This window comes from Bradyrhizobium ferriligni, assembly GCF_056837965.1.
In genome coordinates this window covers 1-57,146 of the sequence record NZ_JBXEJO010000059.1, presented here as the reverse complement: position 1 = coordinate 57,146, position 57,146 = coordinate 1, and the positions used below count along the sequence as shown (strand labels likewise).

Below are 57,146 nucleotides of genomic sequence, written 5' to 3'. Positions count from 1 at the left end.
GCCACCGCATCCGCGCGCTCGCGCGGCGACACATCGGCAATCATGTGGAGGCTGGCATTGCGCTTGCGATCGAGCTCGATCACCTGGATCGCGGTGGCGAAGAACGGCTCGAAGCGGGTGATGTCGTCGCGCACCTCGTCGATCAGCAGCGAATAGCGCGAGGCGAACGAGCGATGCGGCTCGTCGATCAGATTGCGGCCATAGGCGGTGCGATCGAACACGACCCTCTGCCGCCACGGCGAAGGCAGCGGCTGGTAGTCGCCGAACACGCTTTTCCACGCCGGACGCGACAGCGGCGGCTCGATGAACTGATAGGCGAGGTCGCGCAGCTGTCGTTCGTGTTCGGTGAGCTGGAATTGCGAGGCGTTCTTGCCGATGCTGCCGGTCGCCTCGGCGCCGATCCAGCGATGCATGTCGTCGTTGCGGAAATCGGCGCGGGTGCGGCCGAAATCGCCGCCGCTGCAGCCGGCGAGCGCCGAGCCTGCCAGCAGCAGGATCAGCGCCGGGAGTGACCGCCGAGCGACGGTCCGCTGCACAAGCTCCGGCATTGCCCGATGTCCGCGATCAGGAGCGGCGTCGGCGACGGCGGCCCTGCGCAGTGCCCTGCTCCGGTCCGCGACCACCGCCGGTCTCCTCCGTCGTTCGCTCGATCCGGACGACGGGAAGGATCAGTACGGTCCCCATGCCTTCGCCGGCAGCACCGGCCATGCTCGGCCGCCGCGCAGCCGCATCCGCCGGAAACTCAACGATGGTGCCCATGTTCCGTTCTCTCTGGCCCCGCACGGACATGATTTGCCCCGCGCACGCCGAGTTAAGAACGCGCATGGTTAATGACATCTTAAGCCGCCGGTACGGACGGTTACGGATATGGCGCTGTGCCTTAATAGACACGCGCAAATTCGAGCATTCACCTTCACGGCTTGTTTTCCTTAACTGCCTCTTAAAACAGCCTGCGTAGGCTCGCTGCCACAAGGATTTCAAACCGAAGTTCACTGGCAAGTCGCGTACGCCCGAGATGAGCGCAGCTCCGCTATTTCCTGGTTTCGATGGGCTGATGACGCTCTCCCGTCGCGAGGGCGTCGACATCCGCCCGACGCTGCTGCGCGTCCTGACCGACCTCTATGTGCAGGCGAGCGCACACTCCGCCGATGAAGAGCGCCAGTTCGTCGAGCTGACGACGCGCCTGATCGACGAGGTCGACGACGCGACCCGCGCCGCGGTCCGCGCGCGTCTTGCGATCTATCCGACCACGCCCGCAGGGATCATGGACAAGCTCGGGCTGCTCCGCGTCGGTCCCGACCAGCCGATGCCGGCGGCCACACCAATTCCCGCGCCCTCACCGTCCGCGCTGCCGGCCAAGATCCCGACCGAAGCCGAACTGCGGATGGCCGCGAGCCTCGCCATGCGGCCGAACGATGCCGCCGAAATCTCCGACATGTTCTTTGCCGCCAACACGAAGGAGCGCGCGCAGATCCTGCACAATCTGGAGGAGACGCCGCTGAAGGCCGCCGCGCGGATCCCCGCCGCGCGCGCCGCGCGCGCGATCCATATCCTGGAGATGGCGGCGTTTGCCGAGGACCTCGATAACTTCACGCTCGAACTCGGCGAGGCGCTGATCCTGCCGTCGCGGATCGCCGCCGATGTGGTCAACGATCCCGGCGGCGAGCCGCTCGCCTGCGCGATGCGGGCACTCGACGTGTCGAGCGCCGCGTTCCAGCGGATCCTGATGTTCCTCAATCCCGAAGCCGGCTCCTCGGTCAATTATGTCTATCGGCTGTCGCGGCTCTACGATCGCTTGAGCGAGCGCTCGGCGCTGGTGATGCTGGCGGCGTGGCGCGGCTCGACCATGGCGGTGGCCCGCGCCAGGTATCGCTCGTCGCTCTATGACGACGAGCGCCATCGCGTACGCGCGGCATCCTCGCAGACGCGTCCCGCGTTGCAGCCCGGCAGCGCGCCCGCTATCCGAAATCAGAAGTCTGGAAGTTAGCCCTTCGCCAGATCGAGGAAGTGCCGCCCGGCACGGTCCTCGGTCTCGACAATCCAGGCGTCGGGATCGAAGCGGAGCTCCTTGGTCAAGCGTTCCTCGATAGAGGGCTCGGACACCGGCTGTGGCGCGGTCGACACGAACAGCCGCTCGACCGGACGGCTGTCGTCATAGACTGCCTGCGGCGCGGGCGCATACAGCATCGCGTTGCCGTCCATCAGCGCCACCTTGACGAATACGGCACCGGCTTCCTCGGCACCCTTCTTGCGGACTGCGCCGAACACGCCCTCGGTCTGGCAGCGGCGCAAATACGCCGCGACCCATATGCTGGTTTTCAATCGCATGCGCCGACCTATAGGCCAGCGACGCGGCCACGTCCAATTGTCACAGATGTCGTCACGCAGCGGCGGGTTGACCGAACCAATCGTCACCCATATCCTTGCATCTGCGGTGCAAGCCGCGCCCGGGTCCACGGGAAGGGTTGAACCCACTTGCACCAATTGAGCGGCCAACCAAGCCTTTGTGCAGCCGGTTTTGTGGACCATCGGCGATGATGCACGGAGGTTTCCATGGACCGATCGCCCGCGCGATTGAATCTCGAACATCTGAAGAGGCAGGCCAAGGAGCTCATTCGCCTTTACCGGCGGCAGGCGCCGGAGGCTTACGCGCGTTTCCGGCATGCGCTTCCGGCTGCGGCCGGGCGCAGCGATACTGAGATCGCTGCGCTCAATCTGCGGCTGCACGATGCGCAGTCCTGCGTGGCGCGCGATCTCGGCTTCGCCTCCTGGCCGGACCTGCGGCGCTATGTCGACGCACAATTACCGCCCGGCAAGAGCAAGGCCGATCGCGTTCGGCGATGGTTGCAGCTGGTCTATGCCGCAGACGTCGCCGGCACCACCGACCGCGCCAATCCGCGCGTTGCGGCGCGGATGCTCACCGAGGATCCCGGCCTCATCGCCGATGATCCCTATCTCGCCTGCGCCATCGGCGACGAGGAGACGGTGCAACGCACCGCCAACGACGATCCAGCATGGGTCAATCGTCCCGGCGGTCCCTTGAAACTGCCGCCGCTGGTCGCGGTCACGCATTCCAGCCTGTTGCAGATTGCGGAATTTCAGACCCGGCTGCATCGCTGCGCACGCCTGCTGCTGCAGGCCGGCGCCGATCCCAACCAGCACATCAGCAGCCGCTGGCCGCCCGGAACGCTCGACGCACCCGATGACAGCAATCCGCTGTCAGCGCTGTACGGCGCCGCCGGCCGCAACCACGATCTCGAACTGACCAGACTGTTGCTCGAAGCGGGCGCCAATCCGAACGACAATGAATCGCTCTACCACTCGCTCGAAGGCTCGGTGACGACAGGCCTGCTGCTCGAGCATGGTGCGCGGATCGCCGGAACCAACGCGATGTACAAGGTGCTCGATGACGAGAACGTGGCGGCGCTCGACTTGCTGCTGCGGCACGGCGGCAATCCGAACCAACCCGCCCCGCGCCGCTGACCGATTGCGGCTCGCCGCTGATGTGGGCGATCCGCCGGCAGCGGTCGCGGACCTGCATCGCGACACTGCTCGACGCCGGCGCAGATCCGCACGTCACGACGCCGGATGGTCTCAGCGCCTACCGCTACGCATTGCAATTCGGACTGACCGAGGTCGCCGAGTTGCTGCGCGAGCGCACCGGCGACGAGACGCTTGCCGATGATGAGCGGTTCGTCGCGGCGTGCAGCAGCGGTGATGAGGGCGAGGCGCGGCGAATCCAGGCCGGCCGGCCCGATCTTCCGGGTTCACTTTCACCGCAGCAATTGCGGTTGCTTCCTGAGCTCGCCGCGGCAGGCGGCGACGATGCGGTGCGGCTGATGGTCGAACTCGGCTGGCCGATCACGGTGCGTGGCGGCGATTGGGATGCGTCGGCGCTCAATCACGCGGTGTTCCGCGGCAATGCCGCGCTGACACGATTCCTGCTCGAGCACGGCGCGGAATGGACCGAGCAGCACGGCTTTGGCGACAACGCGTCCGGAAGCCTGTCGTGGGCCTCCTGCAACGAGCCGGTCAGCGGCGGCGACTGGGTGGGCTGCGCGCAGGCCCTGCTCGATCACGGGATGCCGCGCGCCATTCCGGATCGCGACGATCCGGAATGGGTGCTGCTGGCCGGCCGCAGGAAGCTGTTCTCCGACGAGGTCAGGGACGTTCTGCTGGGCGAGACGCCCTGACTCGTCACGGCCGGGCTTGTCCCGGCCATCCACGTGTTAGCTTCAACAGTCTCAGAGACGTGGATGCCCGGGACAAGCCCGGGCATGACGAATACACATTCAATGCCGTCGTAGAGAGGCTACTCGACCGAATGCCCGATCATCGTGCTGAGTTCGCGCACCAAGCGATCGGACATCTGGCCGGTCACCGGCAGCTTGCGGGCGCGCTCGAACTTCGCGATCGCGTGCTGGGTATCGGCGCCGATCGTGCCGGTCGGCTTGAGCTGGCCGTAGCCATACTCCGTCAGCGTACGCTGGACCGCGGCGATGCGTTTGCCGGCCGGGCTCAGATGCTGTGTCGGAATCGACGCCGGCGGACGAATGACGCTGGACGGCGCGGCGGCCGGGGACGGTGCTGCGGCCGGCGGCGCAGTGGTCGATTTCAGCACCAGATTGGCCATCGGATCGACCGGCTTGGCCTCGGCCTTGGGTTCTGCCGGCTTGGCTTCGACGGACCTGGTCTCGGCCGGCTTGGTCTCCACCGGCTTCACGTCGACGGGCTCGGCCGATCGGGCAGCCGCCTCGGCCGGACGCGGGCGCGGTATCGGGCTGGTGGCCGCGGCAACCGGGGCCGGCGGCGGCAGCGTCACAACCGAACCGCCGAACATCGGCGACGGATGACGGCCGGCCTGCAGGAACAGCGCATTGATCAGGATCGCAACAATGGCAGACGTCGCCAGCACGCCGGCAACCAGATCCTTCGGACTGTGCAGCAGCAGGCGCAGGACGAGGCCACGTTCCTCCTCGGCCGCGATGGCCACCGCCTTGGCGCCGCGGCGACGGCGCGGCGTTTCATCGTCATCCAAAGTCTGTCTAGGCACTCTTCTTCACCTGATGGGTTTGCTCTTGTAGTCCGGAACGCAGCGCGGGCTTCAGGGTCGAGACATTGCTGGACGGCTCGACGGCGGCCGGCGGGGTGAACGCCAGCGGCAGCGCGACCGACACAGTGGTGCCCTCGCCCACCTTGCTCTCCACATTGATTTCGCCGTGGTGCAGGCCGACCAGTCCCTTCACGATGGAAAGACCAAGACCGGTGCCCTCGTGGCGGCGCTGATAGGTCTTGCCGGCCTGGAAGAACGGATCGCCGATCCGCTTGAGATCATCGGCGGCGATGCCGACGCCGGTGTCCGAGACACGCAGCACCAGCCGCGATCCCTCCACGCCGGCCGACACCGTCACCTTGCCGCCGCGCTCGGTGAACTTGATGGCGTTGGAGACCAGATTGAGCACGATCTGCTTGAACGCGCGCGGATCGCCGTTCACGATCGGCAGATCGTCGGGCACGCGCGTGACGAGGTCGACGCCGCTCTCGCGCGCTTTCAACGCCACCAGATTGCAGCAATTGAGCAGCGCCGGCCGCGGCGCAAACGGCTCCGGCGAAATCTCGAAATTGCCCGACTCCATCTTCGACATGTCGAGGATGCCGTTGACGACGGACAGCAGATGCTGGCCGGAATCGTTGATCAGCTGCGCGTATTCCTTGCGGCGGGCCACGTCGAGGCCGAGCACGTCTTCCTGCGCGATCATCTCGGAGAAGCCGATGATGGCGTTGAGCGGGGTGCGCAGTTCGTGGCTCATGGTGGCCAGGAAGCGCGTCTTCGATGCATCGGCCTGCTCGGCCACATTGCGCGCCTGTTCGAGCGCCTGCTCCTGCACCTTGCGATCGGTCACGTCGCGGATCACCGCAACGACCTCGGCATCGGCGGCGGCCTGATCGAGCGGGCGGCAGCGCATCTCGGCCCAGATGAATTCGGCGGCGACCTCGCCCCGCGCACCGTCACGGCGCACGCGGAACTCGACGCTGCGCGAGTCACCGCGTGCGGCGTCCGACAGCCCCGTGAGATAGGCCGGGCGATCGGCGACATGAACGCGGTCGAACAGGCCGTGGCCCAACAACCGCGATGCCGGCACGCCGAGCATGTTCTCGGCCGCGGGGGAAATGAAGCGCACGGCGCCGTTGCGGCTGTGCCGCGACAGCACGTCGCTCATGTTATGCGCGAGCAGGCGGTAGCGCTCTTCCTCGACATAGAGCAGCGCCACGCTGGTACGCGCCAACGACTCCGCGCCGAAGGCGAGTCCGGCGGCGTAGAAGATCGCCGACACGACGCCGAACCCGACGAGCGTATTGTTCGAAGCAACCGCGGGATCGACGACCGGCAGCACATGATAATGGCCGAGCACGCTCAGCAGCGCCGCGCAGATCATCGCCAGCGCGAACGCAAACGCCACCACGCGCCGCGAGGCCGACAGCGCCGCCTCGATCGGAATGACGACGAGCCACACGGCGGCGAACGAGGCGATGCCGCCGGTCGTCGCCGCGATCATCATCACGAGGCCGGCGAGCGCCAGCGACGACAGCACATGCGCGCCTTCATAGCGGCCGGTGCGCGACAGGAACCACGACAGCAGGATCGGCGCGATCAGCCAGGCGAATGCCGCGACCTCGATCGCCGTCGGCGCACCGCGCATCGCAAGAAAGGCAGGGAACGAGGCAAGCGCCGCCAGGCTGCCGAGCAGCCGCGGCGCCATGAAGGCACGATGGCGCGCACGCGTCAGCGCATCATATTGCGCCGACGGATGCAGCAGCGCATCCAGGCAATCGCGGATCAGACTCAAACTACTCACAGCACTCGCGCTTCGGCTCAATCGTCAACACAGACGCGCCGCAACGCCTCCTTCGTGATTGCAGGTCAACCTGTCAGAGCGAACTTAAGCGAACGCTAAGGCTGGGCGGCCTGCCGCCAAACACCGTGCATTGGAGTGGGTTTGACCCGCTATTCACCGGCCATTTGTCGGGGATGGTGAACGGCTGGTTTCCGGATGCGACAATCTATGGTTTCGAAATGGTGGACGCGGCGGATCCTGCGCATCCGGCGCGCGTCGGGCGCCATCAATCGAAAATTTACGGCGAATCAATTCAGGCGAATTTTCCGCGATTTTTCGGCGGATTTACTTCAATGCAGATACTTCCGATTTATCGACCGATGCTAACCCTCAAGGCCAATAGCGGCATCGACCGCGCAAGAAGCAAGACAAGACAGACGACCGGGATCGCGCCATGTTCTTCCTGCTGCGTTTGGCATTCTGGCTCGGGCTTGTGCTCGTGCTGCTGCCGAGAGACAAAACACCCGAGGCGGACAAGACGCCGCCGATCAGCGCGTCGGATGCGGTGTCGGCCGCGACCGCGACGATCAACGACATGGGCCAGTTCTGCAAGCGCCAGCCGTCCGCCTGCGAGGTCGGCGGCCAGGCCGCGACCGCGATCGGCCAGCGCGCGACCGACGGGGCGCGCAAGCTCTACCAGATCATCACCGACAAGAAGCCGCCGGACCACACCGGCTCGATCGGCAAGGACGATACCGATTCAGCCACCGCGTTCCGCGACACGCTGACCGCGGATGACCAGTCGATCGAATTCCGCCTGCCGCCGACGCCGTGAGCGGAAACCAAAGCGCTGTCGCGCGAAGCGGATCCCGGTTCGCGTTGAAGAAAACCCGTCAAAACAACCGGGAACCGGGTCCATTTTCATCGCTTTCGCGGCCCGCCTTCCTATATAAGCCGTCAAGGACAGGACGCGGGCCACGATGACGACGATCGACGAAATCAGGGACAATTTTGCGCTGCTGGACGAGTGGGACGACCGTTACCGCTATGTCATCGAGCTCGGCCGCACGCTCGAACCGTTGTCGGAGGCGGAGCACTCGGCCGAAAACAAGGTGCAGGGCTGCGTCAGCCAGGTCTGGCTGTCGAAGCGCATCGAGCGCGGTGCCAACGGCGAACCGCGCCTGATCTATATCGGCGATAGCGACGCCCACATCGTGCGCGGCCTGGTCGCGATCGTGCTGACGCTGTTTTCCGGGCAAACGCCCAAGGAAATCCTCGGCACCGACGCACTCGCGCTGTTCGACGAATTCGGCTTCCGCGACCATCTGACGCCGCAGCGCTCCAACGGCCTGCGCTCGATGGTCGACCGCATTCGCAACGATGCGCGCGAGGCGCTGGCGTCCGCCGCGTAATCTCTTATTTCCGCTTCCGCGCCTGCTGGCCGAGGCCCATCTTCTTGGCGAGCTGCGAGCGCGCCACCGCATAGTTCGGCGCCACCATCGGATAGTCGGCCGGCAGGCCCCATTTGTCGCGATACTGCTCCGGGGTCATGTTGTACTGGGTGCGCAGATGGCGCTTCAGCGACTTGAAGCGCTTGCCGTCCTCGAGGCACACCAGATATTCGGGCGTGATCGACTTCTTCATCGACACCGCAGGCTTGGCCGGCTCGCTCGGCGTGTCGCTGCGTCCGCTCGACACCCGCAGCAAGGCGGAGTGGACCTGGCTGATCAGGTTCGGAATGTCCGAGGCCGGCGTCGGATTGTTGCTGAGGTAGGCCGAAACGATGTTGGCGGTCAGCTCGACCGGCGTTTTGCCTGACGTATCGGACATGGCTCAATCTTCCCCGTGCTATCGACAGCCCGGCGCCCACCGGACAGTATCCATGCGCAGCAATACATTAATGGAATCGCGTACTACTTTGCGAATATGCACGAATTGCAGCAAATCTGACAACAACGGCCGCGTTTCCGGCCTCGGGCCGGCCGCGCGCAAGTATTAGAGCGTTTTCCAGCGAAGGGGACACCGGTTCGCGTGCAGAAAACGCGTCAGACCAGAATCCAGAGCCCCGTTCCGATTCAATCGGAACGGAAATGGCTCCAGCCCGGATCTTAAGGCCGCTGCTCCAGGTGCGACCTGAGCTCGTCGATCGAGGCAAATCGCATCATGCCCTCCGGCATCTGCGCCTCGATCGATCCGTCCGAATAGAGCGAATAGGCCATGCCGTCGACGACGCCGGATTTGAGCACGGTCACCGGCGGCTGCTCCTGGGGCGGCGGCGGATGGCCCGATGCCGGCGAGGCTGCGGCGGCCGACTGGGCCTCGCCGAAGGTCGATGGCGTCCGGGGCCCGCGCCGGGGGGCGACGTCGACCGACCGCGGCCGGTCGGCCTTCGGCCAGGCATCATCGAAGGTTGCCGGCGCCGGTTCGGCCGAACCGCCCGGATTCGAGCGCAGTTCCGGCGACAACAGATCCGGCGTGAGCGGCTCGGCGGCACGCCCCTGGCTCCGTTCGCGCTCCTTGCGCGAGGAGGAGAACAGCAGATTGCGCCGCTTGGGCGGTGCCGTGCCATCCGCGGGCGCGGCCGCCGGCACCTCGCCTGATGCGCCGCGCGAGGCGATTTCATCGTGCCAGGGCGGCGGCGCCGTCGGCGCGGATGGCGGGGACGCTGGAGCCAGCGGCGGAGGCGCCGACACCTTCGGCTCAGGCGGTGGGAACACCGGATCGTCGGGAGTGCCGCGCGGGGAAGTTGCAGACGACGACCCGGACCGCAGACCCACGGCAACGACGGCATCGAGCCGGTCGCCCATGGCCTGGAGTTCGCGAAGGATGGCGGCAAGGGCCACAACAATCACGCCGGTACATGCGCCGGTCACGCCTGTTGCGATCAACGTGCCGCCGACGCTGAATTCCTTGTTTGGAATTCCGAGGCCGATCGCCGCCAAGCCCGCCACGACCAGGCCCGCGCCGACGACCAACAGACCAACCTTCATCGAACTAACCCCCGGGAGACCCGACCGAAAATCGGCGCGGGCCACCAACGCCACGATACCGTCATATTGCTCACACCGCCAACCGCCAATTGTAGACAGAGTTCCCTAAAATCCCGCTTAACCGGGCGCGATGCGCTGCTTCACCGCGGCTGCAGCGGCTGTCCGGCAGCCAGCTCCCGTAGATCTACTGGCTACGAATTGCTGCCAATTTATTGCAACGCATCTGGGAAATTACGCCACAATTACCAATTACTTGGAAACGGAACTGCGCTATGGATGCCGGGGAATGAGGCCCTAAAGCGCCAATCTGGGCCACAGGCACGCCGGTATCACTAGCTATGTCATCGATTACGACGTCTGCCCTCGAGGCGCCTGCGCGGCGCTCGGTGGAGAAGACCTGCGACGATCTCGCTGTCCTCGTCCTCGGCGTGGTCGCCGTGGTCGCCGGCTTGACGTTCCGCGATTACGGTCTGGGCTGGGACGATTACACCCACGCTGAATATGCCGACCTCCTGCTGCGCATGTACGGGTCCGGGTTCAAGGACACCGGCGCGCTGTCGTTTGCCAATCTGTATATGTACGGCGGCGGCTTCGACATGGCCGCGGCCCTGCTGCACAAGATCATTCCGCTCGAACTGTTCGAGACGCGCCGCCTGCTCGGGGCAATCGTCGGCGTCATCGGCCTTGCGGTAACCTGGCGCCTGGCGCGCCGCGTCGGCGGCCCGCTGGCAGGACTGGCGGCGCTGCTGCTGCTGGCGCTGTGCCCGACCTTCTACGGCCACATGTTCATGAATCCGAAGGATGCGCCGTTCGCCGTGGCGATGGTGGTCCTGATCATGGGCCTCGTGCGCCTGATCGAGGAATATCCGGCGCCCTCGCCGCGCACCATCCTGATCGTCGGCCTCGGGGCCGGCCTGTCGATCGGCTGCCGCGTGCTTGGCGGGCTCGCATTGATCTACGCCGTGGTCGGCTTCGTCCCGCTCCTGATCGAGGAGTTCCGCAAGCAGGGCCCGCGTGAGGCGACCCACCGCTTTGCCCATGTCGTCTATGTGCTGCTGCCGGGACTTGTGCTGGGCTATCTCGTGATGGGCCTGATCTGGCCATGGTCGATCATGGAGCCCGGACATCCGCTCGAAGCGGTGACCTATTTCTCGCACTTCTTCGAGAAACCCTGGAAGGAGATGTTCGACGGCGCGCTGGTGTCGGTGCCGGACATGCCATGGTCCTATCTGCCCACTCTGTTCGCGCTGCAGCTTCCCGAAGTACTGCTGGTGCTGCTGGCCGCCGCCGTCGTCATCACCTTGATGTCGCTGTCGCGCTACGACGTCACCGCAAAGCGCAAGTCGATCATGCTGATGCTGACGCTTGCGGCGACGCTGCCGCTGGTGATCGCGATGGTGAAGCGGCCGGCGCTCTATAACGGCATTCGTCACTTCATCTTCGTCATTCCGCCGATGACGGTGCTGGCCGGCGTCGCATTCGCGCGCGGCATGGACTGGCTCGGCGAGAACCGCCGCGCCTGGCAGCCCGCGGCGCTCGCCGTGTTCGCGTTCGGCCTCTTGCTGCCGCTCAGCGAAATGATCCGCCTGCATCCGTATCAGTACACGCACTTCAACCACATCGCCGGCACGGTGCGGACCGCGGACAACTTCTTCATGCTGGACTATTGGGGCCTGGCGCTGAAGCAGGCATCCGACGGGCTGCGCGAGCAGTTGGCGGAGCGGCAGGAAGTGCCGCCGCAGAACCGCAAGTGGAAGGTCGCGGTGTGCGGACCGCAGCGCCCCGCGCAGGTCGCGCTCGGCCCCGACTTCACGATCGGCTGGGACAGCAATGCTGCCGACTTCGCGATGACGCTCGGCGAATTCTACTGTAAGGGCCTGGCCGCGCCTGTGATGGTCGAGATCAAGCGCGACGACGTCGTGTTCGCCCGCGTCTACGATATCCGCGGCCGCAGCATCTCGAGCCTGCTGGCGATCCCGGCGCCGTAACGCATCACGCTGCCCACTGACGATCGCCGTTCGGAGCGTGGGCCGCATGCCGACATGACTGTCACGCCGTTACTCTGCCTTGCTGCGGTCCGGTGGCGGCGCTAGGCTTCGACGAAGCAATAACGTCATCAATGGAGCAATCGGCCATGTCGCCAGCGGAAGCGCGCCTGAAGGAAGTGCCGTCGGATATGAGTGCGGCGGAATGGGAGCAGCGGATCAATCTCGCCGCCTGCTACCGGCTGGTCGCGCTCTATGGCTGGGACGATCTGGTCGATACCCACATTTCCGCGCGCGTCCCCGGACCCGAGCACCACTTCCTGATCAACCCCTACGGGCTGATGTTCGACGAGATCACCGCATCGAGCCTGGTCAAGGTCGACCTCGACGGTAACCAGCTCTCGAAGAGCGACTACAGCATTAACCCGGCCGGCTTCACCATTCATTCGGCGATCCACGAGGTGCGCGAGGACGCCGGCTGCGTGCTCCATCTACACACCGTCGACGGCACCGCGGTGTCGAGCGGCCCCGAGGGCCTGTTGCCGCTGAACCAGACCGCGCAGCTCGTCACCCACGACCTCGCATATCACGACTATGAAGGCATCGCGCTCGATCATGACGAGCGTCCGCGCCTGCAGCGCGATCTCGGCAGCAAGAACCATATGCTGCTGCGCAATCACGGCACCCTGACGGTCGGCCGCTCGGTCGCGTCCGCGTTCGAGCGGATGTACCATCTGGAGCGCGCCTGCTCGATGCAGGTGGCGACCCGCGCGCTCGGACCGATCGCCTATCCGGTCGACCCGCACGCGATCGACAAGAACACCGAGCTTCTCTCCAACCCGGACCGCGCCGAGCTGCGCTCGACCCAGCTGGTCTGGCCGCCGCTGCTGCGCAAGCTCGACCGGGTCAATCCCGGCTATCGTGATTGAAATTTCACAATCTTCGGCTAAGCTAACGGCCAACACCCTCTGCACTATCCGAATCAAAACGCCGCCCAATTCCGGGCGGCGTTTTTACGTGCAGTGCGCCTTGCGCTATTTGGCGTCGGCGAATGCCGCCAGGATCCGCGCCCAGGAGCGGATGCCCTTGTGGTAGCTCTTGAGGTCGTACTTCTCGTTCGGCGAATGGATGTTGTCGTCGTCGAGCCCGAAGCCGATCAGCACACTGTCGAGGCCGAGCGTGTGCTTGAAATCGGCGACGATCGGGATCGAGGCGCCGGAGCCGATCAAGAGCGCCTCCTTGCCCCATTCGTCGGTCAGCGCGCGGCGCGCGGCTGCCAGCGGCTTCATGTTCCAGTCGAGCGCGATCGCCGGCGCGCTGGAATGGTCGGTGAACTCGGCCTTGCAGTCGGCCGGCAGGCGAGCCTTCACATAGTCGCGGAACGCCTTTCGGATCTTCTCGGGATCCTGTCCCTCGACCAGGCGGAACGAAACCTTCGCTGACGCCTCGGCCGCGATCACCGTCTTGGAGCCCTCGCCGGTATAGCCGCCGACGATGCCGTTGATGTCGCAGGTCGGGCGCGAGGAGACCTGCTCGATCAAGAGCCGGTCCTTTTCGCCGGCGGGCACCGAGAGGCCGATCGGCTTGAGGAAGCTCTCCGGCGTCAGATTGAGCTGCTTCCACTGGGCCAGAATATCCGGCGGCAAATCCTTCACGCCGTCATAGAAACCGGGGATGGTGATGTGGCCGTTCTCGTCATGCAGGCCGCCGAGGATCCGCGTCAGCACGCGGATCGGGTTCTGCGCGCCGCCGCCGAACACGCCGGAATGCAGGTCGCGATTGGCGGCCTTGATCTTGACCTCGTCATAGACCAGGCCGCGCAGCGAGGTGGTGATCGCCGGCGTATTCGGGTCCCACATGCCAGTGTCGCAGACCAGCGCGAAGTCGGCCTTGAGGTCGTCCTTGTTCGCCTCGAGGAACGGCACGAAATTCTTCGATCCGATCTCCTCTTCACCCTCGATGACGATGGTGATGTCGACCGGCAGCGATCCCGTCACCGCCTTCCAGGCACGGCACGCCTCGACGAAGGTCATCAACTGTCCCTTGTCGTCCTCGGCGCCGCGCGCGACGATGATCTTGCGCCCGTCGGCATGGTCAGTCACCACGGGCTCGAACGGCGGACGGTGCCAGAGATTCAACGGATCGACCGGCTGCACGTCGTAGTGGCCGTAGAACAGCACGTGCGGGCGTCCGTCGGTCGCCCCATTCAGCTTGCCGACCACGGCCGGATGGCCGGCGGTCGGCCGCACTTCGGTCTTGAAGCCGAGGGTTGCGATATCCTTGGCGAGATGATCGGCAGCCGCCTTGCAGTCATCAGCGAAGGCCGGATCGGCCGAGATCGATTTGATCCGCAGCAGCGTGAACAGCCGCTCGAGACTGTTGTCGAAATCGGCGTCGATGCGATCGAGGACGGGCTGCAGCTTGGCGTTGGACATCGCGGATATCCTTGTTGTTGGACGTTGCGCCAGGTTGTAGCGCGACGGCCGCGGGAGGCAAAGCCGGTCTCCCGCTTCGGCCGACCGGCGCGATGCTATCTGCGCAGCAATCCACCGAGAGCGCCGCGCACCAGCGCCCGGCCGATCGAGCCGCCAACCGAACCGCCGAGCGACTTGCCGAGATCGGCGGCCACGCCACCGATCACCTTGTCGGTCACCGAGCGCGTGACGCTGCGCGCGATCACCTGCCCGGTCGACATGCGGCCGCGCTTGACGTTAGTGCCGAAGATCGTGGACGCGATCGAACCGAGCTGGCCGAGGATGCCGCCACCCTCGCCGCCAGCGCTGCCGTCCGCCGGCGCCGCCGTCCCGGAGAGCCGCTTCTGGATGATCTCGTAGGCGGATTCGGCATCGACCGCGGTGTCGTATTTGCCCTTCACCGGGCTCGCATCCATGATCGCCTTGCGCTCCTCCGGCGTGATCGGCCCGATCCGCGCCGACGGCGGGCGCACCATGACGCGCTCGACCATCGACGGCGTGCCGCCGCCCTCGAGGAACGACACCAGCGCCTCGCCCTTGCCGAGCTCCATGATCACCCGCGCGGTGTCGAGCTTCGGATTGGGCCGGAAGGTCTGTGCGGCCGCGGCAACCGCCTTCTGGTCGCGCGGCGTGAAGGCGCGCAGCGCGTGCTGCACGCGGTTGCCGAGCTGCGCCAGCACCTTGTCCGGCACGTCGATCGGATTCTGGGTGACGAAATAGACACCGACGCCCTTGGAGCGGATCAGCCGCACCACCTGCTCGATCTTGTCCATCAGCGCCTTCGGCGCGTCGGTGAACAACAGATGCGCCTCGTCGAAGAAGAACACCAGCTTCGGCTTCGGCAGGTCGCCGGCCTCCGGCAATTCCTCGAACAATTCCGAAAGCATCCAGAGCAGGAAGGTGGCGTAAAGCCGCGGGCTCTGCATCAGCTTGTCGGCAACCAGGATATTGACCATGCCGCGGCCATCGCGGTCGGTGCGCATGAAATCCTTCAGCGTCAGCGCCGGCTCGCCGAAGAACTTGGCGCCGCCCTGGTTCTCGAGCACCAGGAGCTGACGCTGGATCGTTCCGACGGTCGCCTTGGACACATTGCCGTAGCTCTGCGCCGCTTTGCGGATCGGTGCCAGCGGATCCTCCTCGTCGTCGGCAGCCTTCTTGCTGCCGTCCGGGGCGATCGCATCCAGCAGCGCCCGCAGATCCTTCATGTCGATCAACGTGAGACCGTTCTCGTCGGCGACACGGAAGGCAACATTGAGCACGCCCTCCTGCACGTCGTTCAGATCGAGCATCCGCGACAGCAACAGCGGTCCCATCTCGGTGACGGTGGCGCGCACCGGATGGCCCTGCTCGCCGAACACGTCCCAGAATACGGCCGAGAACTGATCCGGCTGGAAGGTCAGGCCCATCTCCTTGGCGCGCTTCAGGATAAAGTCCTTGGCCTCGCCGACTTCGGAGATGCCGGAAAGATCGCCCTTGATATCGGCTGCGAAAACCGGAACGCCGGCGCGCGCAAATCCTTCGGCCATGACCTGTAGCGTGACGGTCTTGCCGGTTCCCGTCGCACCGGTCACAAGGCCGTGGCGGTTGGCCAGCGCAAGCGTCAGCCAGGCTGTTTCCTCGCCCTTGCCGATAAAGATTTTCTCATCGGTGTCGGCCAACTTGGTGTCGGACGTCGCCATCGCTTCGCCTCTTAACGCGATTTTAAATCGGCTCGATCCATTCGAACCGATGACATCATATTGCATCTTGCAGGTCGATTGAAACCATCGGCGCGCACTGATGTATATTGTCGCTCCACCAGTTCCTCATACTTTATTCCCGGCCAAGTGACGAAAGGCATTGCGCATTGCGACAAGATGGTGTGAATCCGCCGCTCACTCTTGCAGAGGTGCAACACTTCCGACGCGATCGAAAAAGAAAACGAACTGAAATGCGCGGATCGCTTGTATTTCGTGACACAGGCGCTCAAGATAAATCTTCAAGAATGATCCGGCAAAAACCGGTTGAGGCGGGGCAATATGGACGAATTGGTTGGGCAGCTGGCCGCGAAGGCCGGCATCGACGGTGCTGTCGCTGAAAAAACCATCGGCATCGTTCTGGGTTTCCTCCGTAACGAGGGACCTTCCGACAAAGTCCAGGCTCTGATCGACCAAATCCCCGGCGCCGAAGCGGCAATCGCCGCCTCCAACAACAGCGGTGGTCTATCGCGGTTGATGGGTGGCGGTCTGATGGCTGTCGGCACCCGGCTGATGGCGCTTGGATTGAGCATGAGTGAGATTCAGAACGTCGCGCGTGAACTTTTCAGGTTCGGCCGCGACAAAATCGGAGCGGATCAAATGGGCGAGATCATCTCGGGGACGCCGGGCCTCAGCCAGTTTGCCTGAAGCATTTTCCCAAACGCCATTGCACGTGCGCTCCCTTCTACCTGCATACGAGTATCATGACATACCCCCTCTCCGAGATCGAAGGCCTGTCCGCCTATTGCGCCACCAAACTGAAATCGCAGGGTATCCGCACGACCGACGCACTGCTTGAAGCCGCCCGCACCGTCAAGGGACGCAAGGCGCTCGCCGCCAAGACCGGGATCAGCGAACAACAATTGCTCGAATGGGCCAACATCTCCGACTACATGCGGATTCCCGGCATGGGCAAGGCGAAGGTCGGCCTGGTCCGCGCCGCCGGCGTCACCACCGTGCGCGAGCTCGCGCACCGCAACCCGTCGCGGCTCGCGCAGAGCATGAAGGACGCCAATGTGCGGCGTAAGCTCGTCCGCGTGATGCCGTCGGAGAAGTCGGTCGAGCTGCTGATCGAAGAGGCACGCAAGCTGCCTCCCAAAATCACCTATTAGCCTGTCTTAACGGCATTCGGCCGCCGGCCGCGTCACCCGTCATTGCCACACCTTGACTTGCCGCTGCGGTCAGCGCAAAGCCACCGCATGATGGCGAGCAGGCCCATAGCATCGACGGTGACCGGCCCGGCCGTATCGGCGGTGCTGCCGGCGCTGTTGTCGCGGCCTTATCCGGCCGTGATGGGCATCCTGAACGTGACCCCGGACTCGTTCTCCGACGGCGGCCAGTTCGCCGCCCCCGAGGAAGCGCTGGCACAGGCCCGCAAGCTGGTCGCCGAGGGCGCCGATATCATCGACATCGGCGCGGAATCCACCCGCCCCTACGGCTCGCAGCCGGTCACCGCCGAGGCCGAAATGGCGCGGCTGAAGCCGGTGCTCGCCGACGTGACCGCACTTGGCGTGCCGGTCTCGATCGACAGCATGAAATCGGAGGTCGTGGCCTGGGCGCTCGACCAGGGCGCTGTCATCGCCAATGACGTCTGGGGCCTGCAGCGCGATGCCGGCATGGCGCCGCTCGTCGCCGCACGCGGCGTGCCCGTGATCATCATGCACAATCGCGAGCAGGCCGATCCGGCGATCGACATCATGCAGGACATCGCCGCCTTCTTCGAGCGCTCGCTCGCGATCGCCGCGAGCGCCGGCATTTCGCCCGACCGGATCGTGCTCGATCCCGGCATTGGCTTCGGCAAGACCCCGGAGCAGAGCATGATCGCGCTGGCGCGGCTGTCCGAGCTCGGCTCGTTCCGCCTGCCGCTGCTGGTCGGCGCCTCGCGCAAGCGCTTCATCAGCACGGTCGTGCCGTCGGAGCCGCAACAGCGGATCGGCGGCTCGATCGCGGCGCATCTGATCGCCGCGCAGAACGGCGCCCGTATCATCCGCGCGCATGACGTCGCCGAAACCGTTCAGGCGCTGCGCGTGGCCGCGGCAATCGAGGGACAGCAATGACCGATACGATCTTCATCACCGGGATCGTCATCCATGCCCGTCATGGCGTGATGGAACATGAGACCGAAGTCGGGCAGCGCTTCGTCATCGATCTCGAGCTCTATACCGACCTCTCGGAATCCTCGCGCACCGACCGCCTCTCCGACACCGTCTCCTATTCCAACGTGGTGGCGACCGCGACATCGGCATTCAAGAACACCAACTACAAGCTGCTGGAGCGCGCCGCGGGGGCGGTGGCCGAGGACATCCTGGCGAGCTTCCCGCGCATCCGGGCGGTCAAGGTCACGGTGCACAAGCCGCACGCGCCGATCGCCGCGATCTTCGACGATGTCGGCGTGGTGCTGACCCGCTCGCGCCATCAACCGCCCCAGGGTTGAACGCAGATGGCCGACGTCCTGATCGCCCTGGGCGGCAATGTCGGCGACGTCCGCACCACGTTTCGCAAGGCGATCGCCAATATCTGCGGCATGACCCAGGCCGCGCTCGTCGCGCGCTCGTCGGATTATTCGACGCCGCCTTGGGGTGAGCAGCAGCAGGATAGCTTCATCAACGCCTGCATCGAGATCGAGACCAGTCTCGATCCGCATGCGCTGCTGTTCACGCTGCACAAGATCGAAGCCAAATTCGGCCGCGACCGCGCCAATGAGCAGCGCTGGGGGCCGCGCACGCTCGATCTCGACCTGATCGCCTATGACGACGTCACACTGAACAAGCCGGAACTGACGCTGCCGCACCCGCGCCTGTTCGAACGCGCCTTCGTGCTGGTGCCGCTCGCCGAGATCGTTCCCGACCGCGTCATCGCCGGGCGCCGCGTCGCCGATGCGCTGGCCAAGGTCTCCGCCGACGGTATTTTCCGTCTAGCGGACCTCGATTAAAGCCAAACCACCGCAAACAACCGTTTGGCTTGGCCGCCTGCCCGTGGCAATTTCCGGCCAAATCAAGGGGCTCCTCGCGGGGGCCGGTGAAGGACGATTTGGGCGGATGACGACCTCGACTGACGATTTGGCTCTGGCTTCGGATTTTCGACCTGCGACCTATGACGACTGGCGCAAGCTGGTCGACGGCGTGCTGAAAGGCGCCCCGTTCGAAAAGCTGGTCGGCAAGACCTATGACGGCCTGAAGATCGATCCGATCTACCGCCGCGCCACCAACTCAAGCCCGCTCGCCGGCCGAGCCGCGGCCGCGCCCTGGCAGATCCTGCAACGGGTCGATCATCCCGATGCCGCACAGGCCAATGCGCAAGCGCTGCAGGATCTCGAGAACGGCGCGACCGGCCTCGAATTCGAGTTCGCCGGCGGTCCCGGCGCGCGCGGCTTCGGCCTTGCCGATGCCAGCAAGAAGACGCTGGCGCGCGCCTGCGGCGGCGTCCATCTCGATGCCGGCATCATGATCGCGCTCAATCCGGTGATCGGCCGCGAGAACGCCGGCGAGACCTTCGCCGACATGGTCGAGGCCCGCAAGCTCGACCCGGCCAAGCTCGACCTGCATTTCAATTACCAGGCGCTCAGCACCATGGCCGTGCGCGGTGCTGCGGCCATCGCCTGGCCCAACTACGAAAGGTCGTTCGGCCAGGTCGTCAATGGCCTGATCAAGCGCGGCTTCAAGGGGCCGTTCGTGCTGGCCGACGGCCGGCCGGTCCACGATGCCGGCGGTTCCGAGGTGCAGGAACTCGCTTTCACGCTCGCACTGGGCCTCGCCTATCTGCGCATGCTGGAAGGCGCCGGCATCGATCTCGATGCGGCGCGCGCGGGCATCTCGTTCCGCCTCAGCGCCGATGCCGACCAGTTCCTGACCATGGCGAAATTCCGCGCGTTGCGGCTGCTCTGGGCACGGGTCGAGCAGGCCTGCGGCCTCACGCCGAAGCCGATCTTCGTCAACGCGCAGACCGCCTGGCGCATGCTGACCCAGCGCGATCCCAATGTGAACATGCTGCGCGCGACGATCGCAACCTTTGCGGCCGGGCTCGGTGGCGCCAATGCGATCACGGTGCTGCCGCACACGCTGGCGCTCGGCCTGCCTGATGACTTCGCCCGGCGCGTGGCGCGCAACACCCAACTCGTGCTGCTTGATGAGTCTAACCTCGCCAAGGTCTCCGATCCCGCGGCCGGCGCCGGCGGCATCGAGACGCTGACCTCGCAGCTCTGCGAGGCGGCGTGGACGCTGTTCCAGGAGATCGAGAAGGCCGGCGGCATCTTCACAACACTCGAGCAAGGCCTGCTGCAAAACAAGGTCGCCGCGACGCGTGCGCTGCGCGAGACCAATGTGGCGAAGCGCCGCGACGTGCTGACCGGCGCCAGCGAATTTCCGGATCTGCGCGAGGCCGCCCCCGCGGTGCTGGATGTGAAACCATCAGCGCCGGTGTCGGTGGCCGATGCCAAGGTCACCTTCGATGCCCTCGCACCGATGCGGCTCGCCGAGCCGTTCGAGGCGCTGCGCGACAAGTCGGATACCGCGCTCAGGGCGCATGGCGCACGGCCGAAGATCTTCCTGGCCAACCTCGGCACCGCGGCGGACTTCACCGCTCGCGCGACCTTTGCCAAGAGCTTCTTCGAAACCGGCGGGATCGAGGCCATCGACAGCGAGGGCTTTGCCGACGCGGCGGCGCTGGCCGCGGCCTTCAAGGCCTCGGGCGCCACGATGGCGTGCATTTGTTCCTCGGATAAGGTCTATGCCGTCAGCGCCGCTGAGGTCGCCAGGGCCCTTCAAGGCGCCGGAGCAAGGCATATCTATCTGGCAGGGCGGCCCGCCGACCAGGAAGCGGCGCTGCGGGCGGCCGGCATCGGCGAGTTCGTCTTCGCCGGCGGTGATGCGCTGGCGACATTGCGCGAGGCCTATCGGCGGATGGAGCAGACATGAGCGCAGAAGCACCATCGACACCCGTTCTGACCGGCGGCTGCCAATGCGGCGCCGTCCGATTTGCCGTCTCGGCGGCGCCGACCCGGATCAGCATCTGCCACTGCCGGATGTGCCAGAAGGCGTCCGGCGCGCCATTTGCTTCCTTCGCCGACATCGATCGCAACGACTTCAAATGGACCCGCGGCAAGCCCGCCGCGTTCAGGTCCTCCTCGATCGCCGAGCGCGACTTCTGCGCGGCCTGCGGAACGCCCCTGAGCTTCCGCCGTATCGACGGGCCGCGGATCGAGATCATGACGGGCTCCTTCGACCGGCCCGACCGGGTGATACCGACGCAGCAATTCGGGACCGAGTCCCGCCACGGCTGGGTGGTCGGCATTGCCAACCTGCCGAGCCAGACCACGATGCAGAACTACGGGCCGGACAAGATGGCGACGATCGTCAGCCATCAGCATCCGGATCATGACTAAGGAAGCCCAGGAATGACGCGCATTCCCAATTTCGCCGATGTCGCCTTCCAGCCCGTTGCCACCACGGCCCCGGCTGCGAGCGCCGAGCCGTGGCTGACGCCCGAGGGCATCCCGGTCAAATCCGTCTACGGCGAGGCCGATCTCGAAGGCATCGACTTCCTCGATACCTGGCCGGGCATCGCGCCCTATCTGCGCGGCCCATACCCGACCATGTATGTCAACCAGCCCTGGACCATCCGGCAATATGCCGGCTTCTCCACGGCGGAGGACTCCAACGCATTCTATCGCCGCAACCTCGCCGCGGGTCAGAAGGGCTTGTCGGTCGCGTTCGACCTCGCCACCCACCGTGGCTACGACTCGGATCATCCGCGCGTCTCCGGCGACGTCGGCATGGCCGGCGTTGCGATCGATTCCATCTACGACATGCGCACGCTGTTCGCCGGCATCCCGCTCGACCAGATGAGCGTGTCGATGACCATGAACGGCGCGGTGCTGCCGATCCTGGCGCTGTTCGTTGCGGCCGCCGAGGAACAGGGCGTGCCGCCGGAGAAACTGTCGGGCACCATTCAGAACGACATTCTGAAAGAGTTCATGGTGCGCAACACATATATCTATCCGCCGGCGCCGTCGATGCGGATCATCTCCGACATCTTCGCCTACACCTCGCAGCGGATGCCGAAATACAACTCCATTTCCATTTCCGGCTACCACATGCAGGAAGCCGGCGCGACGCAGGACCTCGAGCTCGCCTATACGCTCGCCGACGGCGTCGAATATCTGCGCGCCGGACTTGCCGCGGGCCTCGACGTCGATCGTTTTGCGCCGCGGCTGTCGTTCTTCTGGGCGATCGGCATGAACTTCTTCATGGAAGTCGCCAAGATGCGCGCTGCGCGGCTGCTGTGGGCCAAGCTGCTCAAGCAGTTCAATCCGAAGGATCCGCGCTCGCTGTCGCTGCGCACGCATTGCCAGACCTCGGGCTGGTCGCTGACCGCGCAGGACGTGTTCAACAACGTGATGCGCACCACGATCGAGGCGATGGCGGCAACGCAAGGCCACACCCAGTCGCTGCACACCAACGCGCTCGACGAGGCCCTGGCGCTGCCGACCGACTTCTCCGCGCGTATCGCCCGCAACACCCAGCTGTTCCTGCAGCAGGAGAGCGGCACCAACCGCATCATCGATCCGTGGGGCGGCTCCTATTATGTCGAGCGGCTGACCCGCGATCTCGCGGCAAAAGCCTGGGGGCACATCCAGGAGGTCGAGGCGCTCGGCGGCATGGCCAAGGCGATCGAGGCCGGCGTGCCGAAACTCAGAATCGAGGAAGCCTCCGCCAAGACCCAGGCGCGGATCGATGCCGGCCGCCAGGCGGTGATCGGCGTCAACAAGTTCAAGCCGGACAACGAGAAGGCGATCGACGTGTTGAAGGTGGAGAACTCCACCGTGCGGCGGCTGCAGATCGACAAGCTGGCGCGGCTCAAGAAGGAGCGCAACCAGAAGGACGTCGATGCGGCGCTCGCCGCGCTCACGCGCTCGGCGGGCGAAGGCAACGGCAATCTGCTGGCGCTTGCCATCGACGCCGCGCGCGCCAAGGCCACCGTCGGCGAGATTTCAGACGCGATGGAAAAGGTGTTCGGCCGCCACCGCGCCGAGATCAAGTCCATCACCGGCGTCTACAAGCGAGAGGCAGCGGCGATGTCCAACAAGGTCGAAAAGGTGCAGGCGCTGATCGATGCGTTCGAGGAGGCCGAAGGCCGCCGCCCGCGCATCCTGGTGGCAAAAATCGGCCAGGACGGCCATGACCGCGGCCAGAAGGTGATCGCATCCGCCTTCGCCGATGTCGGCTTCGACGTCGATATCGGGCCGCTGTTCGCAACCGCCGATGAAGCCGCCCGCCAGGCGGTCGAGAACGACGTCCACATTCTCGGCGTCTCCTCGCTCGCCGCAGCCCATCTCACCGCGGTGCCGGAACTGAAGGCCGCGTTGAAGAAGCACGGCCGCGAGGACATCATGATCATCATCGGCGGCGTGGTGCCGCCGCAGGACTACGACGCGCTCTATGCCGCCGGCGCCGAGGCGATCTTCCCGCCCGGCACCGTGATCTCTGATGCCGCCGAGGAGCTGATCCACAAGCTCAACGCCCGGCTCGGCCATAGCGAGGCGGCAGCGGAGTGAGTAGCGAGGACGAGGAAGCCCAGCCTTGGCATTCCAACGAGCCAATGGCACGCTACGAAGTGCTTTTTCCTCTCCTGCCTGACTACATTCCAAAGTACACGATCGGCGGCGGGCGGCTCCCTCGCATAGGACTCTCTGACAAGCATGATCTTGGATTGCGAAAGAGAATTCTAGCCGCACTTGTCGCGGAGAAGCTACAGATCAGCCTTGGCTAGCAGAAAAGCGCTATGCTGAGGAGCCGAATGCCTCTCGTTGGCTCGGCCTTACCGACAGAATCGACTCGATTTATAATGAAGGTATCGCGTACTTCGACCAGTATCTTTCGCTCTCAAAGGATGAGATTGCCAATAGCTCCTCGGAAGGTCGCGGTCTATCTTGGCAGTTTTTCTATCGAAATGTCGGTTCATTCGATGCAGCGAAGCGCCTCGCTGAATTCGGCTACCTTTGCGAAGTGGCGACTATCTTGCGATCTGCATTGGAACAGTTTGCTTTTTGTTCAAAGCTAGATTCTCTTGAAGAGCTGCCGGATTTGAGATCGCTACAACCGGTTCAATGCTTGAACCACTTCAAGCGGTTTGTACCAAGTGCTGGCCGACTTTACGGATTGATGTCAAAATATACCCACTTTGAATACGACCATCACACGCATTTTTTTGCGTACTCGCCCAAGGGCAATCAGACGCTAAGGCAAGCATCGGTACTGCGAGGCTATGCCACTTTTCTTTTGCTGCTAGTGATGGTTTGCGCGTGCAGATATACGATCGCTGTTACGCCTCGTGATGCGCGCACCTCATTGACTAATGCTCAGTCATTTGTTGACGCTGTCGATGCATTTTTCAATGACGTCTGCGGAATATTTTCGCAAGATGCCGTGCTGGCTAAAATGAAGGAATCGCTCCAAGCCATTATGCGAGAAGAGGCATCCTTTGATTTTCCAGGCACTGAAGCGTAGAATGCGGGCTACTCAATCTTGCTCCGTAAGAGCGATTGGGCACGTAGTAGCTGCTATCTTGGCGTGTGGACTTACGGCCGCCATCGCCGCCGATCCCAAGCCCGACGCCACGATCAAGAACGCGAGCATCGAGGCGAGCGTCTATCTCGACGACAAGATCAAGGCGGACGCGGCGTTGGCGGCCAACTGCCTCGCCGAAGGCAGGAAGTGGATCGACAAGAACGCCGCGGAGGCTGCGGCCGACCGCAAGCAGGAACCTGAGCTGTTCAAGGATCGCGGCGGCTATTCATTCGAGCGCAAATATTCGGTGCGCTCGATCGTCGACGACCGCTATGTCAGCGTGCTGCGCGACGACTACATGAACACGCTCGGCGCGCATCCGAACACCGACGTCAACACCATCTTGTGGGATACGACGGCAAAGAAGCGCATCAGCATCCGTCCGTTCTTCACTGAACCCGCCGACAACGGCCCAACCCTGACGGCGATGCGCAAGGCCGTCGTCTCGGCACTCAACGCCGAGAAGAAGCGGCGCGGTGCCGGCGAGACCGCAACCGCCGAATGGTACAAGGAGCTGAAGCCGACCTTGCTCAAGATCGGCGCCGTGACGCTCGCGCCCTCGACCGTATCAGGCAAGAGCTCCGGCCTCACCTTCCACTACTCGCCCTACGCCGTCGGCCCCTATGCCGAAGGCCAGTATGTCGTGTTCGTGCCGTGGGAGACCCTGAAGCCGTATCTGACGGCAGAAGGCGCGAAAATCTTCGCCGGGGCGCGGCCGAAGACCGACGCGAACGATCAGCAATAGTTCGTAGCCCGCATGAGCAAAGCGATGTGTGGGAACGATTTCGCCCGACATCGCGGAGCCTGTCGTTGGGCGCGACAACTATCATCGTCGCCGTCCCGGCGAAGCTCGGGACCCACAACCACCGAAGGTGATGGTTGTGCGCCGCTGCGGCCACAGCGGGGCGAGAGGGTCTCCTGCACGATTTCGGAATAATGGAATTATGCCACTGATTTGCCCGACGTGTCAAGCCGCGCGTCGAATGCCGGCAGCCGGTGGCTACTGTGCATGGGGTTGTTTTCGATATTTTGGCAGCGCGCACCCTGCGACGGCAGCTATCGCATCCGGCTATCGGCCTCCAGGCGTCATCAACAGGCCGCACCGGTGCCGACCCGCGTTCCCCTCGCCTGCAACCGGTAGCCGTTGTAAACCAAGACCATGAACGCCTCGAAGCCCGCCTCTCCCGACATCCACGCCCTCGCCAAGGAGCTTCGCGCCGGCCACCGCGCCGCGCTGGCGCGGGCGATCACGCTGGTCGAGAGCCGGCGCGGCGACCACCAGGCGGCGGCGCGCGAGCTGGTGCAGGCGCTGCTGCCCGACACCGGCAAGGCAGTGCGGGTCGGCATCACCGGCTCGCCCGGCGTCGGCAAGTCGACCACGATCGATGCACTCGGCATGTTCCTGATCGAGCGCGGCCACAAGGTCGCGGTGCTGGCGGTCGATCCGTCCTCGGCGCGCACCGGCGGCTCGATCCTCGGCGACAAGACACGGATGGCGCGGCTCGCCGTCTCCGATCAGGCCTTCATTCGTCCCTCGCCCTCCTCGGGCACGCTCGGCGGCGTCGCGGCGAAGACCCGCGAGGCGATGTTGCTGTGCGAGGCCGCCGGCTTCGACGTCGTGCTGGTCGAGACCGTCGGCATCGGCCAGTCCGAGACCGCGGTCTGCGACATGACCGACTTCTTCCTGGCGCTGATGCTGCCGGGCGCCGGCGACGAACTGCAAGGCATCAAGAAGGGCCTTGTCGAGCTCGCCGACATGATCGCGATCAACAAGGCCGACGGCGACAACCTCAAGCGCGCCAACCTCGCCGCCGCCGACTATCGCAGCGCGCTGCACATCCTCGCGCCGCGCTCCGAGCATTGGCATCCGCCGGTGGAGACCTATTCGGCGCTGACCGGCGCCGGGCTCGACCGGCTCTGGCAAAGGATCCTCGACCACCGCACCGCGATGAATGCCTCGGGCGAGTTCGCCGGCCGCCGCCGGGAACAGCAGGTGAAGTGGATGTGGTCGATGCTGGAGAGCCGGATGATGGCGCGGCTGCGCTCGGATGCCGCGATCCGCGCCAGGGTGAAGAAGATGGAGGCCGAGGTCGCGGCCGGCCGCATCTCGCCCGCGGTCGCCGCCGAACAGATCGCGGAGATGCTGCATTGAGCGGCAGGCTGCGCTTCCTTGTCACCGGCTTCGGGCCGTTTCCGGGTGCGCCGTTCAACCCGACCATGCCATTGGTGAAGCGGCTGGCCGCTCTGCGCCGGCCGGCGCTCGACGACGTCGGGCTTTCGAGTCACATCTTCGACGTCACCTACGCCGCCGTCGATCGTGAATTGCCGGAGCTGATCGCAAAACACCGCCCACAGGCGCTCTTGATGTTCGGCCTCGCCGGCCGCACCGGCTATCTGCGGATCGAAAGCCGCGCCCGCAACGCGGTGACGACGCGCTTCCCCGATGCCGGCCGCCAGCATGCGCGAAAGGGATCGATCGAGGGCGGCGCCGATGCGCGCATGTTCGGGTCGCATACAGAAAAGCTGCTGCGCGCCGCGCTGGCGACCGGGATCGACGCGCGAGCCTCGCGCGACGCCGGCAGCTATCTCTGCAACTACCTGAGCTGGCGGGCGATCGAGGCCGTGAACCGCGACAATGATCTCCGCCTCGCGCAATTCGTCCACGTTCCGCCGCTCGCCCATGACGGAACGGCCGCGCCCGGCAAATCACACATCACGCTGGAAGCGCTCGTCGATGCCGGCGAAGCGATGCTGATGGAGCTGGTGAAACTGACCCGGCAGGCCGCGCGCGCGTGAGCCTGCGGATTGGGCGGTGCAAGTACACGCCCCTAGTTGGCATCCTCCAACTCACGCGTACGCAAGCTCAACCGTAGACCCCAGCAAATGCTAAAATTGGATCGAATGACGAGGTCTGCAACGGCCATTCAGTGTCGTCCCGGCGAAGGCCGGGACCCATAACCACGAACGATCATTGTTGAGCGTCGCCGGAATGACGAGTCCCTTTCACAACACAAGCCGCGGCGTATGGGTCCCGGCCCCCGTGCGCAATTGCGCACTAGGCCGGGACGACGCCCGGGAAGGAGCCGTGAGCTCTCATTCTCTCCGGTGTCGTGCCCGCGCATGCGGTCATCCAGTACGCCGCGGCCTCTCGGTTCAAGCACCGGCGTCTCTGGAATTCTGGATCACCCGCGGGTGATGACATCGAGGAACGACTGTTTGACAACGTGAATCGGTTGCACCCGCGATTAACCCTACCGCCAACAATCGCCCGGCTGCGTCGGCGTGTTCACCATACCGCGCCGCGTTTCGCGCTACCACTCGACCCGCGAACGTCACCGCTCGCGAATATTGCGAGGGCCTTGCCCATGGACGTCAACCGCCGCCATCTTATCGGAGCAACCGCCGCCGGCGCAGCCGGCGCGCTTGCGATGTCGCCGGACGCCGCGCGTGCCGCCGCGCCATCGACCGGCTCGCTCGGCCGCGACGTCATGCAATATGGCGTGCGCCCCGGCAGCCCCGACGACCAGACCCGCAATCTGCAGCGCGCGATCGACGACGCCGCGCGGGCGCAGGTGCCGCTGGCGTTCCCGCCCGGCGTCTACCGCACCGGCCTGTTGCGGCTTGCGCCCGGCAGCCAGCTGATCGGCGTGCGCGGTGCCAGCCGGCTGGTGTTCAACGGCGGCGCCTCGCTGCTGGAAGGCGAAGGCGCCGGCGGCGTCGTCCTGATGGGCCTCACCTTCGACGGCGGCGATGTCCCGCTGCCGAACCGGCGCGGCCTCGTGCATTGCCTGTCCGGCCGCGACATCCGCATCACCGATTGCCGGTTCACCGGCAGTGGCGGCAACGGCATCTGGTTCGAGCAGATGTCGGGCGACGTCAGCAACAACGTCTTCACCGAGATCGCGACCACGGCGCTGGTGTCGTTCGACGCGATCGGCCTGATGGTGTCGCGCAACACCATCAAGGGCACCAACGACAACGGCATCGAGATCCTGCGCACGGCGATCGGCGATGACGGCTCGATCGTCGCCGACAACCGCATCGAGGACATCAAGGCCGGCCCCGGCGGCTCCGGGCAGTACGGCAACGCCATCAACGCCTTCCGCGCCGGCAACGTGATCGTGCGCGGCAACCGCATCAAGAACTGCGACTTCTCGGCGGTGCGCGGCAATTCGGCCTCCAACATCCACATCACCGACAACAGCGTCAGCAATGTCCGCGAGGTCGCGCTCTACTCGGAGTTCTCGTTCGAGGCCGCGGTGATCGCCAACAACACGGTCGACGGCGCCGCGATCGGCGTCTCCGTGTGCAATTTCAACGAGGGCGGCCGCATCGCGGTGGTCCAGGGCAACATCATCCGCAACCTGCTGCCGAAGCGCCCTGCAGGCACCGATCCGAACGACGGCGCCGGCATCGGCATCTATGTCGAGGCCGACAGCACCGTCACCGGCAATGTGATCGAGAACGCGCCGACCTTCGGCATCGTCGCCGGCTGGGGCAAGTACCTGCGCGACGTCGCGATATCAGGCAACGTGGTCCGCAATGCCTTCGTCGGCATCGGCGTCTCGGTGGTGCCGGGCGCCGGCACCGCGCTGATCAACAACAACATGATCTCGGAAACTCCGGGCGGCGCCGTAGTCGGGCTTGACCACGCCCGCCCGATCACGCCGGATCTGTCGGCCGGCGGCGCCCAGCAATATGCGCAGCTTGTGGTCGGCGCGAACGCGGTGCGGCGCTAGCGCATGATCCGGAAAGGTGCGAAGCGTTTTTCCCTCGCGACAAACGCGGAACGCGTTTGCACGGAGATCATGCTCAAAAAATAAGCGAGAGCGGTCGCCTACAGCGCGTTGCGCAGCAGCGGATAGCGCCGCTGGATGGTGTCGAGATCGAGCACCGGAGGCCGCACCGCCGGAGGGGGCATCTCCAGCGGCGGCGCGTCGGCCACGATGAGGGGCTGCTCCAGCACTTCCGTTGCCGTCTCCAGCGCGGCCGCGACCGCGGTCATGGCGGCCTCCGCCAATGTCGCGGCCTCCGACCGCCGCTCCGGCACTGGCGAGATATCGCGCGGCGGCAGTTTCGACCTGCCGCGGCCGAGCCAGGACAGATCGATCGGCGAATTGTCGAGCGAGGCTTCGCGTGACAGCAATTCGCGCCAGATGTCGACCGCAGCGCGGGCTTCCCTGATGTTCTCGAGAAAGGCCTGCTCGCTGTGATAGCGCCGCCAGCGCCCGGTATCGAACAGTTCAGTAAGGTGCTCCAGCCTTTGCTCGGCGAGGTTGCACCAGCGTGCAACGATCTCCTGGCCTCTGGCCACGTCGGTCCGATGTGTCATTCAAGTTGCCCGCAGGAAAAGAAACGGACGCAGACGCAACCGAACCGAATCAACTGGACGTGACGCCGATATTCTGTGGAAAAGGTAAATAAAGTCTAACTAAATTCTTAATCGCAAACCGGCGATCGAAGAAGTCCGCTCGACTACGGAGTTTCTCGCTCGAACTCCCGTCAAGTCATCGACTGCCATGATGGCGAAGCGCATCGCTGCCGGGCAACGCACAGCGGAATGATCTACAGCAAACCGTCGCAGCCGTCGCGCGTATGGCCATCCCGCCGCGATCGGTCGGCGGCATCGCGCCGCGCACGGTCAAGCCCGTCATGCAAGGGTGCCCCCAAAATGAAAGACCCGTCCGGGGGGACAACCGGACGGGTCAAAGCCATACGGGCGCTTGGGGTGGATGGGCGCTCGCGCCTGATATAGCCGGGGAGGGATAAACCGCTCCCACACACATAAGTCGTGAGAGGAAGGCGGACGTTCAAATCGCCGGCGATTTTTTTAACCTTCTCGCGCCGCGGTTCCATCGCACCGTTGCCGGCGTTCGGCGTCGAAAATCACTGCGCAGCACGGCGATTTGCTGCGGAATCCTCCGATGCGATCGACGGCGCAGGTTCATTCGATGTGCGGCTCACGGAAGTGTTATTGCCGTCGGCCTGCTCTGCAGGCTGCGACGGTCTGTCCGCGGCAGAGGCGACCGGAGCGCTGGTCGCCGCCATCACCGCGGCGAGCGCATCCGCCTCGCCGGCGCCGAACAGATCGTCACGTCCAGGCGTCCCGAGATCGCGCGCCGTGCTGGTCAGGATTCGTCGCACCTCGGCGGGCTTCAATACCGGATTCCGTTCCAGCACCAAGGCCGCGATGCCGCTGACGAACGCGGCCGAAAACGAGGTGCCCGACATCAGCTGGTACTTGCTATCAGGCACCGGCACGAGGAGGTCGGCGCCCGGGGCCGCCAACGCGATATGGCTGCCGCGGTTCGAGGCCGCCATCAGCCGGTCGCCGGCATCGGTGCCACTCACCGCGATCACACCGGGATTGGCGGCCGGGTACAGCGGCGGCGATGTCGCGCCGGCATTGCCGGCCGCGGCGACCAACACGACGTCCCTCGCCGCGGCGGCGGCCACGGCGCGCCCGACAAGTGCATCCTGCGGTCCGGCAAAACTCATGTTCACGATCTGCGCGCCATGCGCCACGGCGTAGTCGAGACTCCTGAGGATCACATAGGAGGTGCTCCCGGCGCCGCCCGCGACCGCACCGAAGGTGCGGATCGCCAGGATCCGCACTTCCGGCGCGCTCCCCGTCAGCCTGACGCGCGCCGCAATCGCGCCGGCAATGGCGGTGCCGTGGGCTTGCGGGCCATCCTTGCTGCCGAGCGCATCGAACGTATCCGCGACCGTGTTCGCCAGCTCCGGATGAGAGGCATCGATACCGGAGTCGATCACGGCAATGGTGACATTCATTCCGCGCGCCAGCTTGTGGGCCGCGGGCAGATGGAGCTGTGTCTGGGCATATTGCGCCGGATCGCTGCCGCCCGATGCCTTCTGGTCCTGCAGCGCGTAACGGTAATTCGGCTGCACGGAGCGGACGCCGGCATCGCCTGCGAGCTCGCGGCTCGCCGTTTCGGCCGAACGATTGCCCAAGATGCGGAACAGGCCGATCGTCGCACCCAGCAGCGCGACATTCTGCGAGGCGATCCGCCTCAACCCATGGCGGCGCGCGAGCGCATCGGCCTCCGCCTCCGTCAAGGCGCCGTCGATCTCGGCCACGAGCTCATTCGGCACGGTTCGCCCGCTCGACGCATCCTGCGTGCGCAAACTGCCGCCACTGCCGGCGGCCTTGCCCTTCCGCGCTGCGCTCTTGCCGGCGGCCGTGCGGTCGGAGCATTGGCCGCGATCGCCGTCATCGCAATTGGCGGAGAAACGCGGCGCGGGGCGCACAGGGGGCGGCGACACGCGCGATCGTGGCCCATCGTCGGTCCACGACGTGGCCGGGCCGCGGTCCACCGACGACGGCATGCGGCCAAACGTGCCGCCGAACCCGCCGACGGGATTGCCACCAACACGGCCCATAGCGGGATTGGCCCGCTGCCCAAGCGAGACCTGTGGCGCGCTACCGGTCGGAGATCGCATGAAATTCTGGGCGGAGGCGGAGCCGGCAACACAAATCAGCAACAATGCTGCGGCCGCGGCGATCGCGTGGTTCATCGATCTGGTCCGGCCGTTGGCGGCCATGGTGACCTCAACTCGGCGCAGAACCGTCAGCCGCTGATTACGGCGTTTCGACCGCGAGGCTGACGATCTTCTCCTTCTGCAAGCGCGCAATCAGCGCAGCGGCGCTGCCCTTGTCCATTGCGCGGAACTGCAACCGGAACATCCCGCCCTTCCCGTCGAGGATCGAGGCCCGGTAATTGTCGAGCAGCGACGTGATGTCGGCGATCCTGGCATCGGGCGTGAAGCGCACCAACAGCCGGGTCGGCGTCGCCGCCGCGCTGGCACCGAGGTCGCGGGTGATCGGCGCGGGTGCAACGGCGCTCGGCGCGCTGCGTTGTTCGACCGCATCAAGCGAGGCGGTCTCGAACAAAGCCGGCTGGCTGCGCATCAGCACCGTGCCGATCACGCCTGCCTGCAACAACACCACGACCGCGCCGAGGCCGGACGACCAGGCCAGCGTCCGCGGCGATAATTTCGAAAAGAACTCCGAGACGGAGGCCGACATGCGTGCCCCCATCGACGGCTTGTGCTCCGGCTCGGCATCGATCGCGGCGAACAGCTTATGCATGGCGCGCGCCGAGGGCGCACCAAGGCTCTCGTTGAGGCCGATGGTTTCGGCATATTCCTCGCGGATGACGGCATATTGCCGGGCGAGTTCCGGATCGCTCGCGAGCGCGTCCTCGACGCGGCGCGTGTCACGCGCGTTCAGCGTGCCGGCCGCGTGCCAGGGCAGCAGCATCTCGATATCGTCAGGCTCTTGCACCTTTTTTCTCGCAGCCATCATGGCCAACCTCGCTCGACACCGGCTGCCTTCAGCAACTCGGCAAGTTTCTTGCGCGCATAGAACAGGCGCGTCTTCACGGTATTCTCCGGAATCCCCACGATCTCAGCGACATCTTCCACGGATTTCTCGTGATAGTAGACAAGATCGACAATTTCCCGATGTTCCGCCGATAGTCCCGTCAGGCACCTACGCAGCGTGTCACCGGTGTCCTTCTTCTGCACTACCGTTTCCGGATCGTCGGACGTGTCCTCGATCGCGTTCGCGGCCTCATCGTCCAATTCGGCGTCCTTCCTTCGCCGCAGCGAAGACAACGCCTTGAACCGGGTAATCGCCAGAAGCCAGGTCGAAACGGCGGATCGTCCCTCAAACTTGCCCGCCTGACGCCACACGTCCAGGAAGACCTCGCTGATGAGATCTTCCGCCACCTGTTCGTCCCGCACGAGCCGAAGCCCGAAGCGGTACACCCTGACATGGTGCCGCCCGTACAGCACCTGCATGGCAAGCCGGTCGCCTTGAGCGATCCGAGCGATCAGAACGTCGTCTGAAGCCGCCTGTGTCGCGCTCAATGGCCGTCTCGCAAAGTTGGTCTGAAGGGGGCGGTGCGTGGTTCGACGCGAGAGCCAAGATTCTTCACATTACGGCAATGTCCGCACTGCATGTGTGATCTATGCCACAGTCGGCGATTCAAATGAGGAAAAATCGGCCGAGACTCGATAAACGGTATCATAGTAGTGATAACTCTCGCGGACAGGCACCACCCGGCGCGACCATACCAAGGCTTTATCGGCAAGCCAGCACCGTCACGAAGTCCGCCACGGCGCAGGCTCCCGGCACACCGCTCCCGACCCGCTTGGGCAAACGGATTCCCCTTACGAAACAAGGGCGATGACCGGGGTACACCGGGGTAGATTCGGTTCCAAAAGATACCAAACCTAAAGGCTTTCCCACGTAGATTTTCGCCGAATTTCACCAATGGCGGGACCATGGGCAGCGCTGCGTCGTCACTTCCCGGCCCGATCGCGGGCGCATCGGAAAGCGGCCGTCCCAGGCTCACGGCCGAGCGCCTGGCGCGCCGGGCCAGGCAGCGCCGCCAGATCCAGTCGATGATCGCAGCCTGCTTCGTGCTCGATGCCGTCGTGCTGCTGATCTACGCGCATGCCGGCACCACGTCCGTCTGGGTGGCGGCGGGCTACGCGCTGACCGGCCTCTGTTTGGTCGTTGTCTATGTGGTGCTCTCCGAGCGCGGCTTTCACGAGCGCTTCCGCGACCATTATCTGGTCGCGCCGCAATCGGCGATCAACATGGTGAACCTGCTGGTGTTCACCTACATCGCGCCGGAAGTCGGCGTGCTGTTCCTCTGCAACCTGTTCGTGGTGTTCGGCTTCGGCGCGCTGCGCACCTCGGCGCGGCAGACCGCGATCGTCTGGACCGTCATGGTGCTGGGCCTCGCCGCACTGTTCCTCGGCACCGACAAGGCGATCGGGATGCCGACCGCGACCCGGATCGATCGCCTCGCCACCATGCTGGTGTTCGCGCTGACGATCGGGCGCTGCATGTGCCTCGGCATCTTCTCCAGCTCGATGCAGCAATCGCTGTATCAGAGCGGATTGAAGCTGAAGGAGGCCTACCGGCGCATCGAGGAGCTCGCGGAGCTCGATGAACTGACCGGCGCCTCCAATCGCCGCAGCATCATGCGCACGCTCGAGGAGGAGATCGCCCGCTGCGCCCGCAACGGCAGCTCCTGCGCGGTTGCGCTGATCGACCTCGACCATTTCAAGCGCATCAACGACGTCTACGGCCATCCGATCGGCGACGAGGCGCTGCGCACCTTCGCCATCGGCATGTTCGCCAACCTTCGCAGCGTCGATCGCTTCGGCCGTTACGGCGGCGAGGAATTTTTGCTGGTGCTGCCCGACCTGTCGCAGGATCAGGCGATCCGCGCGCTCGAGCGGCTGCGCGCGATCATCGCCGATCTCGACTGGAGCGCTTTCTCGCCCGGCATGCGGGTGACGATCTCCGCAGGCGTCACAACCCTCAAGCCGCGCGAAAACTCCGATACGTTGCTCGCGCGCGCCGATGGCGCGCTTTACGCAGCCAAGGCCAGGGGACGCAACCGCATCGCCAGCGCCTGAGACCCTTCATTCCCTCTTCGGCGCCGGAGAAGCCGTCGCCACTGCTCCAGGACAGAGTCATGAGTTTGAAGCCCGAGACCGCCCCCGAAAGTCTGCTCGACGAGCTTCAGACGACGCTCGCGCACGGCACCGTCGCACGCCGCGTCGAGACGCTGCGCCGCGTGACCGACCTCTTCATCAACGGCTCGGTGAACTATTCCAACGAGCAGATCGTGCTGTTCGACGACGTTTTCCAATGCCTGCTCGAGCACATCGAAAACTCGGCCAAGGCGCTGCTCGCCAACCGCCTCGCCCCGATCGACACCGCGCCGCCGCAGACCATCCGCACCCTTGCCTTCGACGACCTGATCGAGGTCGCGGGCCCCGTGCTGACGCTGTCGCCGCGGCTCGACGACGACACCCTGATCGAAACGGCGCGCAGCAAGAGCCAGGCGCATCTGCTCGCGATCTCGAACCGCAAGACGCTGAGCGGCGCCGTCACCGACGTGCTGGTGCTGCGCGGCAATGACGAGGTGATCCAGAGCGCGGTCAACAATCCCGGCGCGGAGTTCACCGAGCGCGGCTTCACCCGCCTGGTCAGCCGCGCCGAGGGCGACGACAATCTGTCGACCTGCGTGGGCCTGCGCCCGAACATCCCGCGGCATCTCTATCTCAAGCTGGTCGCCAAGGCCTCGGACGCGGTCAGGCAGCGGCTCGAGGCTGCCAATCCGCAGCAGGCCAAGGAGATTCCGATCGCGGTGAAGGAAGCGACGCGACGCGCGCGCTCGGCACCGGCCGCCGTGACGCCGGACACCGCGATCGCGCACGCCCTGGTCAAGTCGCTCTACCAGGACGGCCGGCTCGACGAGTTCCAGCTCGCAGCCTTCGCCGAGGCCGGCAAGTTCGACGAGACCAATGCCTCGCTGGCCGCGCTCGCCAACGTCTCGGTCAGCGTCGCCGAGAACATGATGATCGAAACCCGCGCCGAGGGCGTCATGATCCTCGCCAAGGTTTCGGGCCTGTCATGGTCGACGGTGCGGGCGATCATCAACCTGCGCGACGACATCTCGGGCGGCGAGCCGACCGATCTGCAGGCCTGCAAGGACACCTATGAACGACTGCGGCCGTCGACCGCGCAGCAGGTGCTGCGCTTCCATCGCATGCAGCAGTCCGCGCCCGCGGCCTAGTATCTCTGCCGTAGCCCAGGTGAAGCGCAGCGCAATCCAGGCTACGACGTTCTCTTCCCCTTCCCCCTGAAAGGGGGAAGGTCGGGATGGGGGTCAGCCGCAGGCGACGCTGCTCTTGGCGAGAGCTGATCCCCACCCGCTTTGCTCTGACGAGCAAAGCGACCTCCCCTTTTCAAGGGGAGGTTAGGGCTCAGCCGGATTTCGCTCCATCCGGACTATGATTGCTCAATATCGCAACGCCCTCGTTCCCATCAGCGCGCCGACGCTCGCGACGATCGCGGTCGCCAGCGTGTACCAGGTGGCGACGAACAGCGGCGAGTCATCGGTGCAGTGCGACGCATAGACGGTCGCCGCGAGCCCTGCCGAGAGCAAGCCGGCTATCGCACCGGCGACCGCCGGCCGCGCCGGCGCGCCCTGCCGCAGCCCGTACAGCGCGCCGACCAGCAGCGGCAGCGACATCGCGGGGATCGCGGTCATGCAGGCCATCGAATTCTTGCCGATCAGCCGTGTCATCATCGGCGTACGCTGCGGCATCATCATCTCACCACTGATCGCGGCGACGAGGATGCCGGCGGGAATCAGCAGCCACCAGCCGAAGCCGCGCAGCGAAGCCTCCGGCCGCGTCAGATGCAGACTGACCGCGATCGCCGAAGCGGCGAGCGCCAACGTCACCGCGAACTTCAGGTCGAAGAACGGATTGTGCATGGCGGTCATCACGTCGGGCCGCACGCCGAGTTCGGCGAAGAAAATCAGGAGCGAGACCGGCGCCGCCGCCAGCAGTGCCAGCATCAGCGCAAGACCGATCGGACGCGCGCGATAGGCATTGTCGGCGGCCAGGGTTCGAATGAGTTGATCGGTGTCCATGCTCATCGATCCCGTAATTTCGCAGTGAGGCTCGCAAGCCCGCGATGCAGCGCGACCCGCACCGCGCCCTCGCTCATCGAGAATTTCGCCGCGGTGTCCTTGATCGAGGCGCTGTCGACCGCGATCGATTGCAGCACCTCCCGCTGCCGCGCGGGCAACGCCTGCAGCTGGGCGCTCACCTCGCCCGGCGAGGCCGTCGGTTCCGGTGTTTCCCCAGGCAGGGTCTCGGCGAAATCATCGATGTTGACGAAGATCCGCTTGCCGCGGCGGCGCAGCGCGTCGATCAGCTTGTTGCGCGCGATCGCGAACAGCCACGGCGCGAACGCCGCGCTCGTATCCCAGGTCTGTCGCTTCAAATGCACCGCCAACAAGATGTCCTGCACGATGTCCTCGGATTGATCGACCGGCTGTCCCGCGCGCGCCAGGCCGCGGCGCGCCGCGGCACGGAGTACCGGCGTGATGGCCTTGAGCAGGCGATGGTACGCCGCGTCATCGCCTGAAATGGCCGACCGCATCAGGTCGGTCCATTCATCCTCACGTTCGCGCACGCAGGCTCCTGAATTGCAATTCGGCCGATCTTTCAGTTCGTTACGCGGCACGCCAGACGATCACGAATTCGTGACCTCCATCCTCCGGCAAGAACGCGCCGAGGATCGGCCTCAAAAAATCGCACCGGCGGGTTTCCAGCCGTCACGGCTCATAACACCGATCGGTCCGGCAAGCATCGGTGCTGCTGCTCGCCCGATCGACCACTAGGACGAAATTGCCCAGCTTTTGCCCCCGGATGCCCGAAGATTCCCTTTTTCTGCCCCGGTGTGGACACGCAGCGGGGTCTCTTTTCGCCCTTGGGCGGGCGACATGGGGAGATCATCAAAATGAAGATCAAAGCCGGCGGGCGCTTGGCATTGATGGTTGCGACGGGACTGACAGGGCTTTTCGTGGGTCTCGCCGGTCCGCTGCCGGCACATGCGGCCGGTTCGGACTCATCAGCATCGAAATCCGACAGCGCAACGACCGACAAGTCCGCGCAACAGAGCCCCCGGCATAGCCGGCGCCATGCGCGCCGCCAGTCCTCCAAAACGGCCGATAAATCCGAGAGCAAGAAGGCCACCGGTAGCGACGCCGGCAGCGTCACCTCGGCAGGCATTCCCGCCACGGTCGCTAACGCCAATGCGGAGCTGACCTCCGGCGACGACAATGCGGCGGCGACGCCGGTGAAAGCCAATGCGTTGATTGCCGCGGCCGACAAGCCCGCGGACCAGTCCGACGGTAATGTGGTCGCATCCGACCAGCTCAACGACGTCGACCGCGCCCTGCAGCAGGAGCAACCGGCGGAACAGCCGCAGCCGGCCCAGCCGCAGACCGTCCAGCAGGAGGCACCGCCTGCGCCGCCGCCGACGGTCGCCGTGGCAGCATCCAAGCCGGCCCCGGTTCTGGCGAGCAGCGACAGCGCGAGCTGGGACCAGACCTCGCTGATCGGGAAGATCTTCATCGGCTTCGGCGCCCTGCTCACGGTGGCCTCCGCCGCGCGCATGTTCATGGCCTAGCGGAGGCACCTGCGGTGCGGCGCGGGGGCGCCGCACCGCAGCCCAAAGCCTCGTTTCAGCCACTTGAAGCGCATCCCGTCAGCGGGCACATTGCCCGGCAAATCAGGCACGGGGTTTGCGTCCATGGCTACGTTCGAATTCATCATTGTCGAAAGCAAGGGACCGGTGGGCGTCATCACGCTGAACCGGCCGAAAATGCTGAATGCGCTCTCGTTCGGCGTGTTCCGCGAGATCGCCGCGGCGGTCGACGATCTCGAGGCCGACGACAAGATCGGCTGCATCCTGATCACCGGCAGCGAGAAGGCCTTCGCGGCCGGCGCCGACATCAAGGAGATGCAGCCGAAAGGCTTCATCGACATGTTCAACAGCGACTTCACCGCCATCGGCGGCGACCGCGTCGCCCGTTGCCGCAAGCCGACCATTGCCGCGGTCGCGGGCTATGCGCTCGGCGGCGGCTGCGAGCTCGCGATGATGTGCGACATCATCATCGCCGCCGACACCGCCAAGTTCGGCCAGCCGGAAATCACCCTCGGCACCATTCCCGGCATCGGCGGCACGCAGCGCCTGACCCGCGCGATCGGCAAGTCGAAGGCGATGGATCTCTGCCTGACCGGGCGGATGATGGATGCGGCGGAAGCCGAGCGCTCGGGCCTCGTGTCGCGGATCGTGCCCGCCGACAAGCTGCTCGAGGAGGCGCTCGCGGCGGCCGAGAAGATCGCCTCGATGTCGCGTCCGGCGGTCGCGATGGCCAAGGAAGCCGTCAACCGCGCGTTCGAGACGCCGCTCGCGGAAGGCATGAATGTCGAGCGCAACCTGTTCCACTCGACCTTCGCGCTGGAGGATCGCTCCGAGGGCATGGCGGCGTTCATCGAGAAGCGCAAGCCGGTCAACAAGAACCGCTAAAGCATGATCCGGAAAAGTGCGAAGCGGTTTTCCGGACAAGATCTCATGCGCAGACAACAGGCTAAAGCGCGATGGTCTCATCGCGCTTTAGCCCATCCGGCTCCGTTGCAAGGCCGCGGTGACGAGCGCGCGATAGGCGCGCTCGGCGAAATGCGTCGGCTTGTCGAGACCGAGCCGCGCCAGGCATTCGCGGTCGGCGGCATCGGGCGGATGCCGCATGCCCTGCCACAGCAGGCCGGCGAGTTGCAGCGGCGTGCGCGGCGCCTGCTGCAAGATCTGCAAGGCCGGAATCAGCCGCTGCTCGACATCGGTGAAGTCGCTGCCGAACGGGAATGACGGCAGCAGTCCGGCGTCGCGCGCGGGCCTCAGCGCAGCACCGATGCGCTCGGGATAATTTTCGCGATGCGCCGCGGGAATCTCATAGCTGCGCGGCAGCTTGCCGGCGTCCTTGGCCTGCCGCATCAATTCGCCCTGGAAGCGGGAGTCCGACACCTGCAGCATCGCGGCGATCACGTCGGCATCGGATTTCCCCCTGACGTCGGCGACGCCATATTCCGTGACAAAGACATCGCGCAGATGCCGAGGGATGGTCTCATGTCCATAGAACCAGCGGATGTTCGACTGCGCCTGCCTGCCGGACTGACGGGTCGCCTCCAGCGCCAGCACCGAACGTGCGCCCTCGAGCGCGAATGCCTGCGCCACAAAATTATACTGGCCGCCGACCCCGCTCACGACCTGGCCGTTCTCGAGACCGTCCGAGATCGCAGCGCCGAGCAGCGTCGCCATCATCGCGTTGTTGACGAAGCGCGCATCGACCCGGGCGCGACGCTTGCCGTCCTCGTCGCCGAAGATCTCGTTGGTGAAGGAAACCGGCATCATCTGGATTCGCGCCAGCTGCTCCGGTGCCATCTCGCGCAGCGCCCGGTAGAATGATGGCGGGCCCAGGAAGAATGCGCCGTGCAGGATCACGCCCTCAACGTCGCGCTTGAGGATGCCGGCATCGATCAGTCCGAGGAACGCCTCGAACAGCATCTCGCTGACGCCGTAGAGACCCTTTTCGAACGAGCCGGTCTCGGCCGCGGCGAGTTGCCCGGTACCGGGCGCAAGGCGCTGCATGATGCCGCGGAATTGGGCGTTGTCGCGATGGCGGACCACGAGCCCCTGCGCCAGCGCGTCGCCGACCTGCCCGATGCCGATCTGCAGCGTGCCGCCGTCGCGCACCAGACCAGCGGCGTGCAAGCCGATCGCATATTTGGTGTCGCTGATCGGCTCGGACGGCGGCGCGAATAGCGGAAAATCGGTCTCGGGACTGTCGAGCACCGCGGCGAATTCATCCGCCGGCAGGTCGCCGGCGCCGGGCATGAACGGCAGCTCGGAATTGACCTGGCCGATCAGCTTGAACGACGCCCGCCCCTGCGCACGGGCGCGCAGCACGTCGAGCGTGGTGTCGGTGTTGCAGCTCAGGCTGTAGCGCGGCGCGCCGTCGACCACGCGCTTGGCTACGAGCTGAGGCACGACATTCAGTCCGCGCGACAACAGGTATGACGCCGCATGGGTGTAGTTGGCGGAAATGTAATGCTGTTGCGCGAATGGCTGGTGCAGCCACTGCCCCGCGAGGAAGAAGAACTCGATCACCTTGATGTTGGGCGGGAGCGCGCCGTGATGCAGCGCATCCGCATAGGCGAGATCCGGATAGCCGCCGAACAGGCGATCGATCACCGGTCCGATGAAGCGCCGTTCGAGCAGGCTCTTCGGCTTCGGCTTTTCCAGCGTCAGCGCGGAGAACAGCGTCAGGTTGATGGAGCGGTCGGCCACTGCTCGCGCATACAGCGCGTTGACGATGTGGTTGGCCTTGCCGAGGCCGAGCGGCAGCCCGACCACCAGTTCGGTTCCGACGTCACGAATGATGTGCTCCGCGATCGCCTCGGGGTCGGAGAAGAATATCGGCATCAGCAATGGACCCGGACGAGACGGTGGATAACCGGCATCGTTGAATCGACGGCCGGCGGTTCAAACTTATACTTCATATGACCGATACAAGCGCCTGTGACGAACCGGCAACAGACAAGAACTGAAATGATGTGCAGATGTCGCGCGGCGGTTTGTCTGTGGCGGCACCGCCCCGTAAACAGGTAGATGTGTCGGCGGCGTCGGCGGGGGCGGACTGCCGGGGTTTTTGGTTTGCGGGATCACATGGTTGAGCGTGCCGCGAGGGTCGGCGATGTTGCGAGGCGCGTGCTTTTGTCGGGCATCGGCCTTGGCGTGCTGGCATGCGCGCTGCTGACGGAGACTGCGGCCCGCGCCGAGAGCCTGCCGGAAGCCCTGGTCAAGGCGTATCAGACCAATCCGCAACTCAATGCCGAGCGGGCGCGCCAGCGGGCGACCGACGAGAACGTGCCGCAGGCGCTGGCCGGCTACCGTCCCCAAATCATCGCCGGCCTGTCGGTCGGCCTGCAGGCGGTGCGCGACCAGCTGCCCGGCAATGTGATCCAGACCGCAACGCTGAAGCCGTGGCAGATCGGCGTCACGGTGACGCAGACCCTGTTCAACGGCTTCAAGACCGCCAACAGCGTCCGCGTCGCCGAGTTGCAGGTGCAGTCCGGCCGCGAGGCGCTGCGCAATGTCGGCCAGGGCTTGCTGCTCGACGCCGTCACCGTCTACACCAATGTGCTGGCCAACCAGACCCTGGTCGAGGCGCAGCGCGCCAACGTCGCCTTCCTGAAGGAGACCCGGGCAATCACCGAACGGCGTCTCAATGCCGGCGACGTGACGCCGACCGATACCGCCCAGGCCGAGGCGCGGCTCAACCGCGGCCTCGCCGACCTCAACGCCGCCGAGGTCAATTTCGCGGTCAGCCAGGCCACCTATGCACAGGTGGTCGGCAATGCGCCATCCCAGTTGCGTCCGGCCGAGACCATCGACCGGCTGTTGCCGCGCAGCCGCGAGGATGCGATCGCGCTCTCGCTCCGCGAGCATCCCGCCGTCACCGCGGCAGGCTTCGACGTCGACGTCGCCTCGACCTCGATCCGCGTCGCCGAGAGCAGCCTGATGCCGAATGTCTCGGTGCAGGGCAGCGTCAGCCGCAGCCGCGACACCGACACCACGCTCGGCAGCTTCGGCACCGATCAAGCCTCGGTGATCGGTCAGGTCACGCAGCCGATCTATGACGGCGGCACCGCCGCATCGCAGACCCGGCAGGCCAAGGAAGTCGCGGCGCAGAGCCGGCTGGTGCTGGATCGAGTCCGCAATCAGGCCAAGACCGCCGTGGTCAGCGCGTGGGTCGCCAATGAGGGCGCCAAGATCGCGGTGTCGGCCTCGGAGTCCGAGATGAAGGCCGCGGAAGTTGCGCTCGCCGGCGTGCAGAAGGAAGCCGCGGGCGGCCAGCGCACCACGGTCGATGTGCTCAACGCGCAGCAGGATTTGATCACGGCGCGGGCACGGCTGATCGGTGCGCAGCGCGACCGCGTGATCGCCTCCTACACGCTGCTCAGCGCGACCGGACGGCTCGACGTCAAGACGCTCAACCTGAAGACGCCGGACTATCTGCCCGAGGTGCATTACCATCAGGTGCGCGACGCCTGGCACGGCCTGCGCACGCCATCGGGACAATAGGCGTTGTGGAACCGTTCGCTCCGCGAACTGGCCCTTCCCGCCCGCTCTCTCCGCCGATAACCTCCGCCCCCGCCGGCAACCCATAATGCCGGCGCGCGCATGGCGCGCATAACAGCCGAGCACGCAGGGAGACGTCCAATGCTGACGCGACGCGATATGATGCTGGCTTCCATCGCAGCCGGAGTGACCATGACCAGCAGCAACGCATTTTCCAAGGCAGCGCAACCATCGACCGCGGTGAACTTCGACGTGCCTGCAGGGGCGTGCGACTGCCACACCCACATCCATGGCGCCCCCGAGAAATTCCCGTTCTTCGCCGGCCGCGTCTACACTCCGGAACCGGCCTCGCCGGAGGAGATGAGCGCGCTGCACAAGGCGCTGCATGTCGAGCGCGTGGTGATCGTGACGCCGAGCGTCTACGGCCCCGACAATTCGTCGACCCTGTTCGGCATCACGGCCCGCGGGCCGACCGCGCGCGGCGTCGCCGTGATCGACGACAAGACCAGCGAGAGCGATCTCGATGCCATGAACAAGGCCGGCTTCCGCGGCATTCGCCTCAACCTCGCGACCGGCGGCGTCAACGATCCGAATGTCGGCCGGCAGCGCTTCTCGGCCGCGATCGAGCGGATGAAGGCGCGCGGCTGGCATGTGCAGCTGTTCACCAGCCTCGCCATGATCTCCGCGATCAAGGACCTCGTCGCCACAGCGCCGGTGCCGGTCGTGTTCGACCATTTCGGCGGCGCCGAGGCCGCGCTCGGCACGGGCCAGCCGGGATTTGCCGACCTGCTCGCGCTGGTCAAGTCCGGCAAGGCCTATGTCAAGATTTCCGGCGCCTACCGCGCCTCCAAGCTCGCGCCCGATTATGCCGACGCCACGCCGCTGGCGCAGGCGCTGATCGCGGCCAATGCCGAGCGCATCGTCTGGGGCACCGACTGGCCGCACCCGGATTCGGTGACGCCGCAAGGCAGGAAGGTCACCGACGTGACGCCGCTGTTTCAGATCGACGACGGCCGCCTGCTGAACCAGCTTCCGGTCTGGGCGCCGGATGCCGCGATCCGCAAGGCGATCCTGGTCGACAACCCGGCACGGCTCTACGGCTTCACCTGATTCCTTCTGAGCTAGCGCTCGCGCGGCCGGCGCGAGAAATAGAAGATCAGCACCGGCAGCGTGATCAGGATCACCAGCGGCGCCAGCATCATGCCGGTGACGACGACGATGGCGAGCGGCTTCTGCACCTGCGAGCCGATGCCTTCCGAAATCGCCGCCGGCAACAGGCCGACGCCTGCCACCACGCAGGTCATCAGCACCGGACGCAACTGCAGCTCGCCGGTGCGGATCACCGCGCGCATCCGGTCATAGCCTTCGTCGATCAGCTGGTTGAACTGCGACAGGATGATGATGCCGTCCATCACGGCGATGCCGAACAGCGCGATGAAGCCGATCGCCGCCGAGACGCTGAACGGAATCCCCGAGATCAGAAGCCCGAGCACGCCGCCGAAGATCGCCATCGGGATCACGCTCATCGCGAGCATGGTGTCGACCATCGAGCCGAAATTGAAGAACAGCAGCACCGCGATCAGCGCGAGGCTGATCGGCACCACGATCGACAGCCGCCTGATCGCATCCTGCAGATTGCCGAATTCGCCGACCCACTCGACACGCGATCCCGGCGGCAGCTGCACCTGCTCGTCGATCTTCTGCTGCGCCTCCCGGATCGCGCTGCCGAGGTCGCGCTCGCGCACCGAGAACTTGATCGGCAAATAACGTTCCTGCTGTTCGCGGTAGATATAGGCCGCGCCGGAGATCAGGTTGATCGAGGCCACTTCAGAGAGCGGGATCTGCGTGATGCCGCCATTGGCGTTGGCCACCCCGATCCGCAAATTCTGGATCGCCTCCGCGCTCTTGCGGTATTCCGGCGCAAGGCGGACGATGATCGGGAAGTGCCGGTCGCTGCCGGGTTCGTAGAGGTCGCCGGCGCTATCGCCACCGACCGCAACCCGGATCGTGGCGTTGATGTCGCCCGGCGACAGGCCATAGCGCGCGGCACGGGCGCGATCGACGTCGATCTGGATGGTCGGCTGGCCGAGCGAGGTGAACACCGCAAGGTCGGTGACGCCTTGCACGGTCGACAACACCGACTTGATCTTGTTGGCGGTGTCGGTCAGCGCCTGCAGATCATTGCCGTAGAGCTTGATCGAGTTCTCGCCCTTCACGCCGGACACCGCTTCCGACACGTTGTCCTGCAGATATTGCGAAAAATTGAATTCGACGCCCGGGAATCTCTCCTGCAACTGCGCCAGCAATTGCGCGGTCAGCACTTCCTTGTCGTGGGTGGTGGGCCATTCGCTGGCCGGCTTCAGCGGTGCGAAGAACTCGGCGTTGAACAGGCCGGCCGCGTCGGTGCCGTCGTCGGGACGGCCGTGCTGCGACACCACCGACAGCACCTCGGGACGGCTGCGGATCAGCTTGCGCATCTCGTTGACGTAGGCATTGCCTTCCTGCAGCGAGATCGTCGGCGGCAGCGTGGCGCGGATCCACAGATTGCCCTCCTCGAGCTTGGGCAGGAATTCGAGGCCGAGGAAGCGCGCGAAGATGATGGTCATGACCACGAGGCCGGCCGCACCGGTCATCACCATCCTGCGGTTGGCGATCGCCCAGTTCAGCACCGGCACGTAGATCCCGTCGAGCTTCTTGACGATCCAGGTCTCGGTCTCGTGGATGTGCGCCGGCAGGATGATCGCGCTCAGCGCCGGCGTCACCGTGAAGGTCGCAAGCAGACCGCCGGCAAGCGCATAGGCATAGGTGCGCGCCATCGGGCCGAAGATGTTGCCCTCGACACCGGATAGCGTGAACAGCGGCAGGAACGCCGCGATGATGATCGCCGCGGCAAAGAAGATCGAACGCGACACATCGGCCCCCGCCGACAGGATGGCGTGGCTCTTCATCCCCATCACCGTGTCCTCGGAGATGTGGCTTCGCTCGTCTTCCGACAGCGCGGTGGTCTGCGACAGCCGGCGGAAGATCGCCTCCACCATGATCACGGTGGCATCGACGATCAGGCCGAAATCGATCGCGCCGACCGACAGCAGATTGGCGGATTCGCCGCGCAGCACCAGGATGATCACGGCGAAGAACAGCGCGAACGGGATCGTGGCACCAACGATCAGCGCGCTGCGGAGGTCGCCGAGGAAGATCCACTGCAACAGCACGATCAGGAGGATGCCGACCACCATGTTGTGCAGCACGGTGTGGGTGGTGAGCTCGATCAGGTCCTTGCGGTCGTAGATCCGCTCGATCTTCACGCCGGGCGGTAGAATCGAGGAATGGTTGATGTCGTGGACCAGCTGCTCGACGCGGGAGATCGTCGGCGAGCTCTGCTCGCCGCGGCGCATCAGCACGATGCCCTGCACGATGTCGTCGTCATTGTCGAGGCCGGCGATGCCGAGCCGCGGCTTCTCGCCGATCGTGACATGGGCGATGTCGCGCACCAGCACCGGATTGCCGCCGGACTGCGAGACCATGGTGTTGGCGAGGTCGTCGATCGATCGGATCAGGCCGACGCCGCGCACCACGGCCGATTGCGAGCCGATGTTCACGGTGTTGCCGCCGACATTGATGTTGGCGTTGGACACCGCCTGCAGCACCTGCGGCAGCGTCAGGCCGTTGGCGACCAGCTTGTTGAAGTCGACCTGGATCTCGTAGGTCTTGGTCTTGCCGCCCCAGCCGGTGACGTCGATCACGCCGGGCACCGCGCGGAAGCGGCGCTGCAGCACCCAGTCCTGCAGCGTCTTGAGGTCGAGCACGCTGTAGTTCGGCGGTCCCTTCAGGCGGTAGCGGAAGATTTCGCCGATCGGGCTCAGCGGCGAGATGCCGGGCAGCACGTTGCCCGGCAGTGGCGCGAGCTGCGACAGGCGGTTGAGCACTTGTTGCAGCGCTTCGTCATAGGTATAGTCGAAGGAGAACTGCAGCTTGACGTCGGAGAGGCCGTACAGCGAGATGGTACGGATGGTCTTGAGGTTCTTGATGCCGGCGACCTGGGTCTCGATCGGGATCGTGATGTAGCGCTCGATCTCCTCGGCCGAGAGGCCAGGGCTTTGCGTCACGATGTCGACCATCGGCGGGGTCGGATCGGGATAGGCCTCGATGTTGAGCTGCCTGAACGCGAGCAGGCCGCCGATGAAGACGGCCACGAACATGGCCACCATCAAGTAGCGGCGATTGACGGCAAGGGCGACGAGGCGATCCATTCAGATCGGCGCTTTCAACTGGAAGGGACTTTTCTTATTGAGCGTGATCTCCGCGCAAACGCGTTGCGCGTTTGTCGCGAGGGAAAACCGCTTCCCACGTTTCCGGATCATGCGCTTAGGTGCCTGATGCGGCGCGGTCGATGAAGAGGCTTCCCTTCGTCACGATCTGCTCGCCCGGCTTGAGGTTGCCGGCGACCTCGACGAGGTCGCCATTGATGAGGCCGGGCTTGATCTGGCGCAGTTCGATGGTCTTGTCGTCGGGCCTCGCGACCCAGACCCGAACCTGGTCGCCCTCGTAGATCAGCGCCTGCTTCGGCACGCCGACCGCCGGATGATCGCCCTTCGAATACAGCGTCACATTGGCGAACATCTCGGGCTTCAGCCGCTTGTCGGCGTTGTCGATGGTGGCGCGGACCAGGAGGCGGCGCGAGGTCGCGTCGATCGCCGCGGCGACATAGTTGACCCGGGCGTTCAGCACCTTGCCCGGCAGCGCCATCACGCTGAAGGTGAGGTCCTGCCCGACCGCGACGCTGTCGGCGTCGGATTCGCGGACAAAGGCGATCAGCCAGACCGTCGACAGATCGCCGATCACGTAGACCGGGTCGCTGGCGCCGGTCGAGACATACTGGCCCGGACCGGCCTTGCGCTGGACCACGGTGCCGCCGATCGGCGCGAACACCGTCGTCTCCGGATTGAGGCGGCCCTTCTGCCGCAGCGTCGTGATGTCGTCGTCGCTGAAGCCGAGGATGCGCAGCTTGTTCTGCGCCGCTTCCAAAAGCGTCTGCGCCGAGCGCGCATCGTTCTGCGCTTGCACCAGCGCCGCCTGCGCCTGCTGATAATCCTTCAGCGGGATTGCCTTGCCCTCGGACAGATCCTTGGCGCGCTTCTCCTGGATCTGCGCCAGGTCGAGCGCCGACTGCGCCTTGTTGAGGCCGGTCATCGCCGCGACGTAATCGTTCTGCGCCTGCACGGTGTCGGCCGCCTCGATCACGAACAGCGGCTGGCCTTTCACCACGGCATCGCCCGGCCGCACCATGAGGCGGGTGACGCGCCCGGTATAGGGCGAGTAGACCGGGGTGGAGCGGTCCTCATCGATGCCGATCTTGCCCTCGGTCACCAGCTCGGAGCGGAAGGTGCGCTCGCTCACGGTCTGGAAGGTCAGGCTGGCCCACTCGGCCGCCGACGGGGCATAGCGCGCGCCGCCCTTGCGGGACTGGCTGGAGACTTCCGAAGATGTCTGCTTTTCCGTGCCGAAACGCGTGTAGCCATAGGCACCCGCGCAGGCAGCCGCCAGCAGCGCCGCGGCCACGACCAGGCGCGGGCGGCTAAAGCTCTGCATTCTCTTGGTAAACTCTTTCACCATGCGGTCCGCGGGGTCGATCGTTGCAGCGTCCGGCGGGACAGCCCCAGCGGTGCGCTAATAGTGCTGAATTGGCGTTTCAAACAACCTAAAAATCGCCCTTCGGCGATGCCAGTCGTTAAAGTTTGGATAGCCTGAACGGCAGCTGAATGTCTCATCCGGGAAACTCCGGGGGAGGAAACTCCGGAGGGTGGCTGCCGAGCGGCATGGCCGGACGGGACCAATGGGCCGGGGTCCGTGACAGCACCGCCGCGTGGCGGACGGAGCTCAGCGTGCCGAAACCGGACGGCAGCCGTTCGATGAAGGGTTGCACCGCATCCGCCTTCAGGTCCTCGGTCGCAAGGCCTCCCTCGAGGCGGCCGAGATCCCACAGCCAGCGCCCGGTCTGAGCCAGCGATACCTGGACGTGCCAGCTGCCGCCCTCGCGGGCCTGACGGGCCTTCGCCATCATGGCACCGAACGCCATGAAATATCCGGTCGCGTGGTCGAGCATCTGGGCCGGCAATTCCTTCGGCCCATCCGTGCCCGCCGCCTGTCCTTCGGCATGATTGAAGCCGGTCGTGGTCTGCACCAGCGAGTCGAAGCCGCGGCGTCCGGCCCATGGTCCGGCATGGCCGTAGGCCGACAGCGTCACATAGACGATCCCGGGATTGATCCGCGCCGCTTCCTCCGGCGAGAAGCCGAGTCGCGCAATCGCCTGCGGACGATAGCCCTGCGAGAGAATATCGGCCTGCGCCACGAGACCCTGCATCACGCCCCGCCCCTGCTCGCTCCGCAGTTCGAGGAAGCTCGTGAGCTTGCCACGGCCGGTGTCGATGGTGAGCCAGGGGATCGCCGGCAGATCGGGACCGGAGATCAGCAGCACGTCGGCACCATGCGCCGCAAGCGTGCGGCCGGCGACGGGACCGGCGATCACGCGCGACAGATCGAGGACACGGATGCCGGCCAGCGGCCGGTTGCCGGCGGGCCACGGCTTCGGCGCGGCCTCGCCGATCTTCTCGATCGAGATCAGCGGCAGTTTTGCCAGTTCTTTGGCATGAGGCGTCGCCGACCACTCGTCGTGCGAGCGCATCAAGGCGACGACGCCGCCGGCGGCGTAGGCCGCGGTCTCGAACGCCTCGCCGTCCCATTGCAGCAGCGCGGCCTGGACCTCGTCACGCTCGGCGTTGCAGCCCAGCACCTTGCAGACGGCATCGCGATGATGCGGGAAATTGGTGTGCAGGCGGACGAAGCGGTTGTCCTTGACACGATAGACGCCGGCGATCTTGTCCCAGGCTGGCGGCGGCGGCTTGTCGTCGACGCGCAAATAGCGCTCGCTGCGGCATTCGACGACGGCATGACGGATGTCGACCGCGACCTCTTGCTGCTCGCCGCTGCGGGCCTTCCAGATCTCGGCCGCCGCGAGGCCGGCTGCTGCGATCGGCGCCTGCGCTGCCGCCGCGACCCGAAACGACGACGGCAGCTGCGGCTCACTGCCGGTCAATGTGACCGCATCGAGCGCGGCCGGCGCGCCGCCGGCGCCGGTCCAGACATCGGAAAGGATTTCACGAATGTCCTGCATGCGCATACCCGTTTGCGATTATTCTATGCCCGAGCATGATGACAAAAAGGCGGTGCCCGATCCCAACCGTCATTTCCAGCCCTGCCTATATCTAGCTCTGCCCGACCCACACAGGAGTTGCAATGGCTGCCATCGATCCCCTCACCGCCGGCGGTGTCTTCCTCGCGACCGCAGCGACCGACGCGGTCTATGTCATGTTCACCTCGGCGGTCGTGGCACGCAAGCGCGTGCCGGCGGCGACCTGGAGCAGCGTCTGGTATGTGCTCTCCTCCTATGCGGTGATCAGCTACACCGAAAACTGGCTCTACGTCGCCTTCGCCGCCCTCGGCTCGTGGGTCGGCGCCTATGCATCGATCACCTTCCTGCACCGCCCGCCCGGCGGACCGCCGGTCGGCGCCGCGGTGGAGTAGCATGCAGCGGCTGAGGAAGTCATCCGTCATCGATGTGACATGGGGCCCGTCCGACAGGGACCGGTTGTAAGCTGCGTGTCAGCATTCGCGTGTAGGCTATGCGTTCGCATTCTCGCGACATAAGTCGTTGAACTGATTGGATGGACAATGGCGCGTTCGCGCCGCATCCACCATCCCGCTTGCTGTTTCGAGACGGCCGCTGCGCGGCCTCCTCAGCATGACGGTGATAGACACGGGCTGACGATCTCTAGTGCGCAATTGCGCACGGGGGGCCAGGACGACGGCGGTGGATGGTCCTCGATTCATGATGACAAACACGCGGGTGTCATCACATGCGAATGCGAAAGCGGGCGATCCAGTATTCCAGAGACGGTCGTGCTTGAGCCGAGAGGGCGTCCTCCGCTGTCGTCCCTGCGAAAGCAGGGACCCATACTCCGTGGCGGTTGTTGTGGAGGGGACTCGTCGTTGCAGCACTGCTCAACATGACCATCGGTGGTTATGGGTCCCTGCTTTCGCAGGGACGACACCGAATGTATGGCGGCTTCTGAGTCAAATGAGTCAAACTTCCGCATTCTCGCGACATGATCTGTCCGAGCTTTGCTCTTCGTTCCGCCCTCTCCGTTAGCAGAGGGCGCAGGGAAAGCCGGGTGCCGATCGCACCCATGGGCCCCGTGCAAAAAGGTAGAAAGCACGGGGGTAGGACCACAGGTGTAACCGGAGCAATCCGGCTTTCCCTGCGCGATGGCTTACGGCTTATACGTGCTCTCCCCGGCGAGACTGGGCTTTTTTGTCACCGTCTTCGCAACGCGCGTCGCGCTATGCGAAAAGACACCTGCCGCTAGGGCGTCAGGCCTGCACGATTTCGCCGTCCGCGTCATGCGCACTCGTCAGTTGCGCAATCCGCGTCCACCGCATCTCGACCCACGTTCGTGACGACCGCGAAGCGCCCCTCGTGTCGGGTGAGACAGGCATATTGAGCATCTGAGTTGGGTCTGCCGTCAAGTCAAATTCCGAAAAGCCGAATAAGTAGGATGGGATTGTTTCGTTTCGATCGCGATAACGCGGATAGAGGATACCGTCATCCTGAGGTGCGAGCTCTTGCGAGCCTCGAAGGATGCACGGCCACATTCGGGCCGTCGACCCTTCGAGACGGCCGCTCCGCGGCCTCCTCAGGGTGACGGTGAGAGAGCCGTCGCACGCGGTTCAATGGAAATCGCGGGACGGCGGCAGGATGCGGACGTTGCGCGGGTGGCGGATCTTTTGCGGCGAGTTGTCGCCGTGATCGCGACGGTCGTCGTTGAGCGGCTCGATCAGCGCGGGGCCCGCCGGCACCGGATGCTTGCGGCTCAAGGATTCGTTGGCGAGGCCGATCAGATCGTGGGAGCGATCGGTCATGCGCTGCGCCACCAGATGCGTCACGCCCTCCGGGCTGCTCTGGATATAGCCCTCGACCAGGATCAGGCGCGCGCCCATCACCTCCTTGCGGTACTGCTCCATCACCTTCGGCCACACCACGATGTTGGCGATGCCGGTCTCGTCTTCCAGCGTCATGAACACGACGCCCTTGGCGCTGCCTGGCCGCTGCCGCACCAGCACGACGCCGGCACAGCGGACGCGGCGACGGTCATTGCTCTGGTTGATGGTGTGACAGGCGACGACGCGCTCCTTCGTGAAGGTGTCGCGCAAAAACTCCATCGGATGGCCCTTCAGCGACAGGCGGATGGTCTGATAGTCGGCGACCACCTGCTCCGGACGCGGCATCTCCGGCAGCGGCTTGGCGCCCTCATCCGGCTGCTCGCGCGCGGTGGCGGCCTCGAACAGCGGCAGCGGCACGTCGTCGGGCAACCGCCGCACCGCCCACAGCGCCTCGCGGCGGTCGAGCCCGAGCGAGCGGAACGCGTCGGCGTCAGCGAGCAGGATCAACGCGCGCTTGGGCAGGCCGGTGTCGCGGGCGAAATCTTCCAGCGAGGTGAAGGGCCGGCGGTTGCGCGCGGCGACGATGCGGTCGGCCCAGTCGAGTTCTCCGTCCAAGGCCGCTCGGGAGGTGGGAGGGTTCCCTCCCCCCTTGCGGGGTCCGAGGCGAGCGAAGCTCGCTCTCGAGGTTAGGGAAAGGGGTAAGCCGCACGGGCGGTGGTCGTGGCTTACCCCTCTCTCCAACTCTCCCCCGCAAGGGGGGAGAGAGCCCATCCGTTCGTGCCTTCCTGACTCATGCACATCTGCGTTTCGCGCGCCCACGATGCGCAATTGCTTATCGGAGAATGACGACTGTAACTGCTTCAACCGCTCCTCATCCTCATCCAGCCAGTGAAATCCGTCGATCTGGCGGAAGCCGAGCCGCACCGCGCAGTATTTCCCGTCGCGCTCCTCCAGCGTGTTCTGCGCAAAACTAAAGGAGACATCGACCTCGCGCACCGTGACGCCGTTCTTGCGGGCGTCGCCGACGATCTGGGCCGGGGCATAGAAGCCCATCGGCTGCGAGTTGAGCAGGCCGCAGCAGAACGCATCGGGATGATGGTGTTTCAGCCACGAGGAGATGTAGACGAGCTGGGCGAAACTCGCGGCATGGCTTTCCGGAAAGCCGTAGGAGCCGAAACCCTTGATCTGGTCGAAGCAGCTGCGGGCGAAGTCCGGATCGTAGCCGCGCGCCACCATGTTGCCGACCAGCTTCTCCTCATAGCTGCCGATGGTGCCGAGATTGCGGAAGGTCGCCATCGAGCGGCGCAGGCCGTTGGCTTCCTCGGAGGTGAAATGGGCCGCCTCGATCGCGATCCGCATCGCCTGCTCCTGGAACAGCGGCACGCCGAGCGTCTTGTGCAAGACCTTGTAGAGTTCGTCCGGTGGGCCGTGCTCGGGCGATGGCGCAGGATAGCTTTCCTTCTCCTGCTTGTTCCGCCGCCTCAAATAAGGATGCACCATGTCGCCCTGGATCGGACCGGGGCGCACGATCGCGACCTCGATGACGAGATCGTAGAAGGTGCGCGGCTTCAGCCGCGGCAGCATATTCATTTGCGCCCGGCTCTCGACCTGGAACACGCCGAGCGACTCGCCGCGACACAGCATGTCGTAGACTTCTTCTTCGTCCTGCGGGACCGAGGCGAGCTCCCAGTGCTCGCCCTTGTGGTCGGCGATCAGGTCGAAGCATTTGCGGATGCAGGTCAGCATGCCGAGCGCCAGCACGTCGACCTTCATCATGCTAAGGGCGTCGACGTCGTCCTTGTCCCATTCGATGAAGGTGCGGTCGTCCATCGCGGCGTTGCCGATCGGCACATAGGTGTCGAGCCGGTCCTGGGTCAGCACATAGCCGCCGACATGCTGCGAGAGATGGCGCGGAAACTCGATCAGCTCGGTGGCGAGCTCGACTGCGAGGTTGATCATCGCATTTTTGGGATCGAGCCCGGCCTGGCGCACCTGCATGTCGTTGAGGCCCTTGCCCCAGCTGCCCCACACGGTGTCGGCGAGCGCCGCGGTGACATCCTCGGTCAGCCCGAGCGCCTTGCCGACATCACGGATCGCGCTGCGCGGGCGATAATGGATCACGGTGGCGATGATCGCGGCACGGTGGCGGCCGTAGCGGCGGTAGACATATTGCATCACCTCCTCGCGCCGCGAATGCTCGAAATCGACGTCGATGTCGGGCGGCTCCAGCCGCTCCTTGGAGATGAAGCGCTCGAACAACAGATCGACCTTGGTCGGATCGACCGAGGTGACGCCGAGCACGAAGCAGACCGCGGAATTCGCCGCCGAGCCGCGTCCCTGGCACAGGATGTTCTGGCTGCGCGCATAGTGCACGATGTCGTGCACGGTGAGGAAGTAATGCGCGTATTTCAGCTCGGCGATCAGCGCGAGCTCCTTGTTCAGGGTGGTACGAAGCTTTTCGTCGATCTCGCCGCCGAAATATTTGTCGACACCGGCCCAGGTCAGATCTTCCAGATGCTGCTGCGCGGTCTTGCCCGGCGGCACCGGCTCGTCGGGATACTGATATTTGAGCTGGTCGAGCGAGAAAGAGATGCGCGCGGCAAAGCGCATGGTTTCCGCGATCGCGTCCGGCAGATCGCGAAACAACCTGATCATTTCATGCGCCGGCTTGAGATGCCGCTCGGCATTGGCCTCGAGCCTGCGGCCGACAGCCTCGATCGTGGTCTTTTCGCGGATGCAGGTCAGCACGTCCTGCAGCGGGCGGCGCGCCGGATGGTGATAGAGCACCTCATTGGTGGCGAGCAGCGGCACATCGGCATCAGTGGCGAGGCCATGCAGCCGCGCGAGGCGGCGCCTGTCGTCGCCACGATAGAGCAAGCTTGCGGCGAGCCAGACGCCGTCGGCGGCGCTTGCCTTCAGTTGCGCAAGGATATCGAGCGCAACAGGCGCCTCGAAGCGATGCGGCAGCGCCAGCACCAAAAGCTGGCCTTCGGCGAAGTCGATGAGATCGGACAGGGTAAGCCGGCAGTCGCCCTTCTCGATGCGCTCGATGCCGCCGCCGCGCTTGCCGCGGGTCAAGAGCTGGCACAGCCGGCCATAGGCGGCGCGATCGCGCGGATAGACCAGGATGTCGGGCGTAGAGTCGATGAAGACGATGCGGGCGCCGATCAAGAGCTTTGGCGGATGGGCGACCTTCTCACTGTCGAGCTCCTTCCAGGCGCGCACCACGCCGGCCAGCGTGTTGTGATCGGCGAGTCCGATCACGGGAATCCCGAGTTCGCTCGCCTGATGCACATAGGCGCGCGGATCGGAACCGCCGCGCAGGAAGGAGAAATTGCTGGTGATGCCGATCTCGGCATAGTCGGGTGGAGGTGCGCTCATGCGAACAGCCCGTGCACATACCAGCTGGCCGGGACGGGCTTACCCTCCTCGTCCCGCAGCTCGCTCTCGTAGAGGCCGTCGCGAAAGATCCAGAAGCGCTGGCCCTCGGCGTCCTCGACGCGGAAGTAGTCGCGCGTCAGCGATGCGCCGTCCTGCTTCCACCATTCCATCGCGATGCGCTCGGGGCCCTCGACCCGCACCACGTCGTGCTGCGCGCGCCGCCAGGTGAATTGATGCGGCGGACCGTCGGGCACGGTCGCGAACGGCACCTTGATCGGTTCGGGCCGCTCGAACAGCCTGAGCGGACGCAGCGGCGGTTCGCCTGCAACCCGTTCCGGCCAGGCGGCGGCGCCCGCCGCGGCCAGATGATGCTGCGCCGGCAGCGCCAGCGCCGATCGTTCGGGGATGTGGCTCTCCAGCGGCAGATGCACGACGACGCGTTTTCCGCCGATGCGGGCGGCGATGCGGTCGATCAGCGCCGAGAGCTCGTCATTGTCGTGTATGGTGGCGTCGAGATCGCGCTGCTGCTGCACCACGATCTCGGTACGCCCTGCGGCGAGGCGAATGAGATCGAAGCCGAAGCCGGGATCGAGCGGATCACTCAGCGCATCGAGCCGCTCGCGGAACAGGCGGTCGATCATCTCGGGCCGCGTCACCGGACGCCCGGTCTCGACCATGATCGCCGCGACCTTGCCGTCGGTGCGGAAGAAGCTCGCTTCCAGCTGCCGCGCGCCCTTGCCCTGCTTGTCCATCGCCGCAACCAGCATCCTGGCGAGGCTCGAGAGCGTCAGCGCGATCACGGTGTCGGTCGCGACCGGCTCGGGGAAACGCTTCTCGACGATGTAGTCGGGCAGCGGCTTGCGCGGGCTGATCGGGGCATCGCCCTGCCCGAGCGCGTGGCTGAGCAAGGTGGTGAAGGCCGCACCGAACCGCGCCGAGATCTCATGCGGCGCGCGCGAGGCGACATCGCCGATGGTCTTCAGGCCGGCACGGCGCAGGCCGGTGGTGACAGTGGCATCGGCACCGAGCGCCGACACCGGCAGCGGGCCGACCGCCGCCGCCTCCTCGCCATCGGCGACGATCTTGCCCGAGGCAATGCGCGTCAGCGTACGCGCCGCGATCGAGGTGCCGGCAATCGCCGCGCTGACGGCAAAGCCGCGCCGGCTCAGCGCCCCCGTCACGATCTGCAGCAGCGCGCGCTCGCCGCCGAACAGATGCGCGCAGCCGGTGATGTCGAGAAACAGACCGTAAGGCAGATCGAGCGCCACCAGCGGTGTGAAGCGGTCGCACCAGTCGGCGATGTCGTTCAGCGTCTTCAGATCGGCGGCGGGATCGGCGTCATAGACGGTGAGCTCGGGGCAGATCGCCCGCGCATTGGCGAGCGGCAGCCCGATCGACAGCCCGGCGCGCACCGCGGCCTCGTCGATCGCGTGCAGCAGGATGGCGTTGTGGTCTTTTGCGACGACAACGCTGGGGAGTTCTTGCACCGTTGTCGTTTGTGAAAAAAGTCGGTGGTCTTTCTTCGCCTCTCCCGCTTGCGGGGGAGGCCGGATCGCATCGTGAGATGCGATCCGGGTGGGGGCTCTCTCCTCAGCGGGACTCGTGGCGAGACCCTTTCTCTTAGACACAACGTGCG

49 protein-coding genes (1 of these 49 running past the window's edge) are annotated in these 57,146 nt (G+C 65.3%); 28 read left to right on the top strand and 21 right to left on the bottom strand.

Annotated features, from left to right (window positions below):
* Positions 1–548: the 5' portion of a hypothetical protein gene (locus AC1VNY_RS30135; protein WP_482407914.1), read on the bottom strand. It extends 220 nt beyond the left edge of the window; only the first 548 of its 768 coding nucleotides appear in the window; it begins with the start codon at positions 546–548; its stop codon lies off the left edge, out of view.
* Between the two features lie 16 nt (positions 549–564).
* Positions 565–759 (bottom strand): hypothetical protein, encoded by a 195-nt coding sequence (locus AC1VNY_RS30130; RefSeq protein WP_024579523.1) that lies wholly within the window; start codon positions 757–759, stop codon positions 565–567.
* 295 nt (positions 760–1,054) lie between these two features.
* On the opposite strand from AC1VNY_RS30130, the gene AC1VNY_RS30125 reads away from it, so the two are divergent.
* Positions 1,055–1,987: a DUF2336 domain-containing protein gene (locus AC1VNY_RS30125; protein WP_482407913.1), complete on the top strand. Its 933-nt coding sequence runs from the start codon at positions 1,055–1,057 to the stop codon at positions 1,985–1,987.
* Here the strand turns inward: AC1VNY_RS30125 and AC1VNY_RS30120 are convergent.
* A complete protein-coding gene (locus AC1VNY_RS30120) occupies positions 1,984–2,328 on the bottom strand; it encodes a DUF1491 family protein (RefSeq protein WP_482407912.1) in 345 nt (114 codons plus the stop codon). The two genes, AC1VNY_RS30125 and AC1VNY_RS30120, sit on opposite strands and share 4 nt — an antisense overlap.
* Positions 2,329–2,553: 225 nt before the next feature.
* Between AC1VNY_RS30120 and AC1VNY_RS30115 the strand changes: the two genes are divergently transcribed.
* Together AC1VNY_RS30115 and AC1VNY_RS30110 are read left to right on the top strand one after the other, a co-directional pair.
* The gene (locus tag AC1VNY_RS30115) at positions 2,554–3,483 is read left to right on the top strand and encodes a hypothetical protein (RefSeq protein ID WP_482407911.1); all 930 of its coding nucleotides are present in this window, start codon (positions 2,554–2,556) and stop codon (positions 3,481–3,483) included.
* A 20-nt stretch (positions 3,484–3,503) separates the two neighbouring features.
* Entirely contained in the window at positions 3,504–4,193 is a 690-nt protein-coding gene (locus AC1VNY_RS30110; RefSeq protein ID WP_482407910.1) for a hypothetical protein, read from the top strand.
* A gap of 119 nt (positions 4,194–4,312) precedes the next feature.
* Here AC1VNY_RS30110 and AC1VNY_RS30105 read toward each other — a convergent pair whose 3' ends face one another.
* Positions 4,313–5,038, bottom strand: coding sequence for a peptidoglycan-binding domain-containing protein (locus AC1VNY_RS30105; RefSeq protein ID WP_482407909.1), 726 nt, complete (start codon positions 5,036–5,038; stop codon positions 4,313–4,315).
* 7 nt (positions 5,039–5,045) lie between these two features.
* Positions 5,046–6,857 carry a PAS domain-containing sensor histidine kinase gene (locus tag AC1VNY_RS30100; RefSeq protein WP_482407908.1) on the bottom strand — a complete coding sequence of 604 codons (1,812 nt, stop codon included), beginning with the start codon at positions 6,855–6,857 and terminating at the stop codon, positions 5,046–5,048.
* A gap of 433 nt (positions 6,858–7,290) precedes the next feature.
* Between AC1VNY_RS30100 and AC1VNY_RS30095 the strand changes: the two genes are divergently transcribed.
* Both AC1VNY_RS30095 and AC1VNY_RS30090 read left to right on the top strand, forming a co-directional pair.
* On the top strand, positions 7,291–7,671 hold the full coding sequence (locus AC1VNY_RS30095; protein WP_028345346.1) for a DUF5330 domain-containing protein: 381 nt from the start codon (positions 7,291–7,293) through the stop codon (positions 7,669–7,671).
* Positions 7,672–7,816: 145 nt separating this feature from the next.
* Positions 7,817–8,248 carry a SufE family protein gene (locus tag AC1VNY_RS30090; protein WP_304499400.1) on the top strand — a complete coding sequence of 144 codons (432 nt, stop codon included), beginning with the start codon at positions 7,817–7,819 and terminating at the stop codon, positions 8,246–8,248.
* Positions 8,249–8,252: 4 nt separating this feature from the next.
* Here AC1VNY_RS30090 and AC1VNY_RS30085 read toward each other — a convergent pair whose 3' ends face one another.
* The gene (locus tag AC1VNY_RS30085; protein WP_018270656.1) at positions 8,253–8,666 is read right to left on the bottom strand and encodes a Ros/MucR family transcriptional regulator; all 414 of its coding nucleotides are present in this window, start codon (positions 8,664–8,666) and stop codon (positions 8,253–8,255) included.
* A gap of 278 nt (positions 8,667–8,944) precedes the next feature.
* Positions 8,945–9,826, bottom strand: a complete 882-nt coding sequence (locus AC1VNY_RS30080) for a DUF308 domain-containing protein (RefSeq protein WP_482407907.1) — start codon at positions 9,824–9,826, stop codon at positions 8,945–8,947.
* 338 nt (positions 9,827–10,164) lie between these two features.
* Here AC1VNY_RS30080 and AC1VNY_RS30075 point away from each other — a divergent pair, with 338 nt between their 5' ends.
* Both AC1VNY_RS30075 and AC1VNY_RS30070 read left to right on the top strand, forming a co-directional pair.
* A complete protein-coding gene (locus AC1VNY_RS30075; RefSeq protein WP_137476441.1) occupies positions 10,165–11,814 on the top strand; it encodes a glycosyltransferase family 39 protein in 1,650 nt (549 codons plus the stop codon).
* 146 nt (positions 11,815–11,960) lie between these two features.
* Positions 11,961–12,740, top strand: a complete 780-nt coding sequence (locus AC1VNY_RS30070; protein ID WP_028345351.1) for a class II aldolase/adducin family protein — start codon at positions 11,961–11,963, stop codon at positions 12,738–12,740.
* Between the two features lie 105 nt (positions 12,741–12,845).
* Here AC1VNY_RS30070 and AC1VNY_RS30065 read toward each other — a convergent pair whose 3' ends face one another.
* A complete protein-coding gene (locus AC1VNY_RS30065) occupies positions 12,846–14,246 on the bottom strand; it encodes a M20/M25/M40 family metallo-hydrolase (RefSeq protein ID WP_482407906.1) in 1,401 nt (466 codons plus the stop codon).
* A 95-nt stretch (positions 14,247–14,341) separates the two neighbouring features.
* The gene (locus tag AC1VNY_RS30060) at positions 14,342–15,964 is read right to left on the bottom strand and encodes a helicase HerA-like domain-containing protein (protein WP_482407905.1); all 1,623 of its coding nucleotides are present in this window, start codon (positions 15,962–15,964) and stop codon (positions 14,342–14,344) included.
* 339 nt (positions 15,965–16,303) lie between these two features.
* Between AC1VNY_RS30060 and AC1VNY_RS30055 the strand changes: the two genes are divergently transcribed.
* The 13 genes from AC1VNY_RS30055 (at position 16,304) to AC1VNY_RS29995 (ending at position 29,324) form a co-directional block, all read left to right on the top strand.
* Complete coding sequence (locus AC1VNY_RS30055) at positions 16,304–16,669, top strand: hypothetical protein (protein WP_016841849.1); 366 nt, start codon at positions 16,304–16,306, stop codon at positions 16,667–16,669.
* A 56-nt stretch (positions 16,670–16,725) separates the two neighbouring features.
* Complete coding sequence (locus tag AC1VNY_RS30050) at positions 16,726–17,133, top strand: DUF4332 domain-containing protein (RefSeq protein ID WP_018270650.1); 408 nt, start codon at positions 16,726–16,728, stop codon at positions 17,131–17,133.
* Between the two features lie 87 nt (positions 17,134–17,220).
* Positions 17,221–18,078 carry a dihydropteroate synthase gene (gene folP, locus AC1VNY_RS30045; protein ID WP_482407904.1) on the top strand — a complete coding sequence of 286 codons (858 nt, stop codon included), beginning with the start codon at positions 17,221–17,223 and terminating at the stop codon, positions 18,076–18,078.
* Positions 18,075–18,455, top strand: a complete 381-nt coding sequence (folB, locus tag AC1VNY_RS30040; RefSeq protein ID WP_016842351.1) for a dihydroneopterin aldolase — start codon at positions 18,075–18,077, stop codon at positions 18,453–18,455. The genes folP and folB overlap by 4 nt, the downstream gene beginning before the upstream one ends.
* Positions 18,456–18,461: 6 nt before the next feature.
* Positions 18,462–18,953 (top strand): 2-amino-4-hydroxy-6-hydroxymethyldihydropteridine diphosphokinase, encoded by a 492-nt coding sequence (gene folK, locus AC1VNY_RS30035; protein WP_482407903.1) that lies wholly within the window; start codon positions 18,462–18,464, stop codon positions 18,951–18,953.
* Positions 18,954–19,059: 106 nt separating this feature from the next.
* On the top strand, positions 19,060–20,934 hold the full coding sequence (locus AC1VNY_RS30030; protein WP_482407902.1) for a methylmalonyl-CoA mutase family protein: 1,875 nt from the start codon (positions 19,060–19,062) through the stop codon (positions 20,932–20,934).
* Positions 20,931–21,401, top strand: a complete 471-nt coding sequence (locus AC1VNY_RS30025; RefSeq protein WP_482407901.1) for a GFA family protein — start codon at positions 20,931–20,933, stop codon at positions 21,399–21,401. The genes AC1VNY_RS30030 and AC1VNY_RS30025 overlap by 4 nt, the downstream gene beginning before the upstream one ends.
* Before the next feature lie 12 nt (positions 21,402–21,413).
* The gene (gene scpA, locus AC1VNY_RS30020) at positions 21,414–23,573 is read left to right on the top strand and encodes a methylmalonyl-CoA mutase (protein WP_482407900.1); all 2,160 of its coding nucleotides are present in this window, start codon (positions 21,414–21,416) and stop codon (positions 23,571–23,573) included.
* Between the two features lie 463 nt (positions 23,574–24,036).
* Positions 24,037–24,525 (top strand): hypothetical protein, encoded by a 489-nt coding sequence (locus AC1VNY_RS30015; protein ID WP_482407899.1) that lies wholly within the window; start codon positions 24,037–24,039, stop codon positions 24,523–24,525.
* Position 24,526: 1 nt separating this feature from the next.
* Positions 24,527–25,330 (top strand): DUF3298 and DUF4163 domain-containing protein, encoded by an 804-nt coding sequence (locus AC1VNY_RS30010; RefSeq protein ID WP_482407898.1) that lies wholly within the window; start codon positions 24,527–24,529, stop codon positions 25,328–25,330.
* Between the two features lie 414 nt (positions 25,331–25,744).
* Entirely contained in the window at positions 25,745–26,737 is a 993-nt protein-coding gene (gene meaB, locus AC1VNY_RS30005) for a methylmalonyl Co-A mutase-associated GTPase MeaB (protein WP_482407897.1), read from the top strand.
* Positions 26,734–27,381, top strand: a complete 648-nt coding sequence (locus AC1VNY_RS30000; protein WP_482407896.1) for a pyroglutamyl-peptidase I — start codon at positions 26,734–26,736, stop codon at positions 27,379–27,381. The genes meaB and AC1VNY_RS30000 overlap by 4 nt, the downstream gene beginning before the upstream one ends.
* A 569-nt stretch (positions 27,382–27,950) precedes the next feature.
* Positions 27,951–29,324, top strand: coding sequence for a TIGR03808 family TAT-translocated repetitive protein (locus AC1VNY_RS29995; RefSeq protein WP_482407895.1), 1,374 nt, complete (start codon positions 27,951–27,953; stop codon positions 29,322–29,324).
* 98 nt (positions 29,325–29,422) lie between these two features.
* On the opposite strand, the gene AC1VNY_RS29990 is transcribed toward AC1VNY_RS29995, so the two are convergent.
* A complete protein-coding gene (locus AC1VNY_RS29990) occupies positions 29,423–29,917 on the bottom strand; it encodes a TIGR03809 family protein (RefSeq protein WP_482407894.1) in 495 nt (164 codons plus the stop codon).
* A 554-nt stretch (positions 29,918–30,471) separates the two neighbouring features.
* Positions 30,472–32,046 (bottom strand): S8 family serine peptidase, encoded by a 1,575-nt coding sequence (locus AC1VNY_RS29985; RefSeq protein ID WP_482407893.1) that lies wholly within the window; start codon positions 32,044–32,046, stop codon positions 30,472–30,474.
* Between AC1VNY_RS29985 and AC1VNY_RS29980 the strand changes: the two genes are divergently transcribed.
* Positions 32,045–32,185, top strand: a complete 141-nt coding sequence (locus AC1VNY_RS29980; protein ID WP_482407892.1) for a hypothetical protein — start codon at positions 32,045–32,047, stop codon at positions 32,183–32,185. The genes AC1VNY_RS29985 and AC1VNY_RS29980 overlap by 2 nt on opposite strands.
* Here the strand turns inward: AC1VNY_RS29980 and AC1VNY_RS29975 are convergent, their stop codons facing one another.
* Positions 32,186–32,911: a hypothetical protein gene (locus AC1VNY_RS29975; RefSeq protein WP_482407891.1), complete on the bottom strand. Its 726-nt coding sequence runs from the start codon at positions 32,909–32,911 to the stop codon at positions 32,186–32,188.
* Positions 32,908–33,477 (bottom strand): sigma-70 family RNA polymerase sigma factor, encoded by a 570-nt coding sequence (locus AC1VNY_RS29970; RefSeq protein ID WP_016843228.1) that lies wholly within the window; start codon positions 33,475–33,477, stop codon positions 32,908–32,910. Before AC1VNY_RS29970 ends, AC1VNY_RS29975 begins: the two co-directional genes overlap by 4 nt.
* Before the next feature lie 417 nt (positions 33,478–33,894).
* Between AC1VNY_RS29970 and AC1VNY_RS29965 the strand changes: the two genes are divergently transcribed.
* Both AC1VNY_RS29965 and AC1VNY_RS29960 read left to right on the top strand, forming a co-directional pair.
* Complete coding sequence (locus AC1VNY_RS29965) at positions 33,895–35,043, top strand: GGDEF domain-containing protein (protein ID WP_482407890.1); 1,149 nt, start codon at positions 33,895–33,897, stop codon at positions 35,041–35,043.
* Between the two features lie 59 nt (positions 35,044–35,102).
* A complete protein-coding gene (locus AC1VNY_RS29960; protein WP_212055335.1) occupies positions 35,103–36,209 on the top strand; it encodes a DUF2336 domain-containing protein in 1,107 nt (368 codons plus the stop codon).
* Between the two features lie 225 nt (positions 36,210–36,434).
* On the opposite strand, the gene AC1VNY_RS29955 is transcribed toward AC1VNY_RS29960, so the two are convergent.
* The gene (locus AC1VNY_RS29955) at positions 36,435–37,073 is read right to left on the bottom strand and encodes an NrsF family protein (RefSeq protein ID WP_411781054.1); all 639 of its coding nucleotides are present in this window, start codon (positions 37,071–37,073) and stop codon (positions 36,435–36,437) included.
* 2 nt (positions 37,074–37,075) lie between these two features.
* Positions 37,076–37,621, bottom strand: coding sequence for a sigma-70 family RNA polymerase sigma factor (locus AC1VNY_RS29950; protein ID WP_038387163.1), 546 nt, complete (start codon positions 37,619–37,621; stop codon positions 37,076–37,078).
* Between the two features lie 327 nt (positions 37,622–37,948).
* Between AC1VNY_RS29950 and AC1VNY_RS29945 the strand changes: the two genes are divergently transcribed.
* Positions 37,949–38,620 carry a hypothetical protein gene (locus AC1VNY_RS29945; RefSeq protein ID WP_482407889.1) on the top strand — a complete coding sequence of 224 codons (672 nt, stop codon included), beginning with the start codon at positions 37,949–37,951 and terminating at the stop codon, positions 38,618–38,620.
* A gap of 123 nt (positions 38,621–38,743) precedes the next feature.
* Positions 38,744–39,523 carry an enoyl-CoA hydratase gene (locus AC1VNY_RS29940; protein ID WP_016843234.1) on the top strand — a complete coding sequence of 260 codons (780 nt, stop codon included), beginning with the start codon at positions 38,744–38,746 and terminating at the stop codon, positions 39,521–39,523.
* A gap of 87 nt (positions 39,524–39,610) precedes the next feature.
* Here AC1VNY_RS29940 and AC1VNY_RS29935 read toward each other — a convergent pair whose 3' ends face one another.
* Positions 39,611–41,473 carry an acetyl-CoA hydrolase/transferase C-terminal domain-containing protein gene (locus tag AC1VNY_RS29935; protein WP_482407888.1) on the bottom strand — a complete coding sequence of 621 codons (1,863 nt, stop codon included), beginning with the start codon at positions 41,471–41,473 and terminating at the stop codon, positions 39,611–39,613.
* 243 nt (positions 41,474–41,716) lie between these two features.
* On the opposite strand from AC1VNY_RS29935, the gene AC1VNY_RS29930 reads away from it, so the two are divergent.
* A complete protein-coding gene (locus AC1VNY_RS29930; RefSeq protein ID WP_482407887.1) occupies positions 41,717–43,135 on the top strand; it encodes a TolC family outer membrane protein in 1,419 nt (472 codons plus the stop codon).
* A 138-nt stretch (positions 43,136–43,273) separates the two neighbouring features.
* Positions 43,274–44,242 (top strand): amidohydrolase family protein, encoded by a 969-nt coding sequence (locus tag AC1VNY_RS29925; RefSeq protein WP_482407886.1) that lies wholly within the window; start codon positions 43,274–43,276, stop codon positions 44,240–44,242.
* An 11-nt stretch (positions 44,243–44,253) separates the two neighbouring features.
* Here the strand turns inward: AC1VNY_RS29925 and AC1VNY_RS29920 are convergent, their stop codons facing one another.
* From AC1VNY_RS29920 to AC1VNY_RS29910, 3 genes are all read right to left on the bottom strand, one after another.
* Positions 44,254–47,382 carry an efflux RND transporter permease subunit gene (locus AC1VNY_RS29920; protein WP_482407885.1) on the bottom strand — a complete coding sequence of 1,043 codons (3,129 nt, stop codon included), beginning with the start codon at positions 47,380–47,382 and terminating at the stop codon, positions 44,254–44,256.
* A gap of 115 nt (positions 47,383–47,497) precedes the next feature.
* A complete protein-coding gene (locus tag AC1VNY_RS29915; RefSeq protein WP_482407884.1) occupies positions 47,498–48,745 on the bottom strand; it encodes an efflux RND transporter periplasmic adaptor subunit in 1,248 nt (415 codons plus the stop codon).
* A 151-nt stretch (positions 48,746–48,896) separates the two neighbouring features.
* Positions 48,897–50,303: a CoA transferase gene (locus tag AC1VNY_RS29910; RefSeq protein WP_482407883.1), complete on the bottom strand. Its 1,407-nt coding sequence runs from the start codon at positions 50,301–50,303 to the stop codon at positions 48,897–48,899.
* Between the two features lie 122 nt (positions 50,304–50,425).
* Between AC1VNY_RS29910 and AC1VNY_RS29905 the strand changes: the two genes are divergently transcribed.
* Positions 50,426–50,713, top strand: coding sequence for a hypothetical protein (locus AC1VNY_RS29905; RefSeq protein ID WP_028345379.1), 288 nt, complete (start codon positions 50,426–50,428; stop codon positions 50,711–50,713).
* Positions 50,714–51,916: 1,203 nt separating this feature from the next.
* Here AC1VNY_RS29905 and AC1VNY_RS29900 read toward each other — a convergent pair.
* The gene (locus AC1VNY_RS29900; RefSeq protein WP_482407882.1) at positions 51,917–55,510 is read right to left on the bottom strand and encodes an error-prone DNA polymerase; all 3,594 of its coding nucleotides are present in this window, start codon (positions 55,508–55,510) and stop codon (positions 51,917–51,919) included.
* Positions 55,507–56,997 (bottom strand): Y-family DNA polymerase, encoded by a 1,491-nt coding sequence (locus AC1VNY_RS29895; protein WP_482407881.1) that lies wholly within the window; start codon positions 56,995–56,997, stop codon positions 55,507–55,509. The genes AC1VNY_RS29900 and AC1VNY_RS29895 overlap by 4 nt, the downstream gene beginning before the upstream one ends.
* Between the last annotated feature and the right edge of the window lie 149 nt (positions 56,998–57,146).

What these genes read in the sequence shown, in the direction of transcription:
- AC1VNY_RS30130 (WP_024579523.1), bottom strand. Translation starts at nt 759, where the DNA reads ATGGGCACCATCGTTGAGTTTCCGGCGGATGCGGCTGCGCGGCGGCCG.
- AC1VNY_RS30125 (WP_482407913.1), top strand. Translation starts at nt 1,055, where the DNA reads ATGACGCTCTCCCGTCGCGAGGGCGTCGACATCCGCCCGACGCTGCTG.
- AC1VNY_RS30120 (WP_482407912.1), bottom strand. Translation starts at nt 2,328, where the DNA reads ATGCGATTGAAAACCAGCATATGGGTCGCGGCGTATTTGCGCCGCTGC.
- AC1VNY_RS30115 (WP_482407911.1), top strand. Translation starts at nt 2,554, where the DNA reads ATGGACCGATCGCCCGCGCGATTGAATCTCGAACATCTGAAGAGGCAG.
- AC1VNY_RS30110 (WP_482407910.1), top strand. Translation starts at nt 3,504, where the DNA reads ATGTGGGCGATCCGCCGGCAGCGGTCGCGGACCTGCATCGCGACACTG.
- AC1VNY_RS30095 (WP_028345346.1), top strand. Translation starts at nt 7,291, where the DNA reads ATGTTCTTCCTGCTGCGTTTGGCATTCTGGCTCGGGCTTGTGCTCGTG.
- AC1VNY_RS30090 (WP_304499400.1), top strand. Translation starts at nt 7,817, where the DNA reads ATGACGACGATCGACGAAATCAGGGACAATTTTGCGCTGCTGGACGAG.
- AC1VNY_RS30085 (WP_018270656.1), bottom strand. Translation starts at nt 8,666, where the DNA reads ATGTCCGATACGTCAGGCAAAACGCCGGTCGAGCTGACCGCCAACATC.
- AC1VNY_RS30080 (WP_482407907.1), bottom strand. Translation starts at nt 9,826, where the DNA reads ATGAAGGTTGGTCTGTTGGTCGTCGGCGCGGGCCTGGTCGTGGCGGGC.
- AC1VNY_RS30075 (WP_137476441.1), top strand. Translation starts at nt 10,165, where the DNA reads ATGTCATCGATTACGACGTCTGCCCTCGAGGCGCCTGCGCGGCGCTCG.
- AC1VNY_RS30070 (WP_028345351.1), top strand. Translation starts at nt 11,961, where the DNA reads ATGTCGCCAGCGGAAGCGCGCCTGAAGGAAGTGCCGTCGGATATGAGT.
- AC1VNY_RS30065 (WP_482407906.1), bottom strand. Translation starts at nt 14,246, where the DNA reads ATGTCCAACGCCAAGCTGCAGCCCGTCCTCGATCGCATCGACGCCGAT.
- AC1VNY_RS30060 (WP_482407905.1), bottom strand. Translation starts at nt 15,964, where the DNA reads ATGGCGACGTCCGACACCAAGTTGGCCGACACCGATGAGAAAATCTTT.
- AC1VNY_RS30055 (WP_016841849.1), top strand. Translation starts at nt 16,304, where the DNA reads ATGGACGAATTGGTTGGGCAGCTGGCCGCGAAGGCCGGCATCGACGGT.
- AC1VNY_RS30050 (WP_018270650.1), top strand. Translation starts at nt 16,726, where the DNA reads ATGACATACCCCCTCTCCGAGATCGAAGGCCTGTCCGCCTATTGCGCC.
- folP (WP_482407904.1), top strand. Translation starts at nt 17,221, where the DNA reads ATGATGGCGAGCAGGCCCATAGCATCGACGGTGACCGGCCCGGCCGTA.
- folB (WP_016842351.1), top strand. Translation starts at nt 18,075, where the DNA reads ATGACCGATACGATCTTCATCACCGGGATCGTCATCCATGCCCGTCAT.
- folK (WP_482407903.1), top strand. Translation starts at nt 18,462, where the DNA reads ATGGCCGACGTCCTGATCGCCCTGGGCGGCAATGTCGGCGACGTCCGC.
- AC1VNY_RS30030 (WP_482407902.1), top strand. Translation starts at nt 19,060, where the DNA reads ATGACGACCTCGACTGACGATTTGGCTCTGGCTTCGGATTTTCGACCT.
- AC1VNY_RS30025 (WP_482407901.1), top strand. Translation starts at nt 20,931, where the DNA reads ATGAGCGCAGAAGCACCATCGACACCCGTTCTGACCGGCGGCTGCCAA.
- scpA (WP_482407900.1), top strand. Translation starts at nt 21,414, where the DNA reads ATGACGCGCATTCCCAATTTCGCCGATGTCGCCTTCCAGCCCGTTGCC.
- AC1VNY_RS30010 (WP_482407898.1), top strand. Translation starts at nt 24,527, where the DNA reads ATGCGGGCTACTCAATCTTGCTCCGTAAGAGCGATTGGGCACGTAGTA.
- meaB (WP_482407897.1), top strand. Translation starts at nt 25,745, where the DNA reads ATGAACGCCTCGAAGCCCGCCTCTCCCGACATCCACGCCCTCGCCAAG.
- AC1VNY_RS29995 (WP_482407895.1), top strand. Translation starts at nt 27,951, where the DNA reads ATGGACGTCAACCGCCGCCATCTTATCGGAGCAACCGCCGCCGGCGCA.
- AC1VNY_RS29990 (WP_482407894.1), bottom strand. Translation starts at nt 29,917, where the DNA reads ATGACACATCGGACCGACGTGGCCAGAGGCCAGGAGATCGTTGCACGC.
- AC1VNY_RS29980 (WP_482407892.1), top strand. Translation starts at nt 32,045, where the DNA reads ATGAAATTCTGGGCGGAGGCGGAGCCGGCAACACAAATCAGCAACAAT.
- AC1VNY_RS29985 (WP_482407893.1), bottom strand. Translation starts at nt 32,046, where the DNA reads ATGCGATCTCCGACCGGTAGCGCGCCACAGGTCTCGCTTGGGCAGCGG.
- AC1VNY_RS29975 (WP_482407891.1), bottom strand. Translation starts at nt 32,911, where the DNA reads ATGATGGCTGCGAGAAAAAAGGTGCAAGAGCCTGACGATATCGAGATG.
- AC1VNY_RS29965 (WP_482407890.1), top strand. Translation starts at nt 33,895, where the DNA reads ATGGGCAGCGCTGCGTCGTCACTTCCCGGCCCGATCGCGGGCGCATCG.
- AC1VNY_RS29960 (WP_212055335.1), top strand. Translation starts at nt 35,103, where the DNA reads ATGAGTTTGAAGCCCGAGACCGCCCCCGAAAGTCTGCTCGACGAGCTT.
- AC1VNY_RS29955 (WP_411781054.1), bottom strand. Translation starts at nt 37,073, where the DNA reads ATGGACACCGATCAACTCATTCGAACCCTGGCCGCCGACAATGCCTAT.
- AC1VNY_RS29945 (WP_482407889.1), top strand. Translation starts at nt 37,949, where the DNA reads ATGAAGATCAAAGCCGGCGGGCGCTTGGCATTGATGGTTGCGACGGGA.
- AC1VNY_RS29940 (WP_016843234.1), top strand. Translation starts at nt 38,744, where the DNA reads ATGGCTACGTTCGAATTCATCATTGTCGAAAGCAAGGGACCGGTGGGC.
- AC1VNY_RS29935 (WP_482407888.1), bottom strand. Translation starts at nt 41,473, where the DNA reads ATGCCGATATTCTTCTCCGACCCCGAGGCGATCGCGGAGCACATCATT.
- AC1VNY_RS29930 (WP_482407887.1), top strand. Translation starts at nt 41,717, where the DNA reads ATGGTTGAGCGTGCCGCGAGGGTCGGCGATGTTGCGAGGCGCGTGCTT.
- AC1VNY_RS29925 (WP_482407886.1), top strand. Translation starts at nt 43,274, where the DNA reads ATGCTGACGCGACGCGATATGATGCTGGCTTCCATCGCAGCCGGAGTG.
- AC1VNY_RS29920 (WP_482407885.1), bottom strand. Translation starts at nt 47,382, where the DNA reads ATGGATCGCCTCGTCGCCCTTGCCGTCAATCGCCGCTACTTGATGGTG.
- AC1VNY_RS29915 (WP_482407884.1), bottom strand. Translation starts at nt 48,745, where the DNA reads ATGGTGAAAGAGTTTACCAAGAGAATGCAGAGCTTTAGCCGCCCGCGC.
- AC1VNY_RS29910 (WP_482407883.1), bottom strand. Translation starts at nt 50,303, where the DNA reads ATGCAGGACATTCGTGAAATCCTTTCCGATGTCTGGACCGGCGCCGGC.
- AC1VNY_RS29905 (WP_028345379.1), top strand. Translation starts at nt 50,426, where the DNA reads ATGGCTGCCATCGATCCCCTCACCGCCGGCGGTGTCTTCCTCGCGACC.
- AC1VNY_RS29900 (WP_482407882.1), bottom strand. Translation starts at nt 55,510, where the DNA reads ATGAGCGCACCTCCACCCGACTATGCCGAGATCGGCATCACCAGCAAT.